Here is a 57,671-nt window from a genome sequence, read left to right on the forward strand (position 1 = left end):
ATTATCTAAGTACTTCATGAGACAGTTTATAATATCAAATTAAAAAATATCTGTTATTTTAATAAAATTGACTTTGGAACCTTTATTTTTTACTAAATAAGGTTAGGTCTCAACAATACATTTGTTGTATCTAAATTATTGTTCAGAGCATTTGCTATTTGAAATGCAATACCAGGAGCGGCACCAAAATTAGGTTTTCCTCCATTGTCTGGTACTTGAATTGCACATAAATGAAGATTAGGGCTCGGACAAATTGGGGGATTAGTACCCACAAGTGTGTAATTGTTAGGATCTGAGACATCATAAGGAAATGATCCCAGTGGTGTGAATGAATACCAAGGCATAATATTGGTGCTTTTATACATCAAAAAGCATAAACTTTAATTGGTTGCTTACTCAATTATAGGGTTTTCAGCATGGCCCGTCTGTATTAATTTTTTTGTTGCCTGACTATAGGCGCCGTACCGCACCATCTTTAGGGTATGTGTACGTGCCTATATCAGACTCGAAGACTAAAAAACTATATTACAGGTGTTGTGTTTTATTAATCGCATTCTTTGCAATCACTACCTTTGAGCAATACATTGGTGGTACTGGTCTGGTTTTCCAATGCACAGCAGATCTCATCTTCCAGATCGCAGGTGATAATCGGTATTTTATTATGATCTAGTGCCTGTATGGCGCATACTCTCAGGTGACCTTCACAAGATGGAGGATGATTACCATATAGGGTATATTGATTTTGATCTTTCGGATTACCATTCTTTGAACAGCAGGGGGTGAAGGTATACCAAGGCATAATATTGGGGCTTTTATACATCAAAAAGCGTAAACTTTAATTATTTAAATAAATTGAACTGCATCATTAACACGCCTGCTAAGGCAATTAACGTCAGCCAGATATTGACTCTGAAATGTTTTTTCCATCCCATCCTTCGGAACATGGCACCGCATGGGCAGGGATAAATATCGTAAACCTGAAAAATAATCCCGGAGACATAGATCGTAAAGATCAACATCAAGCCAAAGGAGGCGTATAACCCCAGTAACCTGGTCTGTGGGAATAACAGCAGAAATACCACCGCAAGTTCTAGTAATGGAATCATCACCGATAAAATTGGTACGCTCCATTTAGGGATCGCTTGTGATCCTAAAATATTATAGAAGGACCGAAATTTGAAAAATTTTGGTATTGCTGTGTACGCCCATAGCAGGACGAATAGCGCAACAATAAGATATATAATGATAGTCGTAATCATAATTGTAGTTTTATCTGATGAATTAAACTAATACTAATTTCGCTAGAAAAAGGAGGACAGTGTTATCAACGATTTGACAGTTTTGTAGTTGAAATTTTATCAATTACAATGATTAAACGGAGACAGTTTTATTGTCAATAAATTGTCTACCTGATTGTTTTTGAGTTTGTTAAGTCGGTTTTGATAAGAATTTGATTATAAAGAGGAATTCCCTGTTCTATTTTATCCAATTTGGTATTAGAATTGTTTGTAAAAAAAATAAGCTCACTGAGTAAAAAAATATTGAAATACACCCTTATTTTTAGAAGGAAGATCATTGACGTTATAAAGTGTCAATAAGCTTTTATTCGGTTTTTTTAATACATCATCAGAAGCTTAGCGCTGCAAAACAATACGCTAAAATTATATATAGCCGTAAGTATAAAAAAGGTAAAAGTTATTACTCCATATATTTAATGGATTTCGATGCACTTGATTTAATGATGACTAGTTTTTTGTAAGTTGTAAAAACTGGGTCGGAGATTTAATCGCAGTATATTATTGACAGCAATTTTAATGTGGCTAGAATCGGACAAATGAATAGATTGCAGATCCTGGTTTGTGCTGATCTTTTGATTTCTGATCTGAATAGGAATATTAAGAAAACAAATGAAACCTATACCAAATTGGACGAAGGTTCTAATTTTACCAAGATCTTTTTTCAATTGTATTGGCGTTTGGATTATTACAGTCTGGCTCAGCAAGGACTCCCTGTGACAATCTTCTAGAATGGTCTTTATGCCGATAACTAAAAATCGAGAAATGAACAAGTTTTAATTAGATATCACTATAAGTGAAGAAAATTGTTCCATTATACTGCTTGGGAAATCGAGAGTGGGCAACTAATACTTGGTGATAAACAGACGAAATAGTTCAGTGGTTGTTGTTCAGGAAAGCTTCATTTCACATCTGTCCTAAAAAGGGCTATAGTTGTTAACTATAACCCTTTATTGCTGTTTTATGTTGCAAGGCTAAATAGAAACAAACTTTTAAGAGATTCTCTTTCTAAAAAATAAGCCTATTGATTATGGTCTTAATAGTACATTAGTACTTTCCATTCTATTTTGCATTGCTGTGGCTATTTCGCAAAGTAAAGCAAAAGTAAGAATGGGTTTGCCCATACTGTCTAATGCTTGAACAGCACATAAGCGTACTTTAGGAGAGGGACAAATAGGTGGAAAAATACCTACCAAAGTGTAATTGTTTGGATCACAAATATTTCCAGGAATTGTAATCGGTGTATAGGAATACCAAGGCATAATTGTAGTGCTTTTATAAATCAAAAAGCGTAAACTTTAATCAGGCTTACTCTATTACAGGATTTTCAGCATACTCCTAGGAATTATATGATTTGTATAGAAAAGGATTTAATATAATTGCTATAAACTCGTTTCTAATATAAAGTTCGGTATAAATAAAACCTGTTGGTTAGCAGATATTTGACAGTTTTATTGTCTTCTATTTGACAAATAAAATGATAAATCTGGTTAGCTACGTTTTGTCAATATGAACGGTATCTTTTTATATCACAGCTGTGATCATCAACTTATATAACTCATTAATCCAGTTATTACTATTATTTAATCTGACTTGATAGTATCAACTTCAAGCTCCACCACATTAGAAATTTCGGCACGGAGCTTCAGATCGATATTTGGTAAGGTAGCGTTGTCGACGACTTTTATATCTACAACAAAAAAGTTTTAATTCAGAAAGATTATATTCTAATAACGTGTAATTAGTGGGTTATTCTATCTTTAGACCAAAAACGGCCACAGTTTCACATTCGTCGTGTCAAATCTATTATTAAGGGCATTTGCGATTTCGCATAGTAGAGTAGATGTTATAATGGGTTTTCCCAAATTATCAGCGGCTTGTATTGTACACAAATGATTTTTAGGACTTATACAATTAGGAGGATTACTTCCAACCAGCGTATAATTATTTGGATTACAAATGTCATACGGAAAAGATCCTAGAGGTGTAAATGAATACCAAGGCATAATCATCGTGCTTTTATAGATCAAAAAGCGTAAACTTTAAATTTTATGTCTACTCTATTACAGGATTTTCGACAGGCTCCTTTATATTTTTTTAGAGGTGGTACCACACTTTATTGGTGCCCTGCTGCTGATAATATTCCTGACGCAGGATAATATGTTCACTGTCGCAGCCTGATAATGCGGCGGCAGCCATTTCTTTTTGCAGGGATTCATCAATTATGGGCAAGCCTGCAGCATCAAAGTAAGCATTGATGGCATAGATCTTATCGCTACAGTCCCGGTTGGCCGGCGATTTTTTGCCCACCACATACCTTGTGTACTGATGGGGATCGGAAGGATCTACCCGCGTACCTTTCTTGGGGGTAAAGAGATACCAAATTCTCATCTTGAGTTGTTTTTAAGTATATAATCAATTGCCGCTTACTCGATTGCAGGGTTTTCAGCTCGGCCCTTTTTTGATTTAATTTTGTATGTGTTGCCTGAAGATAGGCGGCATACAGCATAATCTTTAGGGGATGTGTACGCGCCCATTTCAGACATGAAAACTAAAAAAATCCATGATCAATGTTGGATCAATCGCAATCTACGCAGTCATCACCTTTGAGCAATACATTGGTGGTACTGGTCTGATGTTCCAGTGCACAGCAGATCTCTTCTTCCAGATCGCAGGTAATGATCGGTTTCTTGCGATTGTCTTCCGCCTGTATAGCGCAGACTCTCAGGTGACCTTGACAGAAAGGCGGGTGACTGCCATAAAGCGTGTATTGATTTTTGTCTTTCGGATTACCATCCTTTGAACAGCAGGGGGTGAAGGTGTACCATGGCATAATCGGGGTGCTTTTATACATCAAAAAGCGTAAACTTTAGTTATGTGAATAAATGGAACTGCATCATCAGTATGCCCAGAAAAGCGAGTAATGTGAGCCAAATATTGACTTTTAAATGTTTTTTCCAGCCCATCCGGCGGAACATGGCTCCGCATGGGCAGGGATAAATATCGTAAACCTGAAAAATAATCCCGGAGACATAGATCGTAAAGATCAACATCAAGCCAAAGGAGGCATATAGACCCCATAACCTGGTCTCCGGGAACAACAGCAGAAACACAACAGCAAGTTCTACTAATGGAATCATCACTGATAAAATGGGCACGCTCCATTTTGGAATGGCCTGCGATCCTAAAATATGGTAGAAGGACCGAAACTTAAAAAATTTTGGTATCGCGGTGTAGGCCCATAATAGGACGAATAGCGCAACAATAAGATAGGTCAGTAGTGTAGCCATAATCAAGTTTTATCTGGTGAATTAAACTAACATCAAGTTAGCGACAAATCAGAGGTGGGTGTTAGCATGTTTTTGACAGTTTTACTGTTGCGTTTTTATCATTTAAATTGTTTAAAATAAGACAGTTTGAATGATCGTACTTGTGGGTATAGATGGTGGACAAGATGATGGGGGGAGTTTATGTGATCGGTGAATAGGGTTGATTAACAGGAAAAAGAGGTGATATTTGACTTTTATGGTGAAAAAATTATTAAAAGCTATTTTAAACAATATTTAGATTTTCTTAAAATAAATGGCACACGTAATGTTGATGCATTATCTGGTGAGGACTTGAAATTTGTATTTACCCATTGGGTAAATGAAGATAGGGTATAGTCAGATCACTTTTGAAATTATAAGACTTATATGTGCTATCTGCCGGTAATTCGTTAAAATAATCTTATCGATTTTCGTTGCTTACCTTTTGAAATTTAGTGCGTTTGTGAACCTATGACTAACTCCGTCAAAAAGTACTGTTTTTTATATTTCAAACTTATGTGTAGTGTTGTTAAGAGATATTATCTCATATAATTGTATATTTTGGTTTTTTTTATGATTATTAAGTCATTTATAAAACATATATTCGTTTTAAGATTACATATAAATATATAGTGCTATGTTAGTGAGGTTCATTGTGTCAAATTTTCTGTCTTTTGGAGAGGAGGTTGAATTTAATATGTTGGTAGGGTCTTTTAAGACTCATCAGAACCATATCCATGAAGGTCCAGTTAAGACATTAAGATCTGCAGCTATTTATGGTGCAAATGGAGCAGGTAAATCCAATTTGATTAAAGCTGTAGAGTTTTTACAAGATACTGTTGTTGCAGGGGGTCTAAATAGTTCAATAGATCCATTAAAATTCAAACTAAACAGAGAAAATATCGATAGACCAGTTTCTTTTGAAATAGAATTTGTGATCGCAAAAAAGATGTATGCATATGGCGTTAGCTTTGTCAAAAGTCGAATTGTGAAAGAATGGTTGGTCGAATCTGGAGTTAGCAAAGATGATAAATTAATTTTTAATAGAGAAGTCGATAAAAGTGGTAAAGTATCGATTACAGTGGCACCTAAATATTATAAATCTCAGAAACAAAAGTTACTAATAGAGCTTATTAAGGATAACTTATTAAAAAATAATGAGCTCTTTTTGTGTAAAGATGAGGTGTTGAAGATCAAGGAAATCACTGATTTTAAGAATAAAATTACGCAAGGTTTGGTGGTTATTCACCCTCAAACCAAATATGGAGGGCTGGTTCGAAATTTAACAACCTCTAATAAATTTAGAACTTTTGCAAATAACCTGCTAGAAACATTCGATACCGGTGTTTGTGAGTTAGGTGTTGAAAATGTTGATTTTGATAAGTACTTCGGAGAAGATGATGAAGCACTTAAATCAAATTTAATGATCGAACTCAGTCAAGGGCATAGTATTCTGTTGAATGATTCTGGCAAAGGTGTGCTTTTAACCAGCGACGATGATGGAAATTATGTTGTGAAAAAGGTTATTTCTAATCATATTGATAATCACGGCGAAAAAATAGCTTTTGAGCTTGATGAAGAATCTGATGGTACCCAGCGGTTACTTGATTTTATTCCTGCATTCAATGCTATTTTAGAGCATGAGGTAACTTACGTTATTGATGAGATAGATCAAAGTTTACATCCTGCACTTCTCAAAGCCCTGATGAAGAAAATTATGGATGAAGAAGCTGTAAAAGGGCAATTGATTTTTACTACCCACGAATCTAATTTATTAGATTTGGATATATTTAGACAAGATGAGATCTGGTTCGTAGAAAAGGGTAAAAAGGATAACGCTTCAAAAATATACTCTCTAAGTGAGTATAAACCTAGATATGATTTAGATATAAGGAAAGGGTATCTTAAAGGAAGATTTGGAGCAATTCCTTTTTTAGCAAATTTGGAAGAATTAAATTGGGGAGACTATGATTCGTAAAAAGAGAGGTTATCAAAGAGAAACTCCTGCGGAACTCTTGCGTGACTATCGTTTATTTGCAATAGCTTGTGAGGGAGGTAAGAGAGAACCGCATTATTTTAAATTATTTGAACACTTTTCAGATCGGATTAAAGTTGATATTATCGAAGATAAGGTCCATGAACAGGAACTACTTCAAAAATATGAAACCAAATCTGCTCCCAAATGGGTACTGGAACGGGCAATAAAATATATCGAATATGAAGGATTGATCGATGAGGATGAATTATGGTTTGTGATGGATGTCGATAGATGGGAATTTGCTCAATTGAAAGAAATCATAGATTACTGCCAAAAAAGTAAGAATTGGAATATTGCCTTAAGTAATCCATGTTTTGAAATTTGGTTGTATTTACATAAAAAGAGTGATATTGATGTATTAGATGCTAGCTCCTGCACCGATTTTAAAGGAATAATCGGAAATCTAGAAAAAGGAGGGTACAATGTTTTAAATTTTATTCACCTAGTCCGAGAAGCTGTTGTAAATGCTAAAAGCCTTGATGAAAATCCGGGAAGCTCTTTCCCTGAATTAAGAAGAACTAAGGTTTATCAATTAATCGAGTCTGTTTTAAAATTTGTGACCGAGAATAATTTTAAAGATTTTATAGAAATTAAATATCCTAAAATGGTAGAGGATCAGCATTTAAAGATAAAAAGTAAAAAAAACTAAACCTGTCGCCGACCCAGGAAATGGACAGTGGAAGGCCTGTGCAGCTGCCGTGTAAGGACGATTAGGTGTAAAACAAGCTGTTTTACAAGCTTATCCTGTCATGCACTTACCATCTGCTGATTTCGCATTAATAATCTCGCAAATCCCTTAAAATGCTTCTCCAATAAAAAGATAGAAGCTGTATATCATAAAAAATCCCCAGCTCTTGTGGAACTGGGGACATCATGGCCGATTTCAATTAAACAATGGGCTATTTCCCAACGCCTAGTTTAATTTCTTTAAAATGAGTCAACTATTTTGCAATAAACTGATATAAACTGTGTATCAACCATCTTAACATGATGAACAGAACAAGAGCTAAGTTAGGGAATCATCTATAGGGAGCGTTAGCATCTATTTGACAGTTTGAATGCAATATTGATGACAACGTGATCGTCATGGATGTGCCTATCCATAGGAATGTAAAATATCGAGATTGCTATCCTGAATGATTTTGAGATGAATTTATGGAGATTCCACTAGGGAACTGCCTGTGTCGAGGAACCTATATACGTGTACTTTTGCTGAATGGCTGACCGATACACGAATTGATGATACTCGTTCAAAACTTTTATGAAAAACAAACAAATTTTACTCTTTCTATTTTTGCTGCTCTGTGGCGCTTCTTTTGCACAAAATAAAGAGGTTCTGTCCTCTGCAAAAGTGATCAATACCACCAATGCGAAAGCGCATCTCTCTTTTTTAGCGTCTGACGCACTGCGGGGTAGAGAGGCCGGGACAGCTGATGGGGATAAAGCTGCACAATATATCGCCGACTACTATAAAAAAATAGGGGTAAAGGGGGCTGTTGATGGGGACTATCTGCAAAGGGTCAATGCAACTCGCATTCACTTGTCCCAATCGCTCCAGGTAATGGGAAGTCCATATCAACCGGTGATCGATTTTTTTAATATGCCCAGTTCCATTTCCCTGCCTGGCTTTCAGCTGCAGACGGATAGTATCCTCTTTGCGGGCTATGGGGTGATTGACGATGGGATCCAATCTTATAATGATTTTCAGGAGCAATCGGTGACCGGAAAGGTGGTGATGCTGATCGGTTCTGGACCGCGGGATGGCGCCTTTACTTTTCAGGATAAGGTCAAATATTTGGCTTTTCATAAAGCTAAAGCTTTATTGATGATCGAACCTGTGGTGGATCATAAATCGGATGGACTGATGCAGCATCTTTTTAATGAGCAGATGCTCTTGGAGGGGTCGGCAGAGCTGTCGAGCATCGAAAAAATGCCCCAGAATATGCCCATTATCTATATTGGACAACAGGTGGCTGATGCACTATTGAAATCGGCCAATACCGATCTGGCCACTGTGCGTAAGAAGCTGGTGGAAAGTAATAAGCCCTATCCCTTTGTTTTTAAAACGGACCTGAAAGCTTCTGCTTCGCGCACATTTGAGGCTGTTCATCCGGCCAATGTACTGGGATGGATACCCGGTTCGGACCCCATATTGAAGGATGAAGTGGTATTGCTGAGTGCGCACTACGATCATCTGGGCATAAATCCCTATAGTGTCGGTGATAGCATCAACAATGGTGCGGATGATAATGGATCGGGTACGACGGGTGTACTGATGATGGGCGATGCGTTTATGCAGGCGGTAAAAGCGGGGAAAGGACCTAAACGCAGCATCCTCCTGATGGCTGCTACGGGTGAAGAAAAGGGATTGCTGGGATCGTCTTGGTATATCAGTCATCCTGTGGTCCCCTTAAATAAAATCATCAGCAACCTCAATGTGGATATGATCGGTCGCACGGATACCTTGCCGCATCCTGATCACAATTATATCTATATCATCGGTGCTGATCGATTGAGCAGTGATCTGGATGCGATCATCAAGAAGACCAATGCGACCTATACCAAACTGGAACTGGACGAACGTTTTAATGTGCGCAATGATCCTTTTCAATTGTACTTCCGTTCGGACCATTATAATTTTGCGAAGCAGGGTATACCGGTGACATTTTTCTTTAGCGGTTTTCATGCGGACTACCACAAAGCGAGCGATGAAATCGGTAAGATTGATTTTGATATCTTATGCAAACGGACGCAACTGATCTATTATACGGCATGGGAACTGGCCAACCGGGCGACAAAGCCTGTGGTGGACAAGAAGGTGGAATAGTTACAGGGAAATGATATTTAGAAAAGGTTAATTATAAATATGTTCAAAAGAAGGGGTATAGTTTTTTATGGACTATAACCCCTTATTATTGGTTTAGGTGGTGAGATTAAAAAGAAATAAATGGAAGGTAATTTTGTATGCCAAAGGCATATGATCAAGGTTTTAACAGGACATTGACACCTTCCATTCTATTTTGTAAAGCTGTTGCGATCTCACCTATCAAAGTAGGGGTCAGAATCGGATGGCCCATATTGTCGTAAGCTTGGATAGCACATAGAAATATCTTAGGACTTGGACATACAGGTGGAAAAATACCTACCAGTGTATAATTATTTGGATCACAAATATTGCCGGGAAATGTAATCGGGGTATATGCGTACCAAGCCATAACAGTTAGTTAGCACATTTATTACTATCATCCAAGCGGACATTGATCGTGTCGATCTCCAGTTCTAGGGCATTTGAAATTTCCAGACGCAGCATCATATCGATATGGGGCAAGCCTGCATGATCTTCGGCTTGTATGGCTGCAACAAAAAGTTTGGATTCGGAAGATTCGGGTGGTGTATCTCCCAATAAGGTATAATTGGTCGGATCCTGAGGATCACAAGAAGGCAATATGGGTGTAAAGGTGTACCATGGCATCATGAGGGTGCTTTTATCAATCAAAAAGCGTAAACTTTAATCTAGCCTACTCTGTTACAGGATTTTCGGCATGCTCCTTGGTTTTGACCGTTGGGCTGTAGGGCAGCAAGATCAGGGACTTTCTCTTGAATGAACTGCATCTTCACACCGGATGAGCAATTCCAAAGACTTAAGCAGTATTCACGCTACTTAAGTCTTTGGTAATTACATCATGGGACAACCGAAAGCGCCAGCAGCGGTATCAGCAAAATCAGAATCGGTACGCCCCATTTCGGGTTTGAATTTGAACAGTATTTTGAAAAAAGAAAGTAAGTATTTGGTGTTTAAATTTGATATGCTTTTTTATGTTAAAGTCCCATCGGTCCTGGATCATGAAATCAAATCAGGCTAGCATCGCCTGCTGCTGGACAAGAGGACATTGGTGGTATCTCGTCTATTCTGAAGTGCTTGCGCCATCTCTCCCCGCAATGCGCTGGTGATAATGGGCTGTCCTAGATTGTCGTTTGCCTGTATAGCGGTTAAAAAATAATTGGGTCCTGGAGCAAATGGTGGTACAGAACCGACCAATGTCCAATTGTTGGGATTGGTAGGACTGGATCGACGTGAAGGCGTATATATATACCAAGGCATAATGGTGATGCTTTTATAGATCAAAAAGCCTAAACTTTAATAAATGCCTACTCTGTTAAAGGATTTTCGGCAACCTCCTGTAATCGTATATCATGGTCCATGGTGAAACAGGAGTATGAAATACTGTCCCCTATGAACTCGTTGGTAACACTAAGTTCGAGAGAAATCGGATGGGGAGGTTAGCAGAAGATTGACAGTTTTGCTGTCGGTAATTTGACAAATATTTTGAAAAAATATGAACAGAGAAACTGTCAAAGATGTTGCATTTTTAGGGTAAAATCTTTGACAGTTTCTGGAGTTTTACCTGCCCATAATCTTTTTCTTCAAGACGGTATAGCCCTGGCGGGTCAAACCCACGTGCATGGCTTTGGTACCGACCGATGCAATGGTGCAGAACAAGGGGTTTTCGGCTTCAAACTTGACGATCCGATCTGTAGAGGGTTCGTTCAACAGTAATATCCGATGCTGCGAAGCCTGTTCATTCTGGACAACGATCTGCTCGATATGCGCGGCAACTTCATGGAAATCTTCGCGTAGTGCCAACACATCGCGATAGCTCATCGATAGCACTATACCGGACTCCAGCATCTGGATATGATTGGTCCGATCTTCGCCACGGAGCAGGCTTGATGCAAAGAGGATAATTTCGTTTTTCTTCCAGATCTGGGTACCGTAATTGGTTCCTCTGGCTTTGTTGTAATAGTAACTGTGTACCATCGCCTGCGCTGAATACCAGATGCGGCCTTCGTGGGCAGGGCCTGGAGATTCGAGATCTTGGTATTTGATCGTTTTTTGGATCTGACATAGGGGTGCAGCACGCTCAAACAATAAGGCTTGCCTGTCGGGAGTCATGTTGAGCTTGGTTTCAATGTACTGTTTGATCAATTGGTGTTTATAATCTTTCATAATTGATTTATATATTAACGTGGATCCCTAGGTTGGAATCGATATCGGATTGGGTGGATATCATGCTATTGGTTAATCTGTTCATGGTCTGCTTGGTGTTAGTTTAGTCTGCGATACGGTACCTGATCCAAATCATAAAGGGATAAATAACCGTACTGTTTGCCGTGGCGCTGTTGACCGTCGGGAGCGGGGTGCTGGAGACAATAATATCTTTGACTCCCGGTTTGTCATCTGCTGCAATGGTCTCTTTGTCAAAACTGACATGCAGCTGCGCTTCCCAGGTACTGGCAATGCCCTCGGCGAGGGTCGCTCTAAAATTGGGGGGCATGTTGCTGATCTGCGCGATCTGGTTGACATGCAGATCAAAATGGGTGTTCATAAAGAGTGCGAAATCCGAGCGGATTTGCGCGATCAGAAATTGTTGTTCTGTTAAAGTAAGTTGGAACAATTCGTTTTGGAAGGCAGTGACGCCAGCATTGTTTAGGATCTGTTTCATTCTAATTATATTTTTTTAGGTGCTTATTTAGTAAAATTCGGAACTTTAAAATCTAATTTCAAGGATATTAAATGGCTATTTTCGGAAATGTACATTTTTTGTACATCGTTTTTGTAAATGTATGTATAACATAAAATACAGTTAATTTACTTGTAGTTTATTTTTGTTAAGCTTGTATTCGAAAACGTTTTCGCTATTGAAAATGATTTTATAACTTTATGTTTCTATTATTTACAAAAATAGCATAGTACCATTTATCAATTTATAATTTAACCTATATCTTTTCTCTATGATTAATGTCTACCTGAAAAAGCATGTTTTTTATTTGCTCGCCATTGTATTATTTGCTTTTGTGATAAATCTTGGAACTGCCTTTGACAATGTGATGATGCGTATGAAACAACCATTATTCCAGCAGGTATTGGTGGCGACTGTCGCAATGCTGTACCTCTATTTATATATTGTCCAGAAGATCTATCATTATTTTTTCTTTCGTATGGCCTGGTTTATCGGGCTAAAACCTCTGCTGAAAGCGGGCATATTTGTGATCGCTGCAGCCGTTCTGATCAGCTTGATCCATGTCCATATTTTAAATTTGCTGTTGGCCCAGCGCAACCACGGAACAGTCTTTACTTTTGATTACTTTACAACTGATTTCTGGTTTTTCTTTCTTCCGCTATTATCGTATGTGATCATCTTATATCTTAAACCGAACAGGCTTTTATTTAGGCTGCCAGCAAGAAAAACGGAAGAAATGTCTAATGGGCATGCTCCTCAAGCACAGGAATTGCTCCAGCAGATCGTCGAACCTATTGAAATGGACCAGGAGGATGAACTCTTGAAAATATGGCGCATCAGCAGGGTCAAATCATTTGTATTTGATTATTTTAGAAAGTTTTCTAAGGAAGAGCGATGGCATCTGGAACAGGATATTCCGCTCTGGAAAGTTGTTATTCTGGAGAAATCCGAATTGATCATGTTTGGCTATTTTATAAATGGTGAAAAATGGGCATTGCATCATGTGGACGACAAGATCTTAAGCAATCCATGGTTGGTCAAGGTAAGCCAAAATTGTTATATCAATATGCTGTATGTAGTCGATGGACTGTGCCGCCGCAGTATGTTGAAGATGGATCTAAAAATGGGAAATCGGGTTTCAAAGGAGGTCAATATGGAATTGGTCATCCTCCATGAGGAAATAAGAGCGATCCTGCTGTCGACGACTAATTCGGATAAATTGGATCAACTTTTGATCGTGACGCGAAGGATGAAAGTCAACTATAAAAATTTTTGGGAAAGCACTTTCTTGGATCAACTGGACGAAAATAGACTGATGGATCCCGTGGGATCGATCAACCGTAAAAACAATTAGAAGTCAGTCCAATTGTTCGCATTGCAGCCAGCCAAGCCTAGTTTCGGAGGATCGGTGAGCACATCGTTTTTGATTTTTGCACATTAAAATCAAGGCTTCCACATGTCGGATCCTACCTGTTTGTGAACGCTCCCGATTTTTTAAAGAAGCTCATCCCATTCCAGTCGTCGGGAGTCTCACCAATATATGATGTCGAGGATTTTTATGGTTTGGTATAAGTCAAAAGCCCGTTGGTCGAGAATATTTAAATAACGATCGTAAAACAGCTAAATTTCCTTTCGTTAAGCCTAAATATATCATGATAAAAGAAAATCTAGCTAAACTACCGATCTTATTACTGACGTTGATTTTTTGTGTGCATCTGATTTTTGCTCCAGGAAGAGCTGCAAATACTGGAAAGGAAGATCTGCTCCATAATAGCCGTTCAACTTTGGGAGATACCGCGGTTCCTGACAGTTTATTGAGCAATGATTCTTTTGAACTTGTCGAACTTGACAATTACTCAGTTGCACAGCTTCATCATGACATGCCAGGCGGTGGTATACTGGCTGCCCGCGATCTTTCTTTTGGTCAAAAAGAAATTAAAATGCCCGTAATCATGACCGGGCTGGATCAAGGGATCGCATATCTGATAGTCTCCAGCTGATTAGAAGAATTATATCTTGTGTTTAAAATAACTAAAAGATATGTAATGATTTCCGAATAATCAATATTTAGTCTATAAATTTATATCTTGGCGTTAAAAATACGAAATGATTTGTGTATATGCTGATGATTATTTATAAAGATAATTATAAAAATACATAGAAATACGATGATTGAAGTGGATAGGAGCATAAAGCTGCTTATAACAGGAATGATATGCTTGACAACGATGGCATGTAACAAGGAAAATAAGTCAACATTATGGCCGGCAAAATTTACCTGTGAAGTCGATGGAATCACTTATAAAGATCAAACACCCTATATCCTTCCTCCTGGCGCAAAGCGTACGCCCTCTTTCAACTATCACTTTGATGATCTTCAAAAAGGAATATATTTTTCTTCTCGATTGGCGCTGGTCAATCAAGGGCAAAATGAGGTGGGCGGGTATGCCATTATGATTGATATTCCTTTAAAGGACCCGTTAGCAATCAACAAGGAATATCAATTTGTCGGGATGGCAGGAGAAGAGCATAACATGCCCATCAACTACTTGTACAGGTACCGCGAGAAAGGATTGGCGTACTGCCATGTTTACGCTAATGGTGAAATGAATAAGAACAGTTTTGGAACCGGAAAATTAATAATACAATCTTTTGATCTGGAGAAATCGCAGGTGGTGGGTCAAATTGAATTTTCGGTTCCTTCGCCCGTGTCCGAGGATGCGCATAAACTGCTGTCTTTTAAAGGACAATTTGATACCGGCATAAACCAAAATTAAAGGGATAACCATGAAAAAAAATATAGGTATGAAACCGATGAAGAGATTAACGATAATTACTTTATTCCTGATCTGTGTTTCTCTGATCGTGACCATACAGGCATGTGATGATAAGGAAGGCTATGCAGATGCTCCTGATTTTAATCGGGGCCCTTATCAGATTTCTGCAGCAGGAATTGATACGGTTATATCGGCTAGTAATACGGTTGATTGGCAGTTTTTGGATCTTATCATAGATGGGAAGCAAGTGCTATTATCTGATCAATCAATTGAGGTCAAATCTAAGAGGTTTTCTTCGGATGGGCCAGAGGTCGTGTATTTAATAACCGGCCAATGGTTTATTCTGGAAAAAGTGGACCGGCACAAGTTGCGTTTTGCAGTGTATCATAACGATGATGAGTCACTACGGAAACTTGACATCACTGTACATCATGGAAACGGTGTGAGGCAAATCTCCATACAACAGCAATCCAAATAAGTAGGGAAGGAGCTGGTGTTCGCGGCTCAAGATGTCGATGATGACGCCGTTTTGATCTATCTGTGCTGATAGGAGCAAAAATTTTGTTCGGACGCCTCCTGCGGATTAACCTTGTGGTCTCATGCTGCATCGTGGACACCAATCCGTATAAAGGGATATCAAGTATTGATCAAAAGGCAGTTCTTCTATTTTATTCCCTGTTGTAAGATATTGTAAATCGGATCCTTACGCAGCACCTCCTGATTTCTGAATTGACCTGTTTGTCGGATGATGGTCTTTTAACGATCAAAATGTCGATCTCGGTTCTCTTTATATGGAATGGTGTAAAATTGATCTTGTGCCTACTATTTCCTTGAAATAAATAATAGTTTAATAAATGTAAAATATCGATTTAATGAGCTAACGATTTTTTTACAATGCAGCATTTTTTGTTTTTTTAGATTTATTTTTAGTATTCTTATGCATTTGTTGTCTGTCCTAACAAGAGAGACCTTCAACTCATGACAAGTTAAATTATGTGGGGAAAGTGTTATAAAACACATGTTCGTATGGTGGTTCATCTACTCTTTTGGGTAGCGGTATCGCTATTATATTATCTTTCGTATGAAAGGCTGGTCGGGGAGTACTATTGGATTTTTATGATGAAGGACTTGTTTGTCACGTCCACCTTATTTTATCTGGCTTCTTGGTTATTGCCAAAATGGGTATTAAAAGGTAAGATCTTGCTGTCTTTAATTGGGATTGTTTTTTCTTTCTTGTGGTGGGTGGGCTGTACCTATGTCATCTGTAAAATCGGTTCGGATATGATACCTCCATCTGAGTCTAAAATACATGCCTATTTTAATATTTTTTTGGAGGATGGTTTTTGGGGTGCATTTTCATATCAAAATCTATCCGATGTTATTCTTGATTTTCTATTTTTAATTTCCCTTCCACTATCACCCAAGCTGACTAAAGTGATTTTTGAGGATGCGCATAAATTAACGGTTTTGGAACGCGATAAGGCCAGCCTGGAACGCGATAATCTGCAATTGGAACTCGATACATTGAAATCACAGATATCTCCCCATTTTGTTTTTAATACCTTGAACAGTATCTATCGTATGGCTGAAAAACAAGATCCCAATACGTCTGATTCGATTTTGAATTTATCAAATTTATTAAAATACATCTTGTACCAGACCAAAGGCGATCGGATTTATATCATACATGAGGTGCAGTTTTTGAAAGATTTCTTACACCTGATGAAGCTGCGGTATCCAGAAGACGTGAGGATCGAAATCATAACGGAGAATACCGATGAACCTTACCAGATCGTACCGCTGATATTAATGCCTTTTATTGAAAATGCAATTAAACATGGGCCGGATCGCAGTCGGAAAGACGCTTGGGTGAACGTGTCGATCAAGATTGAAGATGGGGTGCTCAAGTACCAGGTCTCCAATAGTGTCAATAATCGGGCTGAACAGCACCAAAACGGTGGCCTAGGGCTGCAAAATATAAAAAGAAGATTGGATATTTATTATCATGGCCATTATTTGCTTGATATAAAACAAGATGATCAGCTTTATAGCGTATTATTAGAGATTAAACTTTGAAAGGGAAAATGATGAGATGTATCATAATTGATGATGAAGAGCTGGCACAGGAAATACTGGTGTCTCACTTAAAAAAGATTGGAGATATGGAGATTCTGGGGGTGTATGACAATGCAATGGATGCGAGGATGATGTTGAATTCTAATGAGGTGGATCTTGTCTTTTGTGATATTCAGATGCCTGATGTCAACGGTGTCACATTTCTAAAAAGTTTGCGAAATCCACCTTTATTTGTATTTGTGACGGGCGATCCTTCCTATGCACTGGAAAGTTTTGAACTCCATGTGCTGGATTATATTTTAAAGCCGTATGGTGTGGACCGGTTACTCAAAACGTTGGAGAAAGCACATGCCTATCTGGACGGTGAAAAAAAATCCAATTCGGAACGCAACTTTCTGATTATTAAAGATCGATCCCACATCATTATATCTCCATACAACGAGGTCTTTTATATTAAAGGGGATAAGGATTATGTCTGGATAGAGACTTTGGAAAAAAGATATAATGTATGGAAGAGATTGATCGATATGGAAGCGGCATTATTCAATGCGAAGCAGTTTGTGCGGATCCATAAGTCTTATATCGTTAACTTGGATTTTGCAAAACGCGTAGAAGGCAATGTGATGATCATGAAAGGTAGCATAGGAAATATTCCGATCGGCGGACAGTATAGAACGGAGCTTTATCGAAGGTTGGGACTTTCGGGAAATGAATAATATTGATGTGCTATAGCGCTGGATTGTAGGTGTGCCGACCGAAGGTATTTGGACAGGAAATGATAGACGACCATCTCTTGTTCGCGTTGTTTTTGAGCAAAAATTCGATTGAAGAACATGTGGATCAAAGCAGCCATGATGGCTTGAGGTTGCTCTTTAAATTCAGGTGTATCGAGGCATTTGATGCTGATCTCCTTTATTCGGCTGTTATAATGATCAAGTGCATGCGATATCTCAGGATATTGATCGGATAGGTTCTTGAAAAAGTCATGAATCAGATGATACTTTGCCCGATAAGTCATATCCATGGAATAGCGCAGTTTTTTATAATGGCTAAATTCAACCAGAAACTGATCTCTTATTTTTTCGGTGAGCGCGATTTTTTCAGAAACCGTGAGATGAAAGGACGACAAGATGAAATGGGCTCCTTTTAGGGCAATAAGCCATCTTAAATTGGCATTGTTTTCTGTTTTTAAATGCGGCAACAGATTCAGGATCAATTCACTTTCTGCGTGAAATAGCTGTTCGCAATAGCCCATATTGCTGGCTCCATACCGTTCTAATTCCCGATCGTAAGTATCATACTGTATGTTGAAGATCTTCTTTTGTGAAATAAAAGGTTCGCAGTACTGATTGATGAACTGGATGATGTCCGCGAGAGCATGTGTGCCTTGTTCGCGGAGTTTTATCCTGATTCTTACATGTGGATCGGGATCGCTGTAGCGGATAAAAAACCATTTTTTTAGATATTTTTTTTCATGGAGTAGCGCAATTAGTTTTGGGATGGGATCGGAGAGAATCCGATCAAAGGTACGTTCTGCAGCATACAGTTTTACATACAGCCACTCTGTGCCTAATGGAAATTGTCTTGTCATGGTTGCTGCATATGCCGAAGATAAGGGGGCAGTGCTTTTATAATGCCCAACTTTGCAGGGAATAATGATTTCATTGTTAAAATGCTCACCATTTTCGCCTTGGACAACACTCTGATAATGATCGTATAAATATTCTACTATCGTCATGTTATTTTTTGATAATTCTTGTAACAGCACTTTTGCTCCCATGACGCTGTTAAGATCAAGGAATAGCTCATGGTCTCCTTCGGTCAGGAGTATGCGATCGGGGAGGCCATATTTAGATTTGAGAAAGCTGATACTTTGCTGAATATCCGTTTCATGGTGACTGGATAAATGTTGTTGTTTGATTTTCCAGCGTGCTCGGGAGAGGATAAAATGTTTGTAGGTAACACGTGGTAAATACGTTTTTGCAGATAAAGAACCCCAGTCCCATTGGAGATCCATGCCCCAATCTTGCTTCTGCAGATCGCATAGAAATCGGTATATGACCATCCCATAGTGAAAATTATGTGCACTACTGAGGCGGGGAATAATTTCTTTGTTTAACCTTTTGGAAATGAGCTTGATATTGCCATCCTTGACGGTCACCTCGATATCTTCCAGTTTAATCGTATACTCATCTTGCACCGCGGCTTGACAGATGATGGGGATCTCATACTGGTAGAGAGAAGATCGTGCAAGGACATTGCCTGCTCTTGCATTGGGCAGAAAGATGATTTCTGCTAAAATAGCTCCTTCGACCTGTTTTTCCTCATAGGCAGCGATTTCTAAAAGCTTTTCTTTTAATTTGGGATCTAAATGGTCAAATCTTGTCATTAGGGGCAAGGCTGAGGCTCCACCGGCTTTTAAAAGATTGAATTTATAAGGACCATCAGCTTGATGGTTGTCCTGGTCCCATAGCAGATTTCCCAGCAGATACATGCCCAAGATAGGCTTGTTGGCAATCGCTTCAGCTTGCCGCTGAAAGCGCTGAAGATCATGTTCTTTTAATTCCAGAACCTGCAACCTGGCTGCTGTGTGATCTGATTTTTCGTCCATTAGCGTTTGCATGATGGCGTTGAATCTTTCCGCTGGATCTGGAACGGAACTGATGTTGAAATTTTCCAGAAGCGGAACGGTTTCATCCGAGAGCGAACTGGCCATCCCATAGCCAATACCTATTTCTGGATCTAATGCTTCCATTAATGGAATCTTCCTCTCGCCATATTTCGACTGAAACTTGTTGATAAATGTAATCAGGTCCGGAGATCGGGTATTCTTGTTGAGGATGCTCAGCTCTGTGAGCTCTTGAGATAGCTGCTGGATCATGGCAGCATCGATCTGGTTGGTCACGGTATCTCTTCGGTAATCGACTTGATAGATATGTTTGAAATGACCAGCTACAGAAGCTTGAATCTGTTGTTGGAGCGCAGTCAGTTTCGAGAGGTCATAGGGAGCATCCCTATGCTGTGTGACCTGTGCGACCTCAGGAAGTAAAGAGAGGTCTATTTTGTCTCCTAAATGTGAAGATAGCGTGGTCATCAGTTCGTGTGAACGCTCTCTGGTGACGATGGGCTCTAACTCGGGAATGAGCAATTTTATTGCGATCAGCTCATCAATATACCCACTAGCTTGATCTTTGCTGAGTCCAAGGGCAGTCAATGATTGTGTCATTGCATGGTAGGTTATGCCTTCTTTTGCGAGGTTGATGAGGTTGGAAAGTAATGGATTATCTTGGATTTTGCGCCATTGAAAATAACGATTTTCGCCTTGATCGATGTATCCAATATAGGCAATTGTCGTTTGTTGATAGACTAGGGTGCTATTGGGAAAATAGGTCATATTTTCTTTGATCGCTGAATCTGACAGGAGCTCTTGGCTCGCTTTCAGTCGTAATTCTTGATCAAAACGGATGTGGCTCACGATACTCTTTGCTAGTTGTAAGGAGGTCTTGGCCCATGAAAATTGACCGTAGGAAATGCCAGCAAATTGTCCAAAGGGAGTTGGCCGGCTTGACATCCGGATCAGGTATCTGTACAGGGTCGTGAACAGTTTTTCTTTCTTTTTATGTGTCCCCGTTTTGGTATATTCAACAAGTTGATCGTATACTTCGGTATTTGCGAAATATAATGCCTGAAGTGTTTCCGGATTTTCGAAGAATTGCAAGATATAGGAATAGACCTCTTCTTGGGAAGACAATGGGTTCAATTTGTCTAAAACTGCTGTTGAAAATCGAGGGGTTCTTAATAAAAAAAAATCAAACGGTAGCAGGGGATTCACAGATTTCGGATTTTAATTTGAAAACTATTTTTTCGACACAACGGCTAAAATTGGTGTAGGAAATCGGTTTGGATAACTCAAATATGGGTCCTGCAGGAAGCGGTCCTCTGTAGAGATGTAAAGGAATCCCGGAAATCAAGGCAATGCATGAAGAGGCGGGGAGCTCGCTACCAATACCAAAAAGGATCAGATCATCTCTTCTGTTGATGTAATCGCTAATCATATCGATGGCCATGGCATCGTCTTCGATCAATATGCAGGAATATCTTTGCATAAGCGCGCCTCCCTTTTTCTAGTTGGACTTAATGGGTCCGAGTGGTGAGCGAGGTAATTCCGCCACTATCTTCTTCATCAAATATTCCTTTATGCGCAATGGCAACGTGATCTGCACTGGCAACGATTTCGTTTTCGATCATTAAAAATTGTTCGATCAGCTCTAGGTTCAAATTTTCCATCATTTTAAGATTTAGTGATAATTTGTTTTTCCCTAAACTCGCTCATCTATGTTCTGAAAAAAAATATTCTCGACCAACTTGATTTTGACCTATACCAAAGCCTGTAATTACTCTATTTGTCGGTTGATAGGATTGAAAGTGCGTTTTTTGATCTATTTTTTGTAGTGGTCGAGGAATAACTTGGTTTGGTGTAGCTGGTATTTGTATTGGTCGAGAAACGAGCTTGGTATTTGGTTATTTTAATAAGTTTTTGGAAAAAGAAAAAGCACATTGGGAACACCATTTTCTCTTCTGGAAAGTTGTCATGTTGGAGAAGTGTGAGATGATCACAGTCGGTTATTAGATCATTGGGAGGATACAGCTGCTGATGGCAAGTGGAGAAGTTTTGGCTTGGCTTTTAATAAATGATACACATGTAGGTCCTGGTCGACCTACATGTGTATTCAATAAATAGGGGTGCATTGATTACTGATGCATAAAAGGTATAAATCGTTGTCAGATCACGCTCCTCAAGAATGCCTGCAAATTTTGAAGCCTGTCTTGTAATAGACTGCCCTAGCTCTGCAGAGCAGACAGCGGCATGTAAACGCGACCCCTATTTTCGGGGTAGCTGTGTATGGCACCTCTTATTTCCTAAGATTATTGCTGCTTCCCATTTAGCGGCTGGAACTTAGTAAATTTCCTAAGAAACACCTCATAAATTGATATTTGTTTAGCTGTTCTATTAAGTATTTCTTTCCTTGTTAACTAAATTTAGATGTTACGAAAAACCAAAGTAGCATTATGTCCACCAAATCCAAAAGCGTTGCTCATAGCGGTTTTGATGATCTTTTCCATGGGTTTGTTTTTGACAATTTGAATAGTTTCTGGAATGTCCGTATCCAGTTCTTCAATATTGATGGTTGGCGGAATGATATTGTCAGTAATCGATTTTATAGCTAAAATAGCTTCAATTGCTCCAGCTGCTCCCAACAAATGGCCGGTCATGGATTTGGTGGCACTGACCCACAAATTTTTGGAACCTTTGAACGTTTTTTCAACGGCTTTTAGTTCTGCAATGTCGCCAACAGGTGTGGAGGTGGCGTGTAAATTTAAATAATCCAAATCCGAAAAATTGAGTTTTGCTTCTTCCATGGCAAGCTGCATGGCTTTTGCGGCTCCTATACCCTCAGGATGTGGCGATGTCATATGGTATGCATCTGCAGTCATGGACGCCCCCACCAATTCGGCATAAATTTTAGCTCCTCGCTTTTTGGCATGTTCATATTCTTCCAAAATCAACGCTCCAGCTCCTTCTCCCATTACAAAACCATCTCGATTTTTATCAAACGGACGACTGGCTGTTTTAGGGTCTTCATTTCTCGTGCTCATCGCTTTCATTGCAGCAAAACCACCCACCGAAGCTGCGGTAATGGGCGCTTCGGAACCACCGCTCACAAAGACTTTTGCTTTGCCCATGCGGATGTAATTAAACGCATCCATAATCGCTGTATTGGCTGTGGCGCAAGCTGAGACCGTGGTATAATTGATACCCTGTAAACCAAATTTCATCGAAATCATTCCAGAAGCCATATTAACAATCAATCGGGGCACAAAAAATGGGCTGAATCGGGGGATATAATTCCCGGTTACGTAATTTTCAACTTCTGTTTCAAAAGTTTCCATTCCGCCTTGTCCTACTCCCCAAATCACGCCAATGTCGAATGGATCGATGGTGGAAATATCTAAACCCGAATCTTCCAAAGCTTGCGAGGCACTGTATAAAGCGTACTGCGTAAATAAATCGCTTCGTTTTATTTCGTTACGATCCAAGTATTTTTGGGGCTCAAAATCTTTTATTTCGGATGCAATTTGGGTGCGAAATTTGGACGCATCAAAACGGGAAATAATGCCCGTATTGTTTTTTCCTTCAAGGCTGTTTTTCCAAAAGGTGTCTACATCATTTCCCAATGGATTGATGGTACCTAAACCTGTTATGACAACTCGTTTCATGTATTTTTTTTTATTTCAGTTTTAAATAAATTGGAAGAACCTTTGGCAATTAATCTCGTCTTATCGGCATTCCAAATCTCACATTCTGCGTTGATGAATTGCCTTCCTTTCTTGATAATAAGCGTTTTTGCGATGATGGTCTCCCCTGATTTTGCGGTTGAAAAATAATCAATCACATTGTTGATGGTGGTGTAAAAATATGCTTCATTTAAAGAAAACATGGTAGCACCCAAAACGTCATCAACAATAGCTGCAGTTACACCGCCGTGCAGATTTCCAATGGGATTGAGCCACTCGGGGCGAATCCGGTATTCAAATTCTAATGCACCCGTTTCTACACTTTTCACAACAGGATTTAACCAATGCATAAATGGCGATGGCGATGCCGTAAACTCTTGACCGATACAGGATTTCATTATTTCTATTGGACTCATATTATATAGTTTATCTTTTCTAAGTGTTCTTTCTGGTGCTTCCTTAAAATCAAGCTGTGTTAATGGTACTCATCTCAAAAAGATTGGATGGTTAATGGTCAACATACCGATGGATATATTGTTTGTCCAGTTTTTTAGATGACGATTTCATCATTGATAATTTTTACAATCCGATCTAATGCCCAATATAAATTTTGGGGTGCATTCGTTACTTTTGAAAGCAAAATTCCGCCTTCAATCAACATTAAAAAGGTGGTTGCGTATTCTTTTGAATTGATATCTGGACGAAATTCATGTTGTTTTATTCCCAATTCAATCATATGCTCCAATCTTTTAGTCCAACTGGCAAAAGCATCTTGAACGGCAGAGGTCATAAATGGCAGCGCATCGTCTGTTTCGATAGCCGCATTTAACATGGGACAACCGCCGGTTTCGGAAATAGCAAACCAGTTGTTTCGATAAAATTGGGTATATGCAATGAGTTTATCGTAGGCGCTGGTTTCCAAGGAAACAGCGCGATCAGCATTCTTCGCTAATTCCGCTGAACTATGTTTGAATACAGCAATCATGACCTCTTCTTTATTTTCAAAGTTGCCATAAATACTACCTTTTGTCAAGCCGGTAGCAGTGGTCATATCTGATAAAGAAGTTCCGGCAAATCCATTTTTATTAAAAAGTACAGCCGTTTTTTCGATGATGAATTGCCGAGTTTGTTCTGCTTTTGACATTATTTTTTAAAAATATTTTTTAGTCATGATTGAACAAAGATACGATAATATACCGAACGGTATATATTTTATGAGATTTATAATTTAAACCTCGTAGGGCTAGCAAGTATAGACTTATTGTATTTTTTCTCTTAATGTAGATGACTGTTGGCAGGATTGTGAAAAACGGTCGAGCACTTCCTACTTTACTCCAATCATCAGTGAAATTTTAATTACAGAAATGTTTTAAATGCTTTTTTTGTGCATTGGTCGATCGTAATTTAGTATTGTTGATCAACACAGCAGTCATCCGAAAAGGCTTATCAAATAGAGTAGGAGTAATTCTTTTATAAACAAAATATGAATAATTTAGAATTAAAAACGATCGGCGTCCAAGAAATGGATATGAACGAAATGGTACAGGTTGATGGAGGTATAATTCCTGTACTTGCTCTAGGTTTTGCTGCAGGAACTTTTTCTTTGGCTTTAGGTTATTATGCTGGTAAAGCATTATATTATGCAACTCATTAATTATAAAGTTATGACGGATTATCAATTTAAAGAATTATCTTTTGAGGAACAAAAAGATACCAATGGTGGTGGGCTTATTCCATTAATTCTATTGGCAATGTATGTTGGATATAAAGATGCTGAGGCCGCCAATAAATAAGTAATATTGAACACTAAAAAACTGGATTGGGAAAATGGTTAATAGGGGTCTGAAAATATTTTTTCTGTTGTCCCCATTTTAATTTCTCTATTACGGCTGATACTTTTATTAGCTTAGTAATTAAAGTTTTGTAGTTTCTAAATTTAGTTTATTCAACATTAGATTGACAACTTTAGATCTAGTGTTGAATAAACTTTTATATTCTAAAAATACACAAAAATATGCTGTAGTATTTGCTGCATCGCACGCTCGGATGATACTAGATCTCAAAGTAATCTCAATGACCTATGATAGGTGTCTTGCTGTATAGATCGTTAATTTAGACTCCTATGTCGGATAGATAATCCTAAATAATCCTGCCATAACATTCTCCTGGATAAGCTTCACTATAATCTTCAAATAACTTCGTGATTCTGACAGTACTGCCTATTTTAATGTGGATTTGATTTTCCTTATTCCTACAAGTAGGTATTGATATACTAAACCAAAAATGTTTTCTCCGGTAAAATCACTGGCCAGTGATGGTGGTAAAAGTTCGTAAATACTGATACCAAAATACTCGGCAATTTTGTAGACCTGATCTACTTTTACTTTTGTTTCATTCCTTTCAATTTTTGAATACGCGGCTTGCGACATCTCCAGATGATAAGCAACTGCTTCTTGTGATATTTTTAGATTTTCTCTTTTCTGTCTAATAAAAGTTCCAATCTTATGTTTTGACATAACTTATATTAAAATTTCCAATAGACAAATTTAAGAATATAACTTGAGGTTATAAAATTTACATGTGTTAAAACTGTAGGTTGTAGTTTAAAACCTGTGGTTGTGGTTTAGTGTGTTCTATTTCAGGAGTTTTGAGAGGTAATAAAATCAACAATCATGGAAGAAAAATTAAACAATAGTCATGTGGTGGCACTAAGTCCAGAGGAAACAATAGCAATAAATGCGGGCAGTCAGCGAAGGGGCGAGAAGCTTAATAATTGGTTTGAAAAGATGTGGATGTTATTTACAAGCTAATCATTTAACTGAGAATCGAAGTAAAGATTTCTAATCCAGCTTGAGGCCGAACAATCTGGATTAGAACGGTTTCAATAAGATAGGCTGATAGATGTAAATATTTATTAATCGAACTGTTTTTAATCTGAGCTAATTATAATAAGATCAATAATCAGAAGATCCAACTTTGCATGGCACTATTTCGTTTCAATTTGTGGTGAAATAGTGGTGGTCGTGTCATAAAAACCTCCTGAAATACTCAATTCAGGAGGTTTTATTTCTAATATGAGAATGCAATAATTCTGATGGGCTATCTGTATCAATCGTCTATAAAACTTCGAAAAGGTCCTTATATTTTACTGTCGTACCATTTAATTTCATTTCAATCGCGGATTTTCCTTTTGGAGCAAAGGCTGGAATAATAAAACGAATTTCATCAGTGCTTCGATAGATACTATTGGCATATGCTCCTCCTAGAGTGGTTTGTATGTAGAGCAATCCCTTACCTTTAATGGTTACAACATCTCCTGGATAGCCCTTGAGTGGTGATATGTTATCGACCTGAAAATCGTGTATATACAGCTTTTGCTTTTTAGGGGCATAATAACTTTCATTGTAATTGATATTTACACCATATCCTATCTGAATTTCTGTTTCTCCGATGACGTAGCCCGGAATGATGAAAGATATTTGACCATTTTGAGCGATAGCACCTTCTCCGATCCCATTTCCGATAACGGAATATCCGTGACCATCAATAAAATTACCGGTTATTGTAAATGGCTCGCCGACATATCGTGTTGTATTGGCAGGTGTATCCCATTTCAAGTTTCTAACTTCCATTTGCTCTGTACTAGTTACGCTATAAAAAGGACTGCTGTAACTAAAATTGTAAACACCATCTGGAATATTACGCACAGTAAATGATTGAGTTTCATAAGAACTGTTAAAATAATGCGGTACGCTATGTTTGCCTAGATAATACTTGGGTTGATCGGGATTCATAATGTAGGTGTACAGATCGATACCGTTTATATTCATTAAAGAGGGAGAATGAATGACCTTTCTTTCAAAGTGGATATTACTGCCAAGGGGCTTGATCAGTTCTATGGAATCTTTGAAGACGACCGAGTCTTTTCCATTGTAATAACCCAATTGAAATTTAGATCCTTTTAGCCCTTCGATCTCATGAAGATAAATCTGTGATCTGTATTCTATTTTTTTTCCATTGATCAGGATATAAAATGGGGCAGAAAATGGTATTGCATCTCCATTTACCGCTATCCCGGTGAGTTGTATAGGTTCGTTGAGATAGATCTTAGTTTGTGCAGGCGGATTTAACGAGCCCAAGATCTGAATACTGGCGACTTCTCTATTGGTTTTATAGCCCGATTGATCCCTGATCTGCAAGAAAATAGATACAGTATTGCCATGATAGAATTTGCCCGACTTTGGCAAGGTAAAGGTAAGGCTTTTACGGTCGCTAGAAACTTGAAAAGGTAGCTGGACCTCCTGTTGGTATTGATGTTGATAATACATCTTAATGTTTTCCGTGAGAAATTGGAAATCGCCGGTAACGGTTATTTTATCGTTATTGGGAACTAATTTTAGCTGTAAAAGATCTATTTTAATTCCATCCACTTCAAAAATATTACTTTCGCCACGATAGAATCCGTTTTTAGTTTTGACATATAGTGTATAACGATAACGATCGCCTAATTCGAAATTGCTGCTATGTTGATACTGCAATGTGATCTCACCGATGGAAACTTTGCTTCCAATGCTGACGACAATTTCTTTTTCATTTTCTTTTATCTTTTGGATTATAAATCCATAATCTTCCACCGGCATTCCATTTAATCGAGAAATATTCCCTTTTAAAGTAACCGTTTTTCCTGCCAAGTTACTAAAAGAGGTTGTTTTCAATTGTACAGGGCTGTAGTCAATAGGCTCAATGACTTCTTTTTCTTTACATCCAATAAGTATCCCCAGACAGAATATAGGAATCCAGAATAAGAAAATTTTAGCTATAGATTTAGTTTTCATAATAATTTCTCTTTTTCGATTAATAGATTTCAAGATATTCTGTAGCTGAAACTGTATTGTCGAAATCGAAAGCAGTATCACTAATGTTTATTCTGTATTTACCTTTTGGTAAGTCATCCGGTATTTTAAATTGTATTTTGTTGTTTTGAGATAGGGTATGACGGACTTCAACATCAGCAATTTGTGCTTTGTAGCCATTCATTCCATTACCTTCAATTGTAATTAGACTTCCACTTTTAGCGCGTAGAGGATATATAGAATTAATAATTGTGGGCTTGATCTCCAAAGCTACGGTATTGGATGGTCTTGTCGATCCGATCTCACTAAAATGCTGCACTTTGACTTGATAATTTCCTGCTTTCATCAATGGGATTTCAAAAGTTATTTCACCGTTAGTCGTGCAACTTGAATAGGCAGCAGATGTTTTATCTATTTCTAATGTATAAGATCTGCCCTTGATAAATAAACCTTTCAAGGTTATGATATCTCCGGTATAACTTGCACTGGGGCTGATTGAAGAAATATTTACTTTTCTTACTTTAATCTTGTTGTTGCTTTTATAGCTGAAGTGGTAATTGGTCATTTCCATTGGATATTCACCATCTGGAAGGTCGCCTATACTCAATTCTCCTTTTTTAGAAGCACTGCCTTCTTGCAAGTAATAGGCACGTTTATCTCCTACAGTGACATAACCATAGAAATTAAATTTGGCAGGATCTGGTCCTGACACTTCAAATGTTGTCCCGGGATGCACATAATCGGGTTTTACAATAAAATCATTGGGATCTGGCTCAATAAGATTTAGGGGCTGTGGAAAAGTGACCGTATCTCGTCCATTGGTATAACCCATAGGGAAAGACTTGCCTTTTTGATGGAGGATAAAATCAGAAATGCGTAAGTATTCCGAATGTTTTAAAAAAACATTTCCGATAAATACCTGCAATCCATTGTTATCATAATAATTTTTTGTTGTATATGGTAAATTAACAACATCATTAAAGTAATAACTGTAAGTGGATGGTAACGATAATTTTGCAACTATAAAGGCATTTGCGACGATGGCAGCCAACTGTGGTCCTTTTTGATCCTTGCTAACCAGTCTGAATGTGACATTGTTTCCCTGCTCTAATCCTTCGGGAATTTGAAAACGTATGCTTTTTCCTGCATTAATAATTTCAAAGGGTATCTTAAATTCTTCGTAAGTATAGTAGGAATATACCAGGTCGTAATTCTTTTCGATATTGGTAAACTCTCCATCGACGATTACGGTTTCGCCAATAGCCATTATGAGATTATCTTTCGCCTGCACTTTGAGGTTACTTACCACAAATTGATTTAATTTACTGGTGTACATTCCCTTTTTTGTATTTATAAAATATTTATACAGGAAATATGTTCCCTCTTTATAAATCTCTGGATCAGGAACTTTAAACGTGATTCGGCCTGCTTTTAAAGGTGTTGATATGGAATATTCTTTTTTAATGTAAGTCTCTCCGCTTATCCCATCGACTATAAAACCATGCGATTGGATCGAATCACTATTGTTTAAATACCTGACTTCGGCGGAGAAGATCAGATTATTGCTAGTATTGCTTTCTGGTGACAAAATGACTACTTCTGTTGCGTTTGTATCTGGAGGGACGATGATCACTTCCTTTGCGCAGGAAAACAATAAAAATGTTAGAACACAACATATATAATGTCTAGTTCTTAACTTGCTTAAGGGACTATTTAAATTGGAAAAATTCATTAGATTATTATATAGGCTAAATCTGATGCGCGAATTTCAGATAAAATTCTTGTATTTTAAAATTATTTTATTGTTACCTACGTATTTTTTTTATTTATTATAAATAATATTTCTTTAAACCGTCGCCAATATTAAATCAATTAATCTGGCTTAAGGATTTCCTTTAATTTGTCTCTCTCACATATTTATAGCGCCCACCTCTGTCTTTCTTCAAGGGTTTTTCGAACATATTTTAAATGCTTTTTTTGTGCATTGAGCGATAGTAATTTAGTACTGTTGATCAACAAAGCAGTTATCCGAAAAGGCTTATCAAATAGAGTAGGAATAATTTTTTATAAACAGAAATATGAATAACTTAGATTTAAGAAAAATGGGCCTTCAAGAAATGGAAAAACAAGAAATGGTTAATATCGAAGGTGGCATAAAATTTCCAGGATTAATTACGGCAATTTATGAAGCAATATCTGATGCTGTAGATTGGGTTAAAAACCAGTTTTAAAATTTAACTTTTATAAGTGGGGAACTAATTTCCTATTTAGCACCCCACTTATTTTAATGAAATTGTGTATTTTAAATTTTATGATTCCAAAATATTTTCTTCTTTTCTTTTGTGTAGTACTGTCAATGCCAGTTGTTGGTCAAATATTTTTTGTTGATAGTGCAGATCATACTCCGATTTCAGGGGTAAATATTTATACGAGGTATGGAAACTTAATTGGATTTAGCAACAAAGATGGTCAGTTTGATTTGTTAGATGGCATTCAAGTGAAAGGTGAGGATTTATTAGGACTTGCCGCACAGCATATTTCTTATCAGACAAAGAATATCAATATCCCTTCTTTAAAGACAAAATTTACTGTTCTACTTAATCCCCGTTCTACAAAACTTCAGGAAGTAATAATTAGTCCTAAAAATTCCGATGTAATTGTTTTAAAGGGTTATTTTAGATCTTTGGAAACTTTTAATAAGAAAAATAAGTATTTTATAGACGGTCTTATGGAGTACTATATTCCTTCCAATGGACAAAAATCTCGTTTTCGGCTTCTCGATTATAGGGTATTTTGCGATTCGGTTATAGTGAGAGATTATGATGATAAAATGGGAAGCTTCTTTCTTGTTAGTCATATCGTGGAAATTCCTTTTAAGCATATTCTAAAAAACTCAAAGATATATTCAATAGAAAAGAAACAGCCCAACCTTTCATACATCATGAAAAATGAAAAACAAGCAGGGACTATATCTTATAATAAGGACAGTGAAAGTATGCAGATCTTTATTGATCAGGTTTTACCAGACACTATATTGAAGGATAAAATTTTTAGACTTGAAATCAATACAAAACAAAAAGTACAAGTCGAAAATTATTCATCGTTAGAAATCGAAAAAGCCAATCTGTATCATCTTTTGAACATATATCAACATGAAGTTGCTACTATAAAACGTAAAGCTGAGTTTGGCCATTTGCCATATGAAATATTATCTGAATTTTATATTTTAGATCGAAATTTTATGTCCTCTGACAATTTTAAGAAAATGAAAAAACAATTGTCATCAAATAGCTATAAATCACCAAATAAAAGTAAATATTCAAATGAATTTTGGAAAAATTTGGATCAATATGATATTCCACCTATTAACAACGGTTTGTTAAACCAACTGTATCAAAATCTTAAATTAGTAAATTAATCAGTAGTGTTCATTATCTGAATGAAACTTTGATTTATGCTTTTTATTTGCGTTTTATTGATCGATCAAACTTATTTTTAGTTTATCTAAAAATAAGTTTGATTTTTTTTATTCCAACAACAATATAGTGATAAGCTAAACCAAATACGTTTTCTCCCATAATATCACTCGCTAGTGATGGAGGTAAAAGTTCATAGATACTTACACCAAAATACTCGGCAATTTTGTACACCTGATCTACTTTTACTTTTGTTTCATTCCTTTCAATTTTTGAATACGCGGCTTGCGACATCTCCAGATGATAAGCAACTGCTTCTTGCGATATTTTGAGCGTTTCTCTCTTCTCCCTAATGAAAGTTCCAATCTTATGTTTTGACATAACTTATATTAAAATTTCCAATAGACAAATTTAAGAATATAACTTGAGGTTATAAAATTTACATGTGTTAAAACTGTAGGTTGTAGTTTAAAACCTGTGGTTGTGGTTTAGTGTGCTCTATTTCAGGAGTTTTGAGAGGTAATAAAATCAACAATCATGGAAGAAAAATTAAACAATAGTCATGTGGTGGCACTAAGTCCAGAGGAAACAAGAGCAATAAATGCGGGCAGTCAGCGAAGGGATGAAAAAAGATTAAATCTATGGGAAGTATTGTTTGAATATTTTAAGATGTAAGAAATAATGCCTTGATAAATTCTGAAACGGACTCTTTTCTGATTATAAATGCAAAGAGTGATCCTAACAAATATGCGTAGATATGGAGCGATCTATTGATTTTAGAAACTTTTATGAAAGATAAAAGTATGCTGACAATTAATATATATAGCCAGTAGTGAGCAGCATTGTTTATCCAAGGGATGAAGAGGTGATTGATTTTTTGTAAGGGGAAAAAGAGTGCAGAGAAACCATATAAGCCGAAACTTAGTCCCGAAGCTCCGACCGACGTAAAGTGAAAAACATTTCTTTCTTGATAAACTTGCATTAAATTGGGCAAAGAAATTAATAAGATAATCAGTATGGGAGTTAATAGGTATGCAGCTAGAATTCCGAATTCTTGCATGATATTGCCAAAGGTATCATATCCTAATCCATAAATAACAATACTGTTAAAGAGTAGATGGAGCCAATTGCGATGAATAAAGGCAGAGGTAAGCAGGGTATGGATACGCTTGCCTCGGGCTATTTCATAAGGATGTAAAATCAAGGCATGAAAATAGGATTTGCTGTAAAATCCGATGATGCTACTGATGAGCATGATCGGTACGAAGAGGTACGAATAGGGAGCTTCTTGAAGGGTCGGAAATATATCGAAAAATTGCATCTGCTCGTTAGACTTAATATGTTTTCAAGATAGTGAAAAAATATAAAATACAACCTGTGGTTGTGGTGGATGATGTAGTTATTTGGGAAATTTGGTTAATTCATGATCATTATGGGAAAAACCAATATTATTTATGTGCTCTTGCTTATCGCGATTGTCGGTACGCTTACGGCCTTACCATTTGTCCATATTCCGATTTCGATCTCTGCATCGGGAGTGATTAGACCGCAAACTGAAAACAGCAAGATCATATCGCTGGTCAGTGGCCGTGTTGTCGAAAGTCGTATCCATGGAAACAATCAGAAGGTGGTGGAAGGTGATACCTTATTTGTAATCGTATCAAAAGATCTACAGAATAAATTGGAGCTGAATGAGCATCTGGAGGCTGACTATGCACAGCAGATCGCAGATCTAAAGCTCCTCCTTTCTAGCAATTATAAGGGCTTGCGAAGTGGCTTGTATCAGATGGAACTTGTCTCGATGCAGCAACGGATGTCGGAAGTGCAATCGCAACTGACCTTAGCTAAACGTGAATTGGATCGTAATGAACTGTTGTTTAACCAAGGTATCATAGCGCAGGCAGAATTTGATAAAAGTAGATATGCGTATGAACAATTGGAAAATCAAATGCTATCCATCGAGAAACAGCAGATGGCGCAATGGAGTGCCAAGTTGATCGAGCTGCAACAAAAACATCAATCTACAGCTTCGGAGCGCCATGCGATTTATATCGATGGTGAAAATTATATCGTCCGGGCTCCGCTTAGTGGTACGGTGATTAATTTGAAGGGTTTCCAAAAAGGAAGTCAAATTATACAGGGACAGGATATACTGGAAATATCGCCAGAAGATAATCTGGTGGCTGAATGTATGGTGCCTGCAAATGCCATTGGCTATATCAAAGATAAGCAAGTGGTCAAATTTCAGATGGATACTTACAATTACAATCAATGGGGTTTCTTAACAGGATCTGTGAAAGACATTGATTATAATCTGGTCTCTGATCAGAAGAATGCTGCCTTCTTCAAAGTTCGCTGTCATATGGATGCCAATTATCTGAGTTTGCCGAACGGCAACAAAGTGATGGTCGGTAAAGGCAATACTTTTAATGCTCGTTTTTTTCTGGTGGACCGTACGCTCTGGCAATTGCTTTTTGATCGGGCTGATGATCTTTTTAACCCCAATCTGGGAAATAAAAACTCTTGATTTTTGGCTATTCGAATGAAAGAGGCATGTGCTGTGACGAGGTCGTAGCCATGAATAATGGCTCATGATAGGGCCATAATAATGAATAAACGAAGGGCAAAAGCTGTATGAAGTGTCGGCTAAATATTAAAAATAGATAATAATTATCATGAAAAAATCTCCAGTCCGTATTAAGCAACATGATATTCGAGATTGTGGAGCTGCTTGTCTGGCTTCCGTTGCAAGTTACTATGGATTAGATATTCCAATAGCAAAGATCAGACAATACTGTCATACCGATACGCGAGGTACAAATGTATTGGGTATGATTCAAGGATTGCAGGAATTGGGTTTTACGGCTAAAGGAGTGAAAGGTAGTATCGATGCCATTCCACAGATACCGTTGCCAGCAATCGCACATGTGGTATTAAATGGTCAGTTACAGCATTATGTCGTGATCTATAAGGTTCATAAAAACCAGATCAAGGTAATGGATCCGGGTCCCGGAAAAGTACAGCAGTACAGCATGGAGGAATTTCAGAAGATCTGGACGGGTGTATTGATCTTATTGGAACCGAATGAATATTTTAAGCAGCGCAATGAAAAAAAAGGTGTCTACAATCGGTTCTGGAACTTGATTCAGCCGCATAAGTCCATTATTTTACAGGCGCTCGTCGGTGCGGTGATTTATACCTTACTCGGTCTGTCATCTTCCTTTTATATCCAGAAAATAACAGACTATGTACTGGTGGATGGCAATGTTCGGCTGCTCAATCTGCTTTCTGTGGCTATGTTGGTGATCTTGTTATTTCAATTGATCATCGGCACGCTCAAAAGTGTGATGGTCCTGCAGACGGGACAGCGTATTGACCGCTATTTGATCTTAGGTTATTATCAGCATTTGCTCCGTCTTCCACAGCGTTTTTTTGACACGATGAAGGTGGGTGAGATTATCTCAAGAGTCAATGATGCGGTCAAGATTCGGGCATTTATCAATGATGTTGCTATTCAGGCTGTTGTCAATGTACTGATTGTGATTTTCTCATTTGCGTTGATGTTTTCCTATTTCTGGAAATTGGCCCTGATTATTTTATTGGTGATCCCACTTTATTTTTTTGTGTATTGGCTGACCAATAAATTAAATAAAAAGGTGGAACGTCGGCTGATGGAAGAAGGGGCTGAATTGGAATCGCATCTGGTGGAGTCGCTCAATGCGGTCAAGACCATCAAGCAGTTTGGTATGGAAACTTATTTTAACAGCGGTACGGATCAGAAGTTTAGCCATCTGTTGAAAACTATTTACTCGTCTGTATTGAATGGTCTTTTTTCGGCAACATCGAGTGAGTTTCTTTCACGCCTGTTTACCATTATCTTGTTATGGGCTGGATCTTATTATGTGATCGACCGGACGATTACCCCCGGAGAGTTACTATCCTTCTATGCACTGATCGGATATTTAACAGGTCCGGTGAGCCAGTTGATCGGGATGAATAAAACATTGCAAAATGCATTGATTGCTGCGGATCGTCTGTTTGAAATCATGGATCTGGAACGTGAAGAAAGTGAAGGTAAACTGGACTTGGCATGCAGCCAGGTGGGTGATATTGTTTTTGAAAATATTCGTTTTTCTTACGGTTCTCGTGTTGAAGTATTCAAGGATTTCAGTTGCCGATTTGAAAAAGGAAAGATGACTGCTATCATCGGTGAAAGCGGAAGTGGGAAAACAACCTTAGGGGCTCTGATCCAACAATTGTATCCTGTCCAATCGGGAAAGATCCACATCGGTCAATATGACCTCAGTTATATCTCTAAGCAATCGCTCCGCGAGCGAATCGCAGTGGTGCCGCAACAGATCGACCTGTTCTCTGGAAATGTGGTGGACAATATTGCGGTGGGAGAGCAGGTTCCAGATTTTCAACGGATGATGGATGTTGTAAAAGAACTGGATATGATGTCCTTTATTGAGAAATTGCCTGCTGGATTTGAAACGAATCTAGGTGAAAACGGCTCTATGCTTTCTGGTGGACAAAGGCAGCGTATCGCCATTGCTCGTGCACTATACCGCGATCCTGATATCTTGATCCTGGATGAAGCGACCTCGGCATTGGATACCGAAACAGAATTGATCATTCAGCGTGCTTTCGACCGATTTCGGGATGCTGGAAAGACGATGTTGGTCATCGCTCATCGCTTGAGTACCATAGCTGGTGCGGACACGATTATGGTCATGAAAGAAGGGCAGATAATCGAACAGGGGAGTCATGAGGAACTATTGCTGAGCGAATCTGCTTATAGACAGATGTGGAAAAAACAATCGGTTATACTGGACTAATTCATGAAAAAATTACTTCTCATCATACTCGTGTTCTCTTGGACAATAGAGGCGGCATGGGCTCAGAAGCGATGGTCTCTGGCGGACTGTGTGGCTTATGCGATCGATCATAATCTGCCAATAAAACGTCAGGATATTTTAGTGGCGATTAAAAATCTGGATCAGGAAATGGCGCGTAGGGAACGTTTGCCTGCTGTAGGTGGATATTTTAATGGGTACAGCACATTTGGTCACTCGCAAGATGTATTTGGCACGATCCGCCGCAATGATAACTTCAATAGCAATATGGGGATCAATGCGGAGGTCACGCTGTATCAATACAATTATCTGCGCAATCAGGCTAAGAAGGCAACGCTGCAAGCGGAGCAGGAGGAGCTGGAAAAAGGAATTTTAAGAAGAGACTTAACACTTAAAGTAGTACAAAGCTATTTGGAAGTATTGCTTTCCCAAGCTCTAGTACATGCACAAGATTCTGCAATAAACTTTTCTTTGCAATTGCTTGATAAAGCGGAGAAAAGTACTGCAGTCGGAGCAACTGCACCGGCGGTAGTTTTTGAGGCTAAGGCGAACTTAGCCCGGGAGAAACAGCAATTCCAACAATATCATAAAGAAGCGCAACAGGCAAAATTAACTTTAGCTCAATATATGAATTTTACGGATTATCAAAGTTTGATCATATACGATCCACTTTTAGAAACTGAAATTTTTAAAACGGGGATCGTTAAAAGTCAATCGGATCTTATTCAAACCGCCTTTGATAATAATCCCATTCTTGCAAAGCTTGAAAATCAGCTTCTCGGATTGGATGTAGAAACCAAGCTGATCAAAGCGGCAGACTATCCCTTGGTTAAAGGTTCCGCGAGCTTGGGAACAACTTATTTCAATGCTTTTAAATCTCCTGGTGAACGTCCTGTATTTGTTCAGACCAAAGATAATTTTGCTCAACAACTCGCTATAGCAGTCACAGTTCCCATTTTTAATAAAGGGAAAACGAAGCGGCAGTTGCAGCAGCTGAATTTGCGTAAAAAGGAAATCGGACTGTTCGGTGATCATGAAAAACAGCAACAGGTACAGATCTTAGAAAAGTTGCAGCTCGACTGGATAGAGAGTAAGCAGCAATATGAGATCTCGACCGAAGCATTTGCTGCAACACAGGAATCATTGGCGTATTCTAAACTGAGTTTTATGGCTGGTAAAGCGTCCATTTACGATATTAATACGAGTAAAAATAATCTCATCAAATCGGAATCCGAAATGATAAGAGCCCGATATAATTCGCTATTTAGCCTTTTGATGCTGCATTATCAGGTATCGGGCGATATTAAATTTTCTAATCATATACATTAAATCATAGGTTATGCAATTATTCAAATACATTGAAAGGATCAACTTAATGGATCGATTGATCCGTCAGAGGAGAACAGGTACACAAGCTGAATTTGCAACTCGTCTTGGACTTTCTGTATCGAGACTAGCGCGTATTATAGAGTACCTAAAGGGGATAGGGGCCCCGTTGGAGTATGATCGATCTCGAAATACTTATTATTATCAAGAAGAGTATTCTATTCAGATTAAGGTTGATATTCAGCAGCTTAATTATCAACAGATCAGACATATTTCAGCAGGAACTTATTATTTCTCAAAAAATATCTCCAATGCTTTTTTTGAGCATTGAAGGCACTTAATTTAGTATTGTTGATCAACAAAGCAGTTATCCGAAAAGGCTTAATAGAGTAGGAGTAATTTTTTATAAATACAAATATGAATAACTTAGAATTAAAATCAATCGGTGTTCAGGAATTGGATACTAATGAGATGGTAAATTTTGAAGGGGGATTTTTACCAGCTGTTGCTATCGGAATCATTTGGGGAGTACAATTGGGATTGTCAGCTGTAGGAGTAGGTATGTATTTAGCAAATAAAGATAAATAATTGAAATTTTAAAATATGGAACATTTAACATTGAAATTAGAGAATTTGAGTCAAGAAGAAATGATTCAAATTGATGGTGGGATATTACCAATCATTGCAGGGGCAGCAATTCTTAAAGGTGTTGGGATAGGTTTTGGTGCCGTAGCGGCTGGAGTTGGTTTAGTTGCAGCTGCTAAGGAGTTATTTTCTTAATGAACAGCAAAAAGCGATTTAAAAACTATTACAGAACTATATTCATTTTTGCTTGGATAATATGCTGTACTTGGTTTTTGATTAAAGCAGGAAAATATCTAGTCTCCTAAAATATAATATTAATCGAAAAACGCTTATTGTTTTTCGATTAATATTGAGAGAATTAAATTGATTTACTTTATTCATCATGAGTCATATTTTAAGTGAAACAGAGAAAGAGGAATTTACAATTAAAGAGAAAGATGCTAGTAATTTGATATTAAAATTGGTGTTCCCTATCAGTTTGATGCTATTTATATGCTATTACGCTATTTGGAAACATCAATTTGAAATTGAAAATATTCGACATCATGTACACGGTATGAGCGCAGTTGATCTAAGTTTATACTGTCTGTATATCGTTATTTCTATATTATTTGGAATTGTATTACATGAATTACTACATGGACTTACGTGGGTACTCTGTTCAAATATTGGTGGATTTAAATCAATAAAATTTGGAATTATAAAAGAAACATTAACACCTTACTGCCATTGTAAGGCTCCTCTAAAAAGAAATTCTTATATTTTAGGTATAATTATGCCGGCAATTGTTTTAGGACTAGTTCCGATTTTGATAGGCTTGTCTATAGGTAATATATTGATTTATTTTTTCGGTTATATTTTTATTTTAGTTGCAATGGGCGATTTTATGATTACTTATTATTTACTCAAATATGTTGGTAAATCGTGCAGTGTGCAGGACCATCATAGTAAAATTGGTTTCTTTATTTTTAAGAAGGTTTAATATTTTAAAATAAGTAATTTTTCTATGTCACAAGGATATTGATAAAGGAAATGATATCTATTACTTCAATATATTACGGATTTGTAATTGACACCTTTAAACAGTTCGATCATCTACAAATCAGATATATTTTTGCAGGTTAATATAATTTTTCAAATACTACTGCCAATGCTTTTTTTGAGCATTGAGCAACTGTAATTTAGTATTGTTGATCAACGAAGCAGTTATCCGAAAAGGCTTAGCAATAGAGTAGGAATAGTTTTTTATAAACAAAAATATGAATAACTTAGAATTAAAATCAATGGGTGTTCAGGAATTGAATACTAATGAGATGGTAGATCTTGATGGTGGCTTTATTCCAATGGCAGTATTATTGGGAATTTGGGCATTTCAAGGAGCAGTTTGTGTTGCGGGAATAGGGTTACTTGCTTCACAAAAATAATTAAACAATTTCCCTGAACTTTAGTAAGGTTAAGGGGAATTGTTTAATATTATAAATTGTTATATGAATAAATATTTGTTATATATCTATATACCACTTACATTAGGATTAGATCTTTACAGTACTTACTGGGCTTCAAACGGCGATATAAATAATATTATTGAATTACATTTTTTAAGCAGTGTTTTTGGTAAAGGATTTACAGGTCTATCAATTGTATTTTTTATTGAAAGTATTATTTTGCTTTTTTTATTAAAAATAAGTTCTAATTCAACAAAAAACAATTATATACACGAGTATAAAATACTTAAGATACAGAAAAGAAAAAATATACTTGATGTGAAGAAAATTATTAATTCAATGTCGGTAATTGTTTTAATAATTTGTACTTCACATGTAATTTTTTCTTTAAATAATTTTTTACTAGGATTTTATTTACGAGGTTCAAGTTCAAAAATTGTTGTTTTTTATATAAAACATGTACACATTGAACAACGTATTTATTTGATTCATATTATAATCATGATTATTACAACAATGATCATATTTTGTTTTCTTCGTAAAAGAAAATAAATGAATTATGTTTTTGCATAGATCTTTCTGAAATTGATTGTATTGCTCGAATAAGAGTTTGCTACACATATTGTGCTACCGAAAAAACTAGAGCCGTTGAACTGGTATTCATTTGGTTTGCAATGGGTTGTCAGTAGCTTGGAATTGGGCAACGAGCTAATTAATGAGACATTAACGCCTTATTGCCATTGTAAGGTTCTTTTAAAAAGAATTTTAAATTCTATTTTTCTCTATTCTGATTATATATTCAGGTATTGAAGCCTTCCTATTTCATTATATAATGGCTGATAATGATAAAGGGTAATCGAATCAAATTACTTTTTTATGTATAAAAAGATATATTATATGATAGCAGCACTTGTAGGAATACTAATTTACTTGATTATTATTTGCCTGTTCCAATTTTTTAAATAATCATTTATGAACACCTGTCAACTTTTAGCTTTTTAAAATAGACATCGAAAATCAATCTTATTGTCCGTTTTTCTTGATACATAATTTATAAAATAGGATATGGATTAGGGGAAATCAGGTACTTACACTATTAAGTCAGCTCCAATAGGTTTTATTGAGTAAAAAGAGTATTAAATAAGTCTATATGAAGGTTCGTCGAAAACTTAATTTGAGATATTCTTTTTATATTGTTGTAACATTTTTTTTATTCACTCGACTAATCGATTACTATCAGTTAACTTATTTATGAATTTATCTATAACAAACCTCAGTAAAATCTATCCGAATGGTGTAAAAGCCTTAGATGATGTCACTCTTGAAATTAAACCAGGTATGTTTGGTCTCTTAGGGCCAAATGGAGCTGGTAAATCTTCTTTAATGCGAACTATCGCGACACTTCAAAGACCGGATAGTGGTACCATTACCTTTGACCAGATTGATGTGCTGAAAAACCAAATGGACTTGAGAAAAGTACTGGGCTACCTACCGCAAGAATTTGGAGTCTATCCCAAACTTTCGGCTGTCGATCTATTGCAATATTTTGCTCGTCTTAAGGGTATTTCTTCAGGTGCTGACCGCCAAAAAATCATCAACCGTGTTCTTGAAGTGACCAATCTGTGGGATGTGCGCCATAAAAGTGTAAGTGGATACTCCGGCGGAATGAAGCAGCGATTTGGTATTGCGCAACTGCTGTTGAACGATCCCAAATTGATTATTGTGGATGAACCTACTGCTGGACTTGATCCTGCAGAAAGGCACCGTTTCCTCAATGTACTGCGTGAGATCGGAACGGATCATACCGTTATTTTCTCGACGCATATCGTAGATGATGTACGTGAATTGTGTCATGAAATGGCCATCCTTAATGGAGGTAAGATTTTATTAAGGGGAACTCCGAAAGAAACCATAGATGAGCTGTCCGGGAAGATTTGGGTACGTATCATCACCCGGGAACAACTGGATGAGTACACCAAAAAATATAATGTGATATCAACCAACTATAATCAGGATAATACCTTAAATATCCGCGTGTATAACGATTTATGTCCTGATGAATCTTTTGTTCCTGCTGATGGACAACTGGAAGATGTTTATTTTGTCGCCCTTAAAAAAGATCAACACCATGTTTAGCACTATTTTTAAATTTGAGTTCACCCGCTGGTTTAAGAATAGTACCATCTATATCTACATGTTGCTGTTCTTTGTGCTAGCACTGTTCATCATGCTGTCTGCACTTGGTATCTTTGATGGTATTACCGCGACGACATCTTCCAATACAATCATGAACTCACCTCTGGCGATCAGCGAAATGATCAACGGGATGTCTAATCTAATTTATTTTCTGATCCCAACCATTGTGGGAGCTTCTGTCTATCGGGACTTTCAATACAATGTGCATAGCATCCTGTTTAGCTATCCCTTTACCAAGACTGATTATTTGCTGGGTAAGTTTTTTGCTTCACTTTCAGTAGTCTTAATCATCGTATTGGCTTCTACACTAGGGATTATAGTTGCGCAGTATGTTCCCGGTATTAACCAAAGTTTATTGGGTCCGGTGCATGTATTTGCCTATTTTCAGACCTATCTTATTCAGGTCATACCCAACCTGATAATTTTTAGCTCCATTATTTTTGTATTGGTGACACTGACTAGAAATGTATATGTGGGTTTTGTTGCGGTACTGATTTTGCTTCTGCTGCAAGCGGTGGTACACAGTAGTACAGCTGATATGGATAATCGATACCTTGGTGCATTGATCGATCCATTTGGGGATAGTGCCATTTCCTACTATACACAATATTGGTCTCCAGCAGAAAAAGATATTAGAAATCTTCCTTTTACTGGAGCGGTGATCTATAACCGATTGATATGGCTAGCCGTATCTTCACTTTTTATTGGTGGTTTTTACTTGTTCTTTTCGTTTTCTCAACAAGCTTTTACATTTAAAACGAGTAAAATTGGTAAACGCGTGACTAAAAATAATTTTGAAAGTATTTTTAGAATGGATCTTCCGGTGGTGAAATATAATTTTTCAGCTTTTCACTATTTTAAAACTTCATGGGCATTGGCGAGATACAACTTCAGTTACATTGTCAAAAATCCTGTATTTATGATTTTGACATTGGTAGGGATCCTCTTTGTTATCTTAATGGCAAGTACCGTCGGTTCTATTTCGGGAACATCGACTTATCCTGTTACTTGGAAAATGCTGATGATACCTGGATCCACATTTAAGTTTTTTCTGTTGATATTGACTTTCCTGTTTACAGGTTTGCTGATTCATCGAGGGAGCATTAGCCGTATGGGGGGATTGATTGATGCGAGTCCTGTCCCGAACTGGGTTTTACTTTTATCAACTTTAATTGCTATTATCAAAATGCAGCTGGTCTTGTTACTGGTTGTTATCGTGACTTGTATGGCCTTTCAGGTATACCATGGATATTATACATTTGAGGTTGGGCAATATATCATGAACCTGATGGTTTACGGTATGTTGGCTAATCTGGCTTGGCTCTTTATATCTGTGTTTGTCCATACTTTGTTCAAAAATTATCTGACGGGATTTTTTGTGCTCTTGCTCTTGTTTATCGCATTGCCCTTTCTTTCGGCAATGGGAGTGGAACAGAATATTTACAAATTTAATCAAGGACCTGGGATTGATTATTCGGATATGGATGGGTTCGGGTATGTGTTGCCGTTCTTGACCTATAGGGTATATTGGCTTTTATTTTCGGTTTTCTTCTTGACCATTTCGTTGTTACTATGGCGAAGAGGTTTGTTCTCAGGAATCAAGGAAAGATGGCTGATCCTTAAAAGTAATTTAAATCCTACTATTACTGCGATAATCACGGTCAGTCTTGTCGGATTTATCGTTATGGGAGCTGGTATATATTATGAAAATAATATTAAAAAACCGTATTATACCAGTTTAGATCTTGAAAAACAGGCTGTTGAATGGGAAAAGAAATATAAAAAATATCAATACCGGCCACAACCTAGGGTTGTGGATGTTAAATTCAATATGGATATCTTCCCAAAAGAGAGAAGCTTTAAGGCACAGGTAGCTTATGTATTGAAAAATAAGACCGGGGTAGCCATTGATTCGATTTTTGTCAATTATAATGATTACGATTACAAGTTCTCGTTTAGTGTGCCCAATACATTAGTTTCGGAAGATGATAAGTATAATTTTAACATCTATAAATTACAACAGCCACTTGCTCCAGGTGATTCCATTACTTTGAATTTCAGTACCCAAAGTCCGCTCAATACTTGGGTGAATGAACGATCTCCTGTCAAAGGCAATGGTACTTTTATCAACAATATGCAATTCCCAAATATAGGATATTTGGATAGGGGAGAATTGGTGGAGAACGATATCAGAAAGAAATACGGACTGCCACATCGAAATCGGATGGCACCACCAACAGATCAGAAATCGTTGCAAAACAATTATATTTCGAATGATGCCGATTGGATTCGTTTTGAGGCTATCGTGAGTACGGATTTGGATCAGTTGGCCATCGCACCGGGTTACCTGACTAAGGAATGGGAAAAGGATGGACGTAAATATTATCACTACAAGATGGATACGGAAATTCTCAATTTCTACGCCTTTAATTCTGCGCGATATGAAGTAAAGAAAGGCAACTGGAATGGCGTGAATCTGGAAGTGTATTATCATAAAGGACATACGTTTAATCTGGATCGCATGATGGCATCCAGTAAGGCATCTCTGGCTTATTATAGCCAAGAATACAGTGCTTATCCGCATCGTCAGTTGCGTATTGTCGAATTTCCACGTACCGATGGAACCTTTGCCCAATCATTTGCCAATACCATTCCTTTTTCTGAAGCAATCGGGTTTATCGCCGATGTAAAGGAGAAAAATGAAGATGCGGTGGATTATCCTTATGCGGTAACCGCGCATGAGATCGCACATCAATGGTGGGCACATCAAGTTGTAGGTGCGAATGTACAGGGAGCTACATTGCTATCGGAAAGCATGTCGGAGTATTCTTCGTTGAAAGTGTTGGAAAAACGTTATGGTAAGGGGCAGATGCGCAAATTTCTAAAAGATGCATTGGACGGTTATCTAACAGGGCGAAGTGCTGAGAAATTGGGGGAGAGACCGCTCATGTTCAATGAGAATCAAATGTATATCCACTATCAGAAAGGTTCCTTGGTGCTGTATGCTCTAAGTGATTACCTAGGTGAGGATGTTTTCAATAAGACTGCTAAAACCTATCTGGAACATACTGCTTTTCAAAATCCACCCTATACAACATCATTGGAGTTTGTGGAGCATTTTAAACAAGTGACCCCCGATTCATTGCAGTACTTGATTAAAGATATGTTTGAGACCATCACTTTATATAACAATAAGGTTGAAAAAGTTACTGCTAAAAAAATGAAAAATGGTAAGTACCAGGTCGATATTGAATTTGAGGTTGCCAAATATCGTGTGGATGAAAATGGAAAGAAAAGTTACCATGACCCAGGAAGCAAATCCATCTCATTCAAAAAATCAGATCAAGAGACCGTACAGTCTTTGCCACTAAGCGATTATATCGAGATCGGAGTTTTTTCGAAAGCGAAAAAGCAGGATGGAAATCCGTCTCCTGAATTGTATCTGAGGAAACATAAGATTGATCAGATCAATAATAAGGTTACACTGGTGGTCGATGGATTGCCTGCTCAGGTAGGTATTGATCCGTATAATAAACTGATCGATATCGACTCCAATGACAACAGGAAAGATATCTGATCATGACCAAAATTTCAGTTGCCCAAATCGGTCTATTCATTTTTATGCCGATTTGAAATCGACTAGTTTACTGTTTAATTAATCATATATGTTTGGTAAAGTCACGTTGAGAAATGTGGCTTTACTTATTTAATCGTGTCGATTAATCGCTTCTGTACTTTTTTAGGATACTTGCTTCTGTATGGTTTTCACCGGCATAGAGTAAGATAACATAGTGCGGTGTCGGTTTTATAGAGTCTCGTAGTGCTGGAGGATGATGGGCTGTTGTATGGCCTGCTACAATACTAGCAGTCGATTTAGGATATGAAATCCGATTGCTACCAGTTGTAGCTGAGGTCTGGGGAGGTGCTATTATTTTTTTAAAATAACTGAATTGATCTTGGTCAAGGAAAGGAACTTCTTGCTGCTTATCATAATAGGGATAGTCAGAAGTCACATACTGGACTTCAATCCAACACATGCGCAGCTTTGATGTTAAAAAATATGTGGTTATGCATAGTAAAATCATGCATAATGTAAATCCCAATAGATAACAAAGATGTTTCCATTGGAAATTAAGACTTATGGTATTACTTTTTTTTTCCTTTGCTGCAATAGGGGTTCTGATCATGAAGAAACTATCCTGAGGGAATATCCAATCTTCTTTTGGATATATGTTGGATGATGATCGTGTCTTTTTTTGATGAAGACCAGAGCTACTATTTTTGTTCGATCCTTCTTTTTTTGTATATAATACATGTTGCTGTATTCCAGTCCATCTATTTTCTAACCTTTTTTCTTTCTTTATTTCGGCAAAGATTTCTTCTCCTCTATATCTATTTTTAAAGTGTGTTTTGGAATGTTGATTTTTAAAATTGGAATTTTCGATTAGGCTATCTTGAATGTCCTTTTCTTTACTCTTGTTGCCTGCTCCTTCTTTACTCTGTTTTTCATCAAGATGTTGTTGAATGTCCTGATTCTCATCTATACGATTGTCGATTCCGACCATTCCACTCTCCTTCATACCAACTTGTTGACACCCTATTCCTTCATATTTTCCCTCTGTTTTAATTGTAATATTCTGGTTTTCTATATGTTCTAGATGTTTTGGAAGAACTGTTTTTTTTTGATGACGTAATTGACGCCATTTATGAAATGGTCTTGACGAAAATTGGATCAGTATAGCCAATAGTTTGACAATATTTTCATCTGGATTGCTTGTCTTGGCCATCATAAAGTTCTTAAGTGGCTTCAATTTATCCAATTCAAAACGACGAATGCCCGTTTCAAGATCAGCATACTTATTCGTAGGATTAAAGAAATCTTGAAATACTTGGATATCTTCTTTCGACAATCCATTTGCATACAATTTGAGGCTTAAATTTCTCAAATTGCCTGGCGTCGGATGCTCTAATCGAGTATCCAATTCATGTCGCAATAGCATGTCTCTATAGGTTCCAATAACCTCTTTTTTAAATTCTTCAAATTCAAACATTGTTCAAAATTAAACCAACGATATGGTCTGATTTTACGGTTTTCCGTAAAATTCAAGATCATTTATGAGCTTTTTACACATGGAATAATCGGAATTTTTGGAATAGTTGCGGAATATGTGGAAATGTTGGAATTGTCTGATAATTAGAATTTTAAGTGCTATAAATTTGATTTCGAAATCAGTTGATCAATCAACTAGTCCTTTCTAGGAAAGTGACGAATAGATTTTGAACGAGTAACTATCGCGGTAGTTTTTAACCGGTTTGGGAAGCAGTAATAAGCTCCCGCGATAGCCACTCACAGACTTCCCAAAAAATTCAGAAGGCCTTCTGAAAACATTGTAGTAACCCCGAGCACGAAGCTCGCGGGACTACCAGGTTTTTGACTTTTAATTTTTTGAAACATGTGGTATTTCATTTTAGCACTTTTATTTGGAAATCCTTCCAATAGCAATACAAGTAACGACCAAACGATGTACAGTATACAGACGGAAGATAATGATCCTAAAACTGGTGGAGATAATGGTCCAATTCGTCCAAAATAAGTAGTTATTTTATAGAGCTAAAATAAGGCAACGGCAGGTTGCCTTATTTTGTTTTGGAAATGTAGTTGTATTTGTTCTAAAATTTCGATATTTTAGAACAAAATAGCTGCCTTGTTGAAACGCTTTAGTTTATATTTATACTTCTTCATTTTTATTTCTTGTAGGCAAGAACCTCTTCAAAAGGAGATGCCTATAAATAATTCATTCTACGATAAAGCTTTTGAATATTTGGATAAAGGTAAAGCAGATAGTGCTTTCTTTTTTTTTAATGCAGCAAAGCAGATATATTTAGAACAGGGAGATAGTGTACAAGTTGCAAAGTGCTTGATCAATATGGCTATAACCCAACAAGAACAGGGCGATTATTATGGAGCACAGGAAACAGCATTGCAGGCAATCCCTTTTCTTGATGAGAAAAACTCTGAACATCAAACTATTCTCGGAATGAATTTTAATGCGCTTGGAATGGCAACAGTTGAACTGAATGATTATCCACGTGCTATTTTTTTTTATGAGCAGGCAATTAAATATTCCGATGATCCGCAAAATACATTGGTCTATCGCAATAACTTGGCAAATACCTATCTCTATAATAAGGAATATGAAAAAGCGCTTAAAATATATGATGATATCATCCATGGTACGCATAAGAATCCAATTGAATACGCGCGCGTATTGTCAAACCTAACTAGGGTGAAGTGGCTAAAAGATTCAACATATTCTGCCATTAATAAAATGATAATCGCATTGAAAATACGTGAAAAAGAGCATGATCTGTGGGGACAAAACTCAAGTCTTTCGCATATTACAGATTATTACGAAAAAAGAAATTCGGATTCTGCTCTTATTTTTGCGAAAAGAAGGTATGCGGTGGCTAAAAAAATAAAAAGTCCAGATGATCAAGTTAGGGCTTTAAAAAAATTAATTAAGTTAAGTCCCAGCGATTCTTCGAAATATTATTTTGAGATTTATAATACCCTAAACGATAGTATACAAAAGACACGTCTGGCTGCTAAAAATCAGTTTACCATGATCCGTTATGAAGTGGAAAAGAATAAAGCTGATAATCTAAGTCTTCAAAAAGATAATGCCGAAAAGGCCTATAATATCAGTCGTCAACGTATCTGGATCGGTGCTGTTTCTATGTTGTGTGTGGTGTTAGTTGTGGGAGGAGCATTGTGGTATAAGAAGCGTAAAGAGCGTCTTCAACTGGAAGCTCAAAATAGAATCAAAGAAAATCAGCTTAATATCTCCAGAAAAATTCATGATGTGGTGGCCAATGGATTGTATCGGGTAATGACGGAGATTGAAAATAGGGAGGATATCGATCGGGATGGTATACTCGACCGATTGGAAATGATGTACGAGAAATCACGTGATATTTCGTATGAAACCGAAGTAAAGAAACCAGAACAACAGGATGATCATACCCAAATCGCTGAATTGTTAAAGTCTTTTGTGACCGAAAACCGAAAGGTGATTATTGCGGGTAATGATGCTGAAAAATGGGGACGCATCGATGTCGATACCAAAGAACAGATCCATCATGTCTTGCAGGAATTGATGGTGAACATGCGCAAACATAGTCAAGCAACAAATGTGGTCATACGCTTTGATTGGGACCATGATTTATTACGTGTTTTTTACAGCGATAATGGAATTGGGATGTCTGATTCGCAGGTCAAAGGCAACGGTCTCACCAGTACGGGAAACCGTATTTTCAATTTAAATGGCAAGATTACCTTTGTAACTCAAGCAGAAAAGGGATTAAAAATTGAAATTTCGATCCCAATTCTATAAAAGATGTAAAATGTATGTTTAAAAAAGTACTCATAGCCGAAGATCATGAAATAGCTAATATTTCGGTTCAAAAAACTCTCCAAGAACTTGGGATTCAAGAGGCTAAATATGTTTATTATTGTGATGATGCATGGACTTGGATTAAAAACGCATTAAGAGATGGTGAACCTTATGATCTGTTGATCACGGATCTTATTTTTGAAGCGGATCACAATCCGCAACGTTTAACAGGTGGTATTGAACTCATTCAGGCGGTCAAACTTTTACAGCCTAGTTTGAAAATCATTGTTTTGTCTGCTGAAAGCCGCACTGCGGTCATCGATGAACTGTTTAAAAATCGAGCGATTAATGGCTATGTACGTAAAGCAAGACGAGATGCACAATATCTCAAGGAGGCACTACATGCTGCACAGCAGGATAAATCGTATCAATCTCCTGAAATTAAACAGTCGATTCGCGAAAAGAATTCTCACGAATTTAGTACCCTGGATATCCATATTATTTCGCTATTGTCACAAGGTGTTCGCCAAAAAGAAATCCCATTTTATTTGCAACAGCAACAAGTCAAACCTTCGGGATTGAGCAGTGTGGAGAAGCGTCTCAGCTTGATGAAAGAAGTATTGGAGTTTTCAAAAAATGAACAGCTTATTGCTTATTCGAAAGATATCGGGCTGATCTAATGGATCGAACGTATGCCCATACAAAATTCTCCATCTCTTTGAATAGCATGGAGGATTTTATATGGGTATTAAAAAGTTTGTTTGATCTGGATTAACGGATCGATGGTTTGATCAATTGGTATTGGATACCAAATCGAAAGACATTCAATCGGGCTGGTTGGACTGACCTACCATCCATGCCGGATGTATAATCTTTGGTACCCCAAGAGTATCCTGTAAATACGGTATAGCGATCGTAATTAACATTAAATTGCAATCGGGGTCTGATGTCTAACTTCATTAAATCATTACCTCTGTCGTGTTCAAATTCTGTTATATTACCTTGTTTATCTTCGACGCTTCCTTTTTCTTTTATGCTCAGTGTTTTGGCCAGATCGACACCCAATTGGATATCCATCGTCATCGGCTCGAAAAGCACACGATAACCAAAGAAAGGGTTGAAATTTAAAAATTGCTGATTTAATTTGGTCATGCCGCGGCTATTGTTTAAAAAGTCGTTGCCCTCTAAATTTATTTTAGTTTGTAAACGTTCCAAAGATCCTTCGATACCTAATAGAAAATTACTGCTAAATACATAGCGATAATTAATGGCGCCACCAATATTGATTCCATATTTTTTGCCAAATGGATTGTTGGTGTAATAACTTTGTTTGTCTGTGCCATTCAAGCTACTGAGGGCTGCACTGCCGGATCCTGTGAAATTGGAAAAACCAGCGTTAATACCTAATCGGAGTTCATGAGATTGGGAAAGGGCTAAAAAATGAATGCTGCACGTAAAAAGGCCAGCCAAAATAATTTTTTTCAACATAAACAGGAGTTTTTTAATGGTAATGAAAAAGAAACGCTTGTTCTCTTTTTATATCCTGTTTAAATTTAAGCAAATGACTGCGATATATCCTATTTTCATGTTGTATTTATGTGAAATGTATCTTTAAATTGAAAAAGGGTCAGCCTACGATCTGTATGCTAACCCTTTTTCTTGATAAACCAACTAACCGATTAATCAATGTGTTTGCAGCAACTATCACTTTTTTGGGGAAAGCCATAGTCAGTTGAAAACTGTGTAAATAAAAATTCCCATCTACCTCAAATGTGAATATAACAAAGATAAAATTTCCCTTACAAGGGATTTTACGGGAAACCGGAAAATTTGAAATTATTTGTATTTATTTTTTTTATTATACATGTTAGAGTTTAAAAGCAACTGATTTAATGCCTTTAAGCTTCAATAATAGCTATTTTTAAAATAGTGTCGTCATCACTTTTTTATCTTATCAAATTAAATTTTTTTATAAAATTCTTATTTTTAAGACAAGTAGATAGATTATCGTATCAAAGGATCTGTATGTTATGGCGATCGCTACTCGATGTGCTGGAATGCAAATAGCTGCAAAATAGTTCGGATTATTTTGCAGCCATTGAAATATAAATACGTTAAAATTATAGCGATGTGAACTTCATCCAATCGGCATTTTCTTCATAATCCATTAATGGATCTGCAGTATTGTTGCTGTTTAACTGTCCGACAAACATCGATATATCCATATGGATATGCTGGCGGGTGATCTCTGTCATCTTATCGTTAAATCCGGCATTGTTTATCAATAAAACGTATTGAAAACAAACGACACGTGATATGATTCTTCCTATGGTCATCATTTCGCGTTGTTTGGGTTGATCCGGAAGATTGAAGTTTAAGATTTCGGAAAAGAATGGCGCAGCTAATTCTGTTCCCTTATATTGTTTCAAGAAGGACAACAGGTTATTCTCTTTTCCTTTTCGCATTAATTTTGCGATGGCTTCTGCAATCTGCGTGTATAGCATTTCATTGGATCCTTCAAAAATCTGGAAAGGTCTGCTGTCTACGACGCCTCGACCAGCAATGTGGTCTAATCGATATCCATTTGCTCCTGACAACTGCAAACATATTTGTGATGATTCTTGCATCAAATCGGTCACAAATGCTTTTACGCTATTGGCATCAACTCCATGGCTGGAAAGGTCATGACTGATTGAACTGACGGAGGTACTGTACGCACACATGGCCGAACAGAGTGTGAAGGCTGCTTGTAAACGTGATAATTGGAATTTTACAGTATCCATTTCATTTAAACGCATACCTGTCACGCGTCTTTCCTGACAGTGCTGCATCGCTTCGTCCAGCATACGCTTGATAAAACCCATACCCATGCCTGGGAACTGAAGCCTACTACGGTGCAACGTATCCAACATTAATTTGATACCGGTACTTTCTGGCGTTAAACGCTGTGCCGATGGGACTTGGATATCAATATGATTCAGCCCATAAGGAATGGCATACAGACCTAAACTATTGTAACGTTTTTCGACGATAATCTTTTGTTCTTCAAGTGCGTCTTCGGTTAAGAAGAAATCGATGTCGCGCGTCAGTTCGCCATTTTCATTTTTCTTGCGTGCGGTAACCAACCAATAGTCAGCGGCTCCCGTCAGGCCTTGCCAATGCTTTTGTCCTTGAATATGGTAAGCATCATCTTGTTGTACGTAAGAGGTACGCATATTGAGCGCATCACTACCAAAGTCAGGCTCTGTGATCATCAGACCACCCATTGCCTTATCTTCCAAAAATCGCTTGAATACTTTTTCCTGAACAGAAAGATTACCATATTTTGCTAGTGGTTCAAGGAATAAAGCGATATTGATACCAAATATGAGCGATAGGGATAACGACTCATAGGATGCAGCAGCAAGAACACCTAAACATTCTTTTACGTGAACACCACGGCCACCATGGCTTTCTGGAATAGCAACCGAAAGGGGAGTCATATCCATGATCTTGCTCAAAAAATCAGGTGGCAAATCGCGCGATAGACTTAGCTTATTGTAATCGTATTCGTGATTAAATAGACTGGATAATCTTTCCTTAAAAGTGGATATGAAAATATCGAAATCTTGGGTCATGGTTGATTGTTCTAAAAAGTTAAGCATCTTGAAATATAGAATTAAATGATGAACAATTACGAAAGGGCATATGCAGAAACGCTAGTTGTTCACCGTCTCTTAAATTTTCAGATGAAAAGTAAGAACATAGGTAAGGTAACGAAATTCCTGAATCCAAAAAATATTTTTTTTGGGGAGTAGCATAAATTTTGTTGAAAACTGACTGCATATCGACCATCGCTTTCTACAAAAATAAGCCTAAAAACGTAACCCATGTGTATTGTTTAGTATAAATAATAGGACAAATCGTGCATATGTCAATAAAATCTATTTGGATTCATTTCGATAAGAGGTTGGCGACATGCCTACAATTTTCTTAAAGATTCGCGAAAAATAGGACGGATCGGAGAAGTCTAATTCGTAACAAATGTCGGCTATGCTTTTTGTTGATTCGAATAGCAGCAACTGGCTATGCATGACCAATACTTCTAGAATAAGCTCTTTGGATGATTTTTTAAATACGGTGGATACACACCTGTTTAAGTAATTAGGGGAAACGGCGAGCTTATCGGCATAAAATCCAATCTCCTTCTGTTTTAAAAAATTCTTGTGGACAAGCTGTTTAAACATCATGGCAATCTCTTGACTACGATTGAGCATCTTGTTGGTGGCAGAAAGCTTGATAATCTTTAATAATGCCGATTTTAAAAGACTCTCAAACAACTCTTTATACGGCGATGCGGTGTGAAGTTCTTTGTAAAGGAGCCTAAAGAGTTGATGCAGGTCATGATCATCCTCCGCGGAAAGGTTATGCAACGGTGAAATATTAAAAATATTTAAGATTTCTTGCTCTCGGAATATGGAAGTCATCGCGGCATCATTGACCAATATACAGTGTCCTTTGGCAGATTTGTCTACCGATTTGATCACCGATATATTTCCATAGTTACTCATTAGGATAGCAGGCGCTTGGACAACGTATTCCTTCGGACCAATCTGGTGCTTGAAATAGCCTTCGGTAATGTGTACTAGTAAATTGTAACCTAGAAAAATGGGGGGAGTTGGAAATTTAATATAGGGTGCAATTTCGCTAAGTCGAAAGATCTTTACCGGTGAACGCATATATTTGAGGTGGTCTAAACTACCAAACATAAAACGTTCTACAAATTCATCTGCGTTTACTTGTTTTTCCATGATTTGATCCCTAATATGAGAATTTTTAATAAGAACAATAAAGCTAAAAGATGTTTTCTTTCCTTTCCCATATTGAGCTTGGAAATGACAGCAATTTTACACGAAAAATAATCAAACTGATCCACTTGCGGAAGATAACTACATATAACAATAACGTTGGTTCTCAATTTCTCAATCAAGTCATCATTGAACAACAAGGGTCTAGCGTAACGAACTGCTCTTAATAAATGTTTTACTTTATCGGAGCAATTGAAACGTTAGACCCTTTAAGTTATCGGGTTGCAGTAGTCGATTAACGGTAAAAGACTGTCATTCGTTTAACTGCAACGTGAGATATTATTTATTAATTGCAAATTCTTCTAATGGATTTCTTACTTTTTTCATGGGTGCTAACCAATCTTTTTCTTCGTCTCGGTATCCAACATACATCAATGATACACTTTTTAAACCTAGACTAGCTAAGTCAAGTACTTTATCGATCACTTGGTTGTCAAAACCTTCTGCTGGAGTGCTGTCTACTCGCAATTCAGCAGCTTGTGCCAAGGCAAGACCCAGTCCAATATAAGACTGCTTTGAAGTGTGTATAAAATGTTCTTCTGCAGTTTGTGAAGCATATAGCTTTTTGATCATGTCGGTATAGCTATTGAAACGTCCAGCTGGTAGATCCCGCTCTTCGGTAGTACGGTTGTAAATGCTATCGATACGCTCATCTGTATATTGATCCCAAGCGGCGAATACCAGTAGGTGTGAACAGTCGCGCATACATTCTGGATTTAATGCTCCAGCCATTAATTGCTCACGTATTTCTTGGCTTTCGACAACTATTATTCGAAAAGGCTGAAGTCCCGATGATGTTGGTGCTAAACGGGCTGCTTCTACAATTTTTTCGATATCCTCTTTACTTACTTTTTTGGTCGGGTCATATGCTTTTGCAGCATGACGCCACTGTAGATCTGCTATTAATGTCATTGTTTTTAATTTTAAAAGGTGTTAACCCTAATCTGAAATGCGACTCCAATTGTTTTTGATCTGTGGAAAAGATGTTTTTTCCGTAGATGTTGATGGGCATGGAGTCACAATCAACGATTCAGGCTTTTACTACTTGTTGTTATTTTAATTTTAATATTTTGTCCGCTATGCTGCGTATAGAGTCAATTTCTTCTTGTGTTATTTCCAGTTCTTGAATTAATTTCTCTGGGATGCATTTTGCTTTTTTCTTTAACTCAATCCCTATAGTTGTTAAGGAAATTTCAACGACTCGCTCATCTACCGTACTGCGTTGTCTCAGGACAATCTCCTTTTGCTCCAGACGCTTTAGTAAGGGAGTCAGTGTACCACTATCCAACAATAATTTGTGTCCGATCTGGTTGACTGTCTGCTTATCATTTTCCCACAGCACCATCAATACAAGGTATTGTGGATAGGTGAGTCCGATCTCATCAAGATGAGGGCGGTAACGCTGTATGATTTCACGACTCAATGCATAGAGCGGAAAACAGAGCTGGTTGTCCAACTTTAAAAGATCTTTCATATCATTTTTGTTTGCGCTACAAATGTAACAAGTTATCTGCAATTATATTGTGTGCAATATAAAAAAAATATTTATTTGAAGTATTTGTTGACAATGCTGTGGCATTTTTCTTTGCCAGATGCATATCAGAGTATTGTTAGAATGGATGGATAATCTAAGAGTGATTTTTTACTCTGATTAAGGGAAATGAATACGCGTAATAGACCTTAGCTGCTCAACTGAAAAGTTTGTTTTTGTGGTTGACATCGGGCTACTTTTGATTAATCTGGTTTGCATCAGGTATATGCTTTATAATTTTGATTTTCATAAAACATTTTGTGTTACACAAGGGTTTTACAACAGGGAGCAGTGCTCGATCGAAGTACTGCTCCCTGTAAGACTCTATGGATTAGATATCTGAAACAGAAATGGTAGCTAAATACACAACTAAGAGGGAAACAGCTCTATTCCTGATCCGTGAATCTGCGATTTAATATAAAAAATACAATATATGATGACATCATCTCGAATTGAACATGATTTTTTAGGAGAAAAGGAAATTAGCAACGATTGCTATTATGGTGTACAGACATTGCGCGCCAAGGAGAATTTCGATATTACCGGAATCCCAATCGGTAGTGAACCTCTTTTTATCCAGGCATTTGGTTATGTAAAGAAGGCGGCGGCTTTGGCAAACCGGGATCTGGGAATTTTGGATCCCAAAAAAGCGGAAGCGATCGCTTACGGTTGTGACCGTTTGATCGCAGGTGAATTTACGGATCAGTTTATCAGTGATCTGATACAGGGGGGAGCAGGTACTTCTACCAATATGAATGCCAATGAAGTGATTGCTAATCTAGGACTGGAATACTTGGGGCATAAAAAGGGAGAATATATTTACTTGCATCCCAACAACGATGTCAATTTATCACAGAGTACCAATGATGCTTATCCTACTGCTTTTCGAATTGCGGTATACTTAAAAATTGCCTCCTTTTCTGTTGCTTTGGAAGAATTGCAAGCGGCTTTTTTTGATAAAGGAAGAGAATTTGATGGCATTTTAAAAATGGGACGTACGCAATTGCAGGATGCAGTTCCAATGACTCTTGGTCAAGAATTTAATGCTTTTGCAACGACTTTAGGTGAAGATGTTTTGCGCATGCGGGAAGCTTCACTGCTGATCACGGAAGTGAATATGGGAGCTACGGCCATCGGTACGGGTGTAAATGCTCCTGAAGGTTATGCGCAACTTTGTGTCAAGTATCTGGCAGAGATCAGTGAGGTACCGGTGACCCTTGCTGCCGATTTAATAGAGGCGACCTATGACACGGGAGCACTGGTGCAATTGAGTGGCACCCTGAAGCGAAATGCCATAAAATTGAGTAAAATATGCAATGACCTCCGTTTGCTGAGTAGCGGACCGCGATGTGGTCTCAATGAAATCAACTTACCTGCTATGCAGCCAGGTTCTTCCATCATGCCTGGAAAGGTTAATCCTGTGATCCCCGAAGTGATGAATCAGACTTGCTATTATGTGATAGGTGCTGATCTTACCGTGACGATGGCAGCAGAGGCTGGGCAATTGCAACTAAATGTGATGGAACCTGTAATAGGGATGGCGCTGTTTACGTCTTTACAGTATTTGACTAAGGCTTGCCGTACATTGAAGGATAAATGTGTCGTCGGAATCACGGCGAATGTGGAGCATAGTAAAAATCTGGTGATGCAAAGTATAGGAATTGTCACGCAATTAAATCCGATCTTAGGTTACGAAGAATGTTCTTTGATCGCGAAAGAGGCCTTGAAAACAGGAAAGTCCATCTATGAAATCGTGGTGATCGAACGGAAGTTAATTACGCAGGCGAAATGGGAAGAAATCTATTCTATTGAAAATTTAATTCACCCTAAATTTATATCACATTGATCCTGCTGTTTGTGATGTTGCACAGTATAACGATGCAAGGTATCACAGAAGCAGTTGAATTGG

At 37.4% G+C, this 57,671-nt stretch carries 60 protein-coding genes; 32 read left to right on the top strand and 28 right to left on the bottom strand.

The window, feature by feature from the left end; genetic code table 11:
- Positions 1-92: 92 nt before the first annotated feature.
- From B3P23_RS13755 to B3P23_RS13765, 3 genes are all read right to left on the bottom strand, one after another.
- The gene (locus tag B3P23_RS13755; RefSeq protein WP_293927022.1) at positions 93-344 is read right to left on the bottom strand and encodes a hypothetical protein; all 252 of its coding nucleotides are present in this window, start codon (positions 342-344) and stop codon (positions 93-95) included.
- 200 nt (positions 345-544) lie between these two features.
- Positions 545-799 carry a hypothetical protein gene (locus B3P23_RS13760; protein WP_293927025.1) on the bottom strand — a complete coding sequence of 85 codons (255 nt, stop codon included), beginning with the start codon at positions 797-799 and terminating at the stop codon, positions 545-547.
- Positions 800-839: 40 nt separating this feature from the next.
- Positions 840-1,259: a MauE/DoxX family redox-associated membrane protein gene (locus B3P23_RS13765; RefSeq protein WP_414713155.1), complete on the bottom strand. Its 420-nt coding sequence runs from the start codon at positions 1,257-1,259 to the stop codon at positions 840-842.
- Between the two features lie 575 nt (positions 1,260-1,834).
- Here B3P23_RS13765 and B3P23_RS13770 point away from each other — a divergent pair.
- Positions 1,835-2,026 carry a hypothetical protein gene (locus tag B3P23_RS13770; protein ID WP_293927031.1) on the top strand — a complete coding sequence of 64 codons (192 nt, stop codon included), beginning with the start codon at positions 1,835-1,837 and terminating at the stop codon, positions 2,024-2,026.
- 297 nt (positions 2,027-2,323) lie between these two features.
- Here B3P23_RS13770 and B3P23_RS13775 read toward each other — a convergent pair whose 3' ends face one another.
- The 3 genes from B3P23_RS13775 to B3P23_RS13785 all read right to left on the bottom strand — a co-directional run bounded on the left by B3P23_RS13775 (position 2,324) and on the right by B3P23_RS13785 (position 4,585).
- On the bottom strand, positions 2,324-2,557 hold the full coding sequence (locus tag B3P23_RS13775; protein WP_293927034.1) for a hypothetical protein: 234 nt from the start codon (positions 2,555-2,557) through the stop codon (positions 2,324-2,326).
- Between the two features lie 835 nt (positions 2,558-3,392).
- Complete coding sequence (locus tag B3P23_RS13780) at positions 3,393-3,686, bottom strand: hypothetical protein (protein WP_293927037.1); 294 nt, start codon at positions 3,684-3,686, stop codon at positions 3,393-3,395.
- A 482-nt stretch (positions 3,687-4,168) separates the two neighbouring features.
- The gene (locus B3P23_RS13785) at positions 4,169-4,585 is read right to left on the bottom strand and encodes a MauE/DoxX family redox-associated membrane protein (RefSeq protein WP_293927039.1); all 417 of its coding nucleotides are present in this window, start codon (positions 4,583-4,585) and stop codon (positions 4,169-4,171) included.
- A gap of 715 nt (positions 4,586-5,300) precedes the next feature.
- Here B3P23_RS13785 and B3P23_RS13790 point away from each other — a divergent pair.
- The 3 genes from B3P23_RS13790 to B3P23_RS13800 all read left to right on the top strand — a co-directional run bounded on the left by B3P23_RS13790 (position 5,301) and on the right by B3P23_RS13800 (position 9,468).
- On the top strand, positions 5,301-6,581 hold the full coding sequence (locus B3P23_RS13790) for an AAA family ATPase (RefSeq protein WP_293927042.1): 1,281 nt from the start codon (positions 5,301-5,303) through the stop codon (positions 6,579-6,581).
- Positions 6,571-7,290, top strand: a complete 720-nt coding sequence (locus tag B3P23_RS13795) for an RloB family protein (RefSeq protein ID WP_293927045.1) — start codon at positions 6,571-6,573, stop codon at positions 7,288-7,290. Before B3P23_RS13790 ends, B3P23_RS13795 begins: the two co-directional genes overlap by 11 nt.
- Positions 7,291-7,902: 612 nt before the next feature.
- Entirely contained in the window at positions 7,903-9,468 is a 1,566-nt protein-coding gene (locus B3P23_RS13800) for a M28 family peptidase (protein ID WP_293927049.1), read from the top strand.
- A gap of 154 nt (positions 9,469-9,622) precedes the next feature.
- Here the strand turns inward: B3P23_RS13800 and B3P23_RS13805 are convergent, their stop codons facing one another.
- Positions 9,623-9,856 (bottom strand): hypothetical protein, encoded by a 234-nt coding sequence (locus B3P23_RS13805; RefSeq protein WP_293927052.1) that lies wholly within the window; start codon positions 9,854-9,856, stop codon positions 9,623-9,625.
- A 5-nt stretch (positions 9,857-9,861) separates the two neighbouring features.
- Positions 9,862-10,116, bottom strand: a complete 255-nt coding sequence (locus B3P23_RS13810) for a hypothetical protein (RefSeq protein WP_293927055.1) — start codon at positions 10,114-10,116, stop codon at positions 9,862-9,864.
- Positions 10,117-10,324: 208 nt separating this feature from the next.
- Between B3P23_RS13810 and B3P23_RS13815 the strand changes: the two genes are divergently transcribed.
- Positions 10,325-10,504: a hypothetical protein gene (locus tag B3P23_RS13815; RefSeq protein WP_293927058.1), complete on the top strand. Its 180-nt coding sequence runs from the start codon at positions 10,325-10,327 to the stop codon at positions 10,502-10,504.
- On the opposite strand, the gene B3P23_RS13820 is transcribed toward B3P23_RS13815, so the two are convergent.
- The 3 genes from B3P23_RS13820 to B3P23_RS13830 all read right to left on the bottom strand — a co-directional run bounded on the left by B3P23_RS13820 (position 10,501) and on the right by B3P23_RS13830 (position 12,145).
- Positions 10,501-10,743 carry a hypothetical protein gene (locus tag B3P23_RS13820; protein WP_293927061.1) on the bottom strand — a complete coding sequence of 81 codons (243 nt, stop codon included), beginning with the start codon at positions 10,741-10,743 and terminating at the stop codon, positions 10,501-10,503. The genes B3P23_RS13815 and B3P23_RS13820 overlap by 4 nt on opposite strands.
- Before the next feature lie 300 nt (positions 10,744-11,043).
- Positions 11,044-11,649: a hypothetical protein gene (locus tag B3P23_RS13825; RefSeq protein WP_293927064.1), complete on the bottom strand. Its 606-nt coding sequence runs from the start codon at positions 11,647-11,649 to the stop codon at positions 11,044-11,046.
- A gap of 103 nt (positions 11,650-11,752) precedes the next feature.
- Positions 11,753-12,145, bottom strand: a complete 393-nt coding sequence (locus B3P23_RS13830; protein WP_293927067.1) for a hypothetical protein — start codon at positions 12,143-12,145, stop codon at positions 11,753-11,755.
- A gap of 289 nt (positions 12,146-12,434) precedes the next feature.
- Between B3P23_RS13830 and B3P23_RS13835 the strand changes: the two genes are divergently transcribed.
- The 6 genes from B3P23_RS13835 to B3P23_RS13860 all read left to right on the top strand — a co-directional run bounded on the left by B3P23_RS13835 (position 12,435) and on the right by B3P23_RS13860 (position 17,732).
- Positions 12,435-13,517 carry a hypothetical protein gene (locus B3P23_RS13835; RefSeq protein WP_293927069.1) on the top strand — a complete coding sequence of 361 codons (1,083 nt, stop codon included), beginning with the start codon at positions 12,435-12,437 and terminating at the stop codon, positions 13,515-13,517.
- 298 nt (positions 13,518-13,815) lie between these two features.
- On the top strand, positions 13,816-14,163 hold the full coding sequence (locus B3P23_RS13840) for a hypothetical protein (RefSeq protein ID WP_293927070.1): 348 nt from the start codon (positions 13,816-13,818) through the stop codon (positions 14,161-14,163).
- Between the two features lie 228 nt (positions 14,164-14,391).
- On the top strand, positions 14,392-14,940 hold the full coding sequence (locus B3P23_RS13845) for a hypothetical protein (RefSeq protein ID WP_293927071.1): 549 nt from the start codon (positions 14,392-14,394) through the stop codon (positions 14,938-14,940).
- Between the two features lie 10 nt (positions 14,941-14,950).
- The gene (locus B3P23_RS13850) at positions 14,951-15,418 is read left to right on the top strand and encodes a hypothetical protein (protein WP_293927074.1); all 468 of its coding nucleotides are present in this window, start codon (positions 14,951-14,953) and stop codon (positions 15,416-15,418) included.
- A gap of 548 nt (positions 15,419-15,966) precedes the next feature.
- Positions 15,967-17,016 carry a sensor histidine kinase gene (locus B3P23_RS13855; protein WP_293927077.1) on the top strand — a complete coding sequence of 350 codons (1,050 nt, stop codon included), beginning with the start codon at positions 15,967-15,969 and terminating at the stop codon, positions 17,014-17,016.
- 8 nt (positions 17,017-17,024) lie between these two features.
- Positions 17,025-17,732, top strand: a complete 708-nt coding sequence (locus tag B3P23_RS13860; RefSeq protein ID WP_293927080.1) for a LytR/AlgR family response regulator transcription factor — start codon at positions 17,025-17,027, stop codon at positions 17,730-17,732.
- Here the strand turns inward: B3P23_RS13860 and B3P23_RS13865 are convergent.
- The 6 genes from B3P23_RS13865 to B3P23_RS13890 all read right to left on the bottom strand — a co-directional run bounded on the left by B3P23_RS13865 (position 17,699) and on the right by B3P23_RS13890 (position 24,457).
- Positions 17,699-20,848 carry a lantibiotic dehydratase gene (locus tag B3P23_RS13865; RefSeq protein WP_293927083.1) on the bottom strand — a complete coding sequence of 1,050 codons (3,150 nt, stop codon included), beginning with the start codon at positions 20,846-20,848 and terminating at the stop codon, positions 17,699-17,701. The two genes, B3P23_RS13860 and B3P23_RS13865, sit on opposite strands and share 34 nt — an antisense overlap.
- Positions 20,826-21,122: a hypothetical protein gene (locus B3P23_RS13870; protein WP_293927086.1), complete on the bottom strand. Its 297-nt coding sequence runs from the start codon at positions 21,120-21,122 to the stop codon at positions 20,826-20,828. Before B3P23_RS13870 ends, B3P23_RS13865 begins: the two co-directional genes overlap by 23 nt.
- Positions 21,123-21,150: 28 nt before the next feature.
- Positions 21,151-21,294, bottom strand: coding sequence for a hypothetical protein (locus B3P23_RS13875; protein ID WP_293927088.1), 144 nt, complete (start codon positions 21,292-21,294; stop codon positions 21,151-21,153).
- Positions 21,295-22,056: 762 nt separating this feature from the next.
- The gene (gene fabF, locus B3P23_RS13880; protein WP_293927091.1) at positions 22,057-23,295 is read right to left on the bottom strand and encodes a beta-ketoacyl-ACP synthase II; all 1,239 of its coding nucleotides are present in this window, start codon (positions 23,293-23,295) and stop codon (positions 22,057-22,059) included.
- Positions 23,292-23,729 carry a PaaI family thioesterase gene (locus B3P23_RS13885; RefSeq protein ID WP_293927094.1) on the bottom strand — a complete coding sequence of 146 codons (438 nt, stop codon included), beginning with the start codon at positions 23,727-23,729 and terminating at the stop codon, positions 23,292-23,294. Before B3P23_RS13885 ends, fabF begins: the two co-directional genes overlap by 4 nt.
- A gap of 134 nt (positions 23,730-23,863) precedes the next feature.
- Positions 23,864-24,457, bottom strand: coding sequence for a TetR/AcrR family transcriptional regulator (locus B3P23_RS13890; RefSeq protein ID WP_293927097.1), 594 nt, complete (start codon positions 24,455-24,457; stop codon positions 23,864-23,866).
- 339 nt (positions 24,458-24,796) lie between these two features.
- Between B3P23_RS13890 and B3P23_RS13895 the strand changes: the two genes are divergently transcribed.
- Both B3P23_RS13895 and B3P23_RS13900 read left to right on the top strand, forming a co-directional pair.
- Positions 24,797-24,967, top strand: coding sequence for a class IIb bacteriocin, lactobin A/cerein 7B family (locus B3P23_RS13895; protein WP_084405240.1), 171 nt, complete (start codon positions 24,797-24,799; stop codon positions 24,965-24,967).
- Between the two features lie 10 nt (positions 24,968-24,977).
- Positions 24,978-25,106, top strand: coding sequence for a hypothetical protein (locus B3P23_RS13900; RefSeq protein ID WP_293927100.1), 129 nt, complete (start codon positions 24,978-24,980; stop codon positions 25,104-25,106).
- 426 nt (positions 25,107-25,532) lie between these two features.
- Here B3P23_RS13900 and B3P23_RS13905 read toward each other — a convergent pair whose 3' ends face one another.
- Positions 25,533-25,829 carry a helix-turn-helix domain-containing protein gene (locus B3P23_RS13905; protein WP_293927103.1) on the bottom strand — a complete coding sequence of 99 codons (297 nt, stop codon included), beginning with the start codon at positions 25,827-25,829 and terminating at the stop codon, positions 25,533-25,535.
- A gap of 156 nt (positions 25,830-25,985) precedes the next feature.
- On the opposite strand from B3P23_RS13905, the gene B3P23_RS13910 reads away from it, so the two are divergent.
- Positions 25,986-26,123 (top strand): hypothetical protein, encoded by a 138-nt coding sequence (locus B3P23_RS13910; RefSeq protein ID WP_293927106.1) that lies wholly within the window; start codon positions 25,986-25,988, stop codon positions 26,121-26,123.
- A 306-nt stretch (positions 26,124-26,429) separates the two neighbouring features.
- On the opposite strand, the gene B3P23_RS13915 is transcribed toward B3P23_RS13910, so the two are convergent.
- Both B3P23_RS13915 and B3P23_RS13920 read right to left on the bottom strand, forming a co-directional pair.
- Entirely contained in the window at positions 26,430-28,148 is a 1,719-nt protein-coding gene (locus B3P23_RS13915) for an IPT/TIG domain-containing protein (protein WP_293927109.1), read from the bottom strand.
- 19 nt (positions 28,149-28,167) lie between these two features.
- Positions 28,168-29,898 (bottom strand): IPT/TIG domain-containing protein, encoded by a 1,731-nt coding sequence (locus tag B3P23_RS13920; protein WP_293927112.1) that lies wholly within the window; start codon positions 29,896-29,898, stop codon positions 28,168-28,170.
- 346 nt (positions 29,899-30,244) lie between these two features.
- Between B3P23_RS13920 and B3P23_RS13925 the strand changes: the two genes are divergently transcribed.
- Complete coding sequence (locus tag B3P23_RS13925; RefSeq protein ID WP_293927115.1) at positions 30,245-30,397, top strand: hypothetical protein; 153 nt, start codon at positions 30,245-30,247, stop codon at positions 30,395-30,397.
- Between the two features lie 80 nt (positions 30,398-30,477).
- Positions 30,478-31,584, top strand: a complete 1,107-nt coding sequence (locus tag B3P23_RS13930) for a hypothetical protein (protein ID WP_293927118.1) — start codon at positions 30,478-30,480, stop codon at positions 31,582-31,584.
- A gap of 82 nt (positions 31,585-31,666) precedes the next feature.
- Here B3P23_RS13930 and B3P23_RS13935 read toward each other — a convergent pair whose 3' ends face one another.
- Positions 31,667-31,963, bottom strand: coding sequence for a helix-turn-helix domain-containing protein (locus B3P23_RS13935; protein WP_293927121.1), 297 nt, complete (start codon positions 31,961-31,963; stop codon positions 31,667-31,669).
- Positions 31,964-32,119: 156 nt separating this feature from the next.
- On the opposite strand from B3P23_RS13935, the gene B3P23_RS13940 reads away from it, so the two are divergent.
- The gene (locus B3P23_RS13940; protein WP_293927124.1) at positions 32,120-32,257 is read left to right on the top strand and encodes a hypothetical protein; all 138 of its coding nucleotides are present in this window, start codon (positions 32,120-32,122) and stop codon (positions 32,255-32,257) included.
- Here the strand turns inward: B3P23_RS13940 and B3P23_RS13945 are convergent.
- On the bottom strand, positions 32,247-32,903 hold the full coding sequence (locus tag B3P23_RS13945; protein WP_293927127.1) for a rhomboid family intramembrane serine protease: 657 nt from the start codon (positions 32,901-32,903) through the stop codon (positions 32,247-32,249). The genes B3P23_RS13940 and B3P23_RS13945 overlap by 11 nt on opposite strands.
- 111 nt (positions 32,904-33,014) lie before the next feature.
- Between B3P23_RS13945 and B3P23_RS13950 the strand changes: the two genes are divergently transcribed.
- From B3P23_RS13950 to B3P23_RS14000, 11 genes are all read left to right on the top strand, one after another.
- A complete protein-coding gene (locus tag B3P23_RS13950) occupies positions 33,015-34,109 on the top strand; it encodes an HlyD family secretion protein (RefSeq protein ID WP_045752175.1) in 1,095 nt (364 codons plus the stop codon).
- Between the two features lie 148 nt (positions 34,110-34,257).
- The gene (locus B3P23_RS13955; protein ID WP_293927134.1) at positions 34,258-36,420 is read left to right on the top strand and encodes a peptidase domain-containing ABC transporter; all 2,163 of its coding nucleotides are present in this window, start codon (positions 34,258-34,260) and stop codon (positions 36,418-36,420) included.
- A 3-nt stretch (positions 36,421-36,423) separates the two neighbouring features.
- Positions 36,424-37,767 carry a TolC family protein gene (locus tag B3P23_RS13960; protein WP_293927137.1) on the top strand — a complete coding sequence of 448 codons (1,344 nt, stop codon included), beginning with the start codon at positions 36,424-36,426 and terminating at the stop codon, positions 37,765-37,767.
- Positions 37,768-37,777: 10 nt separating this feature from the next.
- Positions 37,778-38,095: a hypothetical protein gene (locus B3P23_RS13965; RefSeq protein ID WP_293927140.1), complete on the top strand. Its 318-nt coding sequence runs from the start codon at positions 37,778-37,780 to the stop codon at positions 38,093-38,095.
- An 86-nt stretch (positions 38,096-38,181) separates the two neighbouring features.
- A complete protein-coding gene (locus B3P23_RS13970) occupies positions 38,182-38,352 on the top strand; it encodes a class IIb bacteriocin, lactobin A/cerein 7B family (protein ID WP_084405257.1) in 171 nt (56 codons plus the stop codon).
- Positions 38,353-38,367: 15 nt separating this feature from the next.
- On the top strand, positions 38,368-38,544 hold the full coding sequence (locus B3P23_RS13975; RefSeq protein ID WP_248753082.1) for a hypothetical protein: 177 nt from the start codon (positions 38,368-38,370) through the stop codon (positions 38,542-38,544).
- Between the two features lie 187 nt (positions 38,545-38,731).
- Positions 38,732-39,331 (top strand): DUF3267 domain-containing protein, encoded by a 600-nt coding sequence (locus B3P23_RS13980; RefSeq protein ID WP_293927145.1) that lies wholly within the window; start codon positions 38,732-38,734, stop codon positions 39,329-39,331.
- 277 nt (positions 39,332-39,608) lie between these two features.
- Complete coding sequence (locus B3P23_RS13985) at positions 39,609-39,773, top strand: hypothetical protein (RefSeq protein WP_293927148.1); 165 nt, start codon at positions 39,609-39,611, stop codon at positions 39,771-39,773.
- Positions 39,774-39,836: 63 nt separating this feature from the next.
- Positions 39,837-40,346, top strand: a complete 510-nt coding sequence (locus tag B3P23_RS13990) for a hypothetical protein (RefSeq protein WP_293927151.1) — start codon at positions 39,837-39,839, stop codon at positions 40,344-40,346.
- Positions 40,347-41,045: 699 nt separating this feature from the next.
- Positions 41,046-41,930 carry an ABC transporter ATP-binding protein gene (locus tag B3P23_RS13995; protein ID WP_293927153.1) on the top strand — a complete coding sequence of 295 codons (885 nt, stop codon included), beginning with the start codon at positions 41,046-41,048 and terminating at the stop codon, positions 41,928-41,930.
- A complete protein-coding gene (locus tag B3P23_RS14000; protein WP_293927156.1) occupies positions 41,923-45,567 on the top strand; it encodes an ABC transporter permease/M1 family aminopeptidase in 3,645 nt (1,214 codons plus the stop codon). Before B3P23_RS13995 ends, B3P23_RS14000 begins: the two co-directional genes overlap by 8 nt.
- Before the next feature lie 142 nt (positions 45,568-45,709).
- On the opposite strand, the gene B3P23_RS14005 is transcribed toward B3P23_RS14000, so the two are convergent.
- Complete coding sequence (locus B3P23_RS14005; RefSeq protein WP_293927159.1) at positions 45,710-47,041, bottom strand: hypothetical protein; 1,332 nt, start codon at positions 47,039-47,041, stop codon at positions 45,710-45,712.
- Positions 47,042-47,443: 402 nt separating this feature from the next.
- On the opposite strand from B3P23_RS14005, the gene B3P23_RS14010 reads away from it, so the two are divergent.
- From B3P23_RS14010 to B3P23_RS14020, 3 genes are all read left to right on the top strand, one after another.
- Complete coding sequence (locus B3P23_RS14010) at positions 47,444-47,584, top strand: hypothetical protein (RefSeq protein WP_293927162.1); 141 nt, start codon at positions 47,444-47,446, stop codon at positions 47,582-47,584.
- A gap of 186 nt (positions 47,585-47,770) precedes the next feature.
- Positions 47,771-49,384, top strand: a complete 1,614-nt coding sequence (locus B3P23_RS14015) for a tetratricopeptide repeat-containing sensor histidine kinase (RefSeq protein ID WP_293927164.1) — start codon at positions 47,771-47,773, stop codon at positions 49,382-49,384.
- Positions 49,385-49,398: 14 nt separating this feature from the next.
- Positions 49,399-50,064: a response regulator gene (locus tag B3P23_RS14020; RefSeq protein WP_293927167.1), complete on the top strand. Its 666-nt coding sequence runs from the start codon at positions 49,399-49,401 to the stop codon at positions 50,062-50,064.
- A gap of 91 nt (positions 50,065-50,155) precedes the next feature.
- Here the strand turns inward: B3P23_RS14020 and B3P23_RS14025 are convergent, their stop codons facing one another.
- The 5 genes from B3P23_RS14025 to B3P23_RS14045 form a co-directional block, all read right to left on the bottom strand.
- On the bottom strand, positions 50,156-50,872 hold the full coding sequence (locus tag B3P23_RS14025; protein ID WP_293927170.1) for a hypothetical protein: 717 nt from the start codon (positions 50,870-50,872) through the stop codon (positions 50,156-50,158).
- 632 nt (positions 50,873-51,504) lie between these two features.
- The gene (locus B3P23_RS14030) at positions 51,505-53,028 is read right to left on the bottom strand and encodes an acyl-CoA dehydrogenase family protein (RefSeq protein ID WP_248753091.1); all 1,524 of its coding nucleotides are present in this window, start codon (positions 53,026-53,028) and stop codon (positions 51,505-51,507) included.
- Between the two features lie 279 nt (positions 53,029-53,307).
- Positions 53,308-54,174, bottom strand: coding sequence for a helix-turn-helix domain-containing protein (locus B3P23_RS14035; protein ID WP_248753092.1), 867 nt, complete (start codon positions 54,172-54,174; stop codon positions 53,308-53,310).
- Positions 54,175-54,510: 336 nt separating this feature from the next.
- Positions 54,511-55,143 (bottom strand): NAD(P)H-dependent oxidoreductase, encoded by a 633-nt coding sequence (locus B3P23_RS14040; protein ID WP_293927177.1) that lies wholly within the window; start codon positions 55,141-55,143, stop codon positions 54,511-54,513.
- Between the two features lie 139 nt (positions 55,144-55,282).
- The gene (locus tag B3P23_RS14045) at positions 55,283-55,705 is read right to left on the bottom strand and encodes a MarR family winged helix-turn-helix transcriptional regulator (RefSeq protein ID WP_248753093.1); all 423 of its coding nucleotides are present in this window, start codon (positions 55,703-55,705) and stop codon (positions 55,283-55,285) included.
- Between the two features lie 490 nt (positions 55,706-56,195).
- On the opposite strand from B3P23_RS14045, the gene aspA reads away from it, so the two are divergent.
- Positions 56,196-57,608 (top strand): aspartate ammonia-lyase, encoded by a 1,413-nt coding sequence (aspA, locus tag B3P23_RS14050; protein ID WP_293927181.1) that lies wholly within the window; start codon positions 56,196-56,198, stop codon positions 57,606-57,608.
- The last annotated feature ends 63 nt before the right edge of the window (positions 57,609-57,671 follow it).

This window comes from Sphingobacterium sp. UBA6320 (assembly GCF_002440335.1).
Taxonomy (GTDB): domain Bacteria; phylum Bacteroidota; class Bacteroidia; order Sphingobacteriales; family Sphingobacteriaceae; genus Sphingobacterium.

Bases quoted from the DNA above. Each gene is read 5' to 3' on its own strand.
- B3P23_RS13755 (WP_293927022.1), bottom strand. From the start codon at position 344: ATGCCTTGGTATTCATTCACACCACTGGGATCATTTCCTTATGATGTC.
- B3P23_RS13760 (WP_293927025.1), bottom strand. From the start codon at position 799: ATGCCTTGGTATACCTTCACCCCCTGCTGTTCAAAGAATGGTAATCCG.
- B3P23_RS13765 (WP_414713155.1), bottom strand. From the start codon at position 1,259: ATGATTACGACTATCATTATATATCTTATTGTTGCGCTATTCGTCCTG.
- B3P23_RS13770 (WP_293927031.1), top strand. From the start codon at position 1,835: ATGAATAGATTGCAGATCCTGGTTTGTGCTGATCTTTTGATTTCTGAT.
- B3P23_RS13775 (WP_293927034.1), bottom strand. From the start codon at position 2,557: ATGCCTTGGTATTCCTATACACCGATTACAATTCCTGGAAATATTTGT.
- B3P23_RS13780 (WP_293927037.1), bottom strand. From the start codon at position 3,686: ATGAGAATTTGGTATCTCTTTACCCCCAAGAAAGGTACGCGGGTAGAT.
- B3P23_RS13785 (WP_293927039.1), bottom strand. From the start codon at position 4,585: ATGGCTACACTACTGACCTATCTTATTGTTGCGCTATTCGTCCTATTA.
- B3P23_RS13790 (WP_293927042.1), top strand. From the start codon at position 5,301: ATGTTGGTAGGGTCTTTTAAGACTCATCAGAACCATATCCATGAAGGT.
- B3P23_RS13795 (WP_293927045.1), top strand. From the start codon at position 6,571: ATGATTCGTAAAAAGAGAGGTTATCAAAGAGAAACTCCTGCGGAACTC.
- B3P23_RS13800 (WP_293927049.1), top strand. From the start codon at position 7,903: ATGAAAAACAAACAAATTTTACTCTTTCTATTTTTGCTGCTCTGTGGC.
- B3P23_RS13805 (WP_293927052.1), bottom strand. From the start codon at position 9,856: ATGGCTTGGTACGCATATACCCCGATTACATTTCCCGGCAATATTTGT.
- B3P23_RS13810 (WP_293927055.1), bottom strand. From the start codon at position 10,116: ATGATGCCATGGTACACCTTTACACCCATATTGCCTTCTTGTGATCCT.
- B3P23_RS13815 (WP_293927058.1), top strand. From the start codon at position 10,325: ATGGGACAACCGAAAGCGCCAGCAGCGGTATCAGCAAAATCAGAATCG.
- B3P23_RS13820 (WP_293927061.1), bottom strand. From the start codon at position 10,743: ATGCCTTGGTATATATATACGCCTTCACGTCGATCCAGTCCTACCAAT.
- B3P23_RS13825 (WP_293927064.1), bottom strand. From the start codon at position 11,649: ATGAAAGATTATAAACACCAATTGATCAAACAGTACATTGAAACCAAG.
- B3P23_RS13830 (WP_293927067.1), bottom strand. From the start codon at position 12,145: ATGAAACAGATCCTAAACAATGCTGGCGTCACTGCCTTCCAAAACGAA.
- B3P23_RS13835 (WP_293927069.1), top strand. From the start codon at position 12,435: ATGATTAATGTCTACCTGAAAAAGCATGTTTTTTATTTGCTCGCCATT.
- B3P23_RS13840 (WP_293927070.1), top strand. From the start codon at position 13,816: ATGATAAAAGAAAATCTAGCTAAACTACCGATCTTATTACTGACGTTG.
- B3P23_RS13845 (WP_293927071.1), top strand. From the start codon at position 14,392: ATGGCATGTAACAAGGAAAATAAGTCAACATTATGGCCGGCAAAATTT.
- B3P23_RS13850 (WP_293927074.1), top strand. From the start codon at position 14,951: ATGAAAAAAAATATAGGTATGAAACCGATGAAGAGATTAACGATAATT.
- B3P23_RS13855 (WP_293927077.1), top strand. From the start codon at position 15,967: ATGGTGGTTCATCTACTCTTTTGGGTAGCGGTATCGCTATTATATTAT.
- B3P23_RS13860 (WP_293927080.1), top strand. From the start codon at position 17,025: ATGATGAGATGTATCATAATTGATGATGAAGAGCTGGCACAGGAAATA.
- B3P23_RS13870 (WP_293927086.1), bottom strand. From the start codon at position 21,122: ATGCAAAGATATTCCTGCATATTGATCGAAGACGATGCCATGGCCATC.
- fabF (WP_293927091.1), bottom strand. From the start codon at position 23,295: ATGAAACGAGTTGTCATAACAGGTTTAGGTACCATCAATCCATTGGGA.
- B3P23_RS13885 (WP_293927094.1), bottom strand. From the start codon at position 23,729: ATGAGTCCAATAGAAATAATGAAATCCTGTATCGGTCAAGAGTTTACG.
- B3P23_RS13890 (WP_293927097.1), bottom strand. From the start codon at position 24,457: ATGTCAAAAGCAGAACAAACTCGGCAATTCATCATCGAAAAAACGGCT.
- B3P23_RS13895 (WP_084405240.1), top strand. From the start codon at position 24,797: ATGAATAATTTAGAATTAAAAACGATCGGCGTCCAAGAAATGGATATG.
- B3P23_RS13900 (WP_293927100.1), top strand. From the start codon at position 24,978: ATGACGGATTATCAATTTAAAGAATTATCTTTTGAGGAACAAAAAGAT.
- B3P23_RS13905 (WP_293927103.1), bottom strand. From the start codon at position 25,829: ATGTCAAAACATAAGATTGGAACTTTTATTAGACAGAAAAGAGAAAAT.
- B3P23_RS13910 (WP_293927106.1), top strand. From the start codon at position 25,986: ATGGAAGAAAAATTAAACAATAGTCATGTGGTGGCACTAAGTCCAGAG.
- B3P23_RS13915 (WP_293927109.1), bottom strand. From the start codon at position 28,148: ATGAAAACTAAATCTATAGCTAAAATTTTCTTATTCTGGATTCCTATA.
- B3P23_RS13920 (WP_293927112.1), bottom strand. From the start codon at position 29,898: ATGAATTTTTCCAATTTAAATAGTCCCTTAAGCAAGTTAAGAACTAGA.
- B3P23_RS13925 (WP_293927115.1), top strand. From the start codon at position 30,245: ATGAATAACTTAGATTTAAGAAAAATGGGCCTTCAAGAAATGGAAAAA.
- B3P23_RS13930 (WP_293927118.1), top strand. From the start codon at position 30,478: ATGATTCCAAAATATTTTCTTCTTTTCTTTTGTGTAGTACTGTCAATG.
- B3P23_RS13935 (WP_293927121.1), bottom strand. From the start codon at position 31,963: ATGTCAAAACATAAGATTGGAACTTTCATTAGGGAGAAGAGAGAAACG.
- B3P23_RS13940 (WP_293927124.1), top strand. From the start codon at position 32,120: ATGGAAGAAAAATTAAACAATAGTCATGTGGTGGCACTAAGTCCAGAG.
- B3P23_RS13945 (WP_293927127.1), bottom strand. From the start codon at position 32,903: ATGCAATTTTTCGATATATTTCCGACCCTTCAAGAAGCTCCCTATTCG.
- B3P23_RS13950 (WP_045752175.1), top strand. From the start codon at position 33,015: ATGGGAAAAACCAATATTATTTATGTGCTCTTGCTTATCGCGATTGTC.
- B3P23_RS13955 (WP_293927134.1), top strand. From the start codon at position 34,258: ATGAAAAAATCTCCAGTCCGTATTAAGCAACATGATATTCGAGATTGT.
- B3P23_RS13960 (WP_293927137.1), top strand. From the start codon at position 36,424: ATGAAAAAATTACTTCTCATCATACTCGTGTTCTCTTGGACAATAGAG.
- B3P23_RS13965 (WP_293927140.1), top strand. From the start codon at position 37,778: ATGCAATTATTCAAATACATTGAAAGGATCAACTTAATGGATCGATTG.
- B3P23_RS13970 (WP_084405257.1), top strand. From the start codon at position 38,182: ATGAATAACTTAGAATTAAAATCAATCGGTGTTCAGGAATTGGATACT.
- B3P23_RS13975 (WP_248753082.1), top strand. From the start codon at position 38,368: ATGGAACATTTAACATTGAAATTAGAGAATTTGAGTCAAGAAGAAATG.
- B3P23_RS13980 (WP_293927145.1), top strand. From the start codon at position 38,732: ATGAGTCATATTTTAAGTGAAACAGAGAAAGAGGAATTTACAATTAAA.
- B3P23_RS13985 (WP_293927148.1), top strand. From the start codon at position 39,609: ATGAATAACTTAGAATTAAAATCAATGGGTGTTCAGGAATTGAATACT.
- B3P23_RS13990 (WP_293927151.1), top strand. From the start codon at position 39,837: ATGAATAAATATTTGTTATATATCTATATACCACTTACATTAGGATTA.
- B3P23_RS13995 (WP_293927153.1), top strand. From the start codon at position 41,046: ATGAATTTATCTATAACAAACCTCAGTAAAATCTATCCGAATGGTGTA.
- B3P23_RS14000 (WP_293927156.1), top strand. From the start codon at position 41,923: ATGTTTAGCACTATTTTTAAATTTGAGTTCACCCGCTGGTTTAAGAAT.
- B3P23_RS14005 (WP_293927159.1), bottom strand. From the start codon at position 47,041: ATGTTTGAATTTGAAGAATTTAAAAAAGAGGTTATTGGAACCTATAGA.
- B3P23_RS14010 (WP_293927162.1), top strand. From the start codon at position 47,444: ATGTGGTATTTCATTTTAGCACTTTTATTTGGAAATCCTTCCAATAGC.
- B3P23_RS14015 (WP_293927164.1), top strand. From the start codon at position 47,771: ATGCCTATAAATAATTCATTCTACGATAAAGCTTTTGAATATTTGGAT.
- B3P23_RS14020 (WP_293927167.1), top strand. From the start codon at position 49,399: ATGTTTAAAAAAGTACTCATAGCCGAAGATCATGAAATAGCTAATATT.
- B3P23_RS14025 (WP_293927170.1), bottom strand. From the start codon at position 50,872: ATGTTGAAAAAAATTATTTTGGCTGGCCTTTTTACGTGCAGCATTCAT.
- B3P23_RS14030 (WP_248753091.1), bottom strand. From the start codon at position 53,028: ATGCTTAACTTTTTAGAACAATCAACCATGACCCAAGATTTCGATATT.
- B3P23_RS14035 (WP_248753092.1), bottom strand. From the start codon at position 54,174: ATGGAAAAACAAGTAAACGCAGATGAATTTGTAGAACGTTTTATGTTT.
- B3P23_RS14040 (WP_293927177.1), bottom strand. From the start codon at position 55,143: ATGACATTAATAGCAGATCTACAGTGGCGTCATGCTGCAAAAGCATAT.
- B3P23_RS14045 (WP_248753093.1), bottom strand. From the start codon at position 55,705: ATGAAAGATCTTTTAAAGTTGGACAACCAGCTCTGTTTTCCGCTCTAT.
- aspA (WP_293927181.1), top strand. From the start codon at position 56,196: ATGATGACATCATCTCGAATTGAACATGATTTTTTAGGAGAAAAGGAA.